General features: G+C 38.3%; 61 protein-coding genes and 5 pseudogenes (2 of these 66 cut by a window edge). 11 read left to right on the top strand and 55 right to left on the bottom strand.

The features are described 5' to 3' along the window. Window positions 1-444 carry the 3' portion of a MetQ/NlpA family ABC transporter substrate-binding protein gene (locus P4361_RS06190; protein WP_062239571.1) on the top strand. 390 nt of this gene lie to the left of the window's left edge, so 444 of the gene's 834 nt are visible here — the last part of the coding sequence; its start codon lies off the left edge, out of view; its stop codon occupies window positions 442-444. Window positions 445-778: 334 nt separating this feature from the next. On the opposite strand, the gene P4361_RS06185 is transcribed toward P4361_RS06190, so the two are convergent. From P4361_RS06185 to P4361_RS06175, 3 genes are read right to left on the bottom strand one after another with little or no spacing between them, the layout of a single operon-like run. After that, window positions 779-1213 (bottom strand): NUDIX hydrolase, encoded by a 435-nt coding sequence (locus P4361_RS06185; RefSeq protein WP_053355082.1) that lies wholly within the window; start codon window positions 1211-1213, stop codon window positions 779-781. Next, window positions 1210-1602: a hypothetical protein gene (locus P4361_RS06180; RefSeq protein ID WP_328088643.1), complete on the bottom strand. Its 393-nt coding sequence runs from the start codon at window positions 1600-1602 to the stop codon at window positions 1210-1212. Before P4361_RS06180 ends, P4361_RS06185 begins: the two co-directional genes overlap by 4 nt. Then, window positions 1599-1781, bottom strand: coding sequence for a hypothetical protein (locus tag P4361_RS06175; RefSeq protein WP_328088642.1), 183 nt, complete (start codon window positions 1779-1781; stop codon window positions 1599-1601). Before P4361_RS06175 ends, P4361_RS06180 begins: the two co-directional genes overlap by 4 nt. A gap of 132 nt (window positions 1782-1913) precedes the next feature. Between P4361_RS06175 and P4361_RS06170 the strand changes: the two genes are divergently transcribed. Next, the gene (locus P4361_RS06170; RefSeq protein ID WP_328088641.1) at window positions 1914-2219 is read left to right on the top strand and encodes a hypothetical protein; all 306 of its coding nucleotides are present in this window, start codon (window positions 1914-1916) and stop codon (window positions 2217-2219) included. Between the two features lie 28 nt (window positions 2220-2247). On the opposite strand, the gene P4361_RS06165 is transcribed toward P4361_RS06170, so the two are convergent. After that, window positions 2248-2643 (bottom strand): VOC family protein, encoded by a 396-nt coding sequence (locus P4361_RS06165; protein WP_328088640.1) that lies wholly within the window; start codon window positions 2641-2643, stop codon window positions 2248-2250. Further along, window positions 2640-2957: a hypothetical protein gene (locus tag P4361_RS06160; RefSeq protein WP_328088639.1), complete on the bottom strand. Its 318-nt coding sequence runs from the start codon at window positions 2955-2957 to the stop codon at window positions 2640-2642. The genes P4361_RS06165 and P4361_RS06160 overlap by 4 nt, the downstream gene beginning before the upstream one ends. 236 nt (window positions 2958-3193) lie before the next feature. Here P4361_RS06160 and P4361_RS06155 point away from each other — a divergent pair, with 236 nt between their 5' ends. Further along, window positions 3194-4345 (top strand): cation:proton antiporter, encoded by a 1152-nt coding sequence (locus P4361_RS06155; protein WP_328088638.1) that lies wholly within the window; start codon window positions 3194-3196, stop codon window positions 4343-4345. A 34-nt stretch (window positions 4346-4379) separates the two neighbouring features. Here P4361_RS06155 and P4361_RS06150 read toward each other — a convergent pair. The 4 genes and pseudogenes from P4361_RS06150 to P4361_RS06135 form a co-directional block, all read right to left on the bottom strand. Further along, a pseudogene (locus P4361_RS06150) lies at window positions 4380-5067 on the bottom strand (YjjG family noncanonical pyrimidine nucleotidase). Further along, the gene (locus P4361_RS06145) at window positions 5064-5531 is read right to left on the bottom strand and encodes a DMT family transporter (protein WP_248252065.1); all 468 of its coding nucleotides are present in this window, start codon (window positions 5529-5531) and stop codon (window positions 5064-5066) included. Before P4361_RS06145 ends, P4361_RS06150 begins: the two are co-directional and overlap by 4 nt. Window positions 5532-5545: 14 nt before the next feature. After that, window positions 5546-6244, bottom strand: a complete 699-nt coding sequence (locus tag P4361_RS06140) for a Crp/Fnr family transcriptional regulator (protein WP_328088637.1) — start codon at window positions 6242-6244, stop codon at window positions 5546-5548. A 24-nt stretch (window positions 6245-6268) separates the two neighbouring features. After that, a complete protein-coding gene (locus tag P4361_RS06135; protein ID WP_328088636.1) occupies window positions 6269-6694 on the bottom strand; it encodes a DMT family transporter in 426 nt (141 codons plus the stop codon). A 247-nt stretch (window positions 6695-6941) separates the two neighbouring features. Between P4361_RS06135 and P4361_RS06130 the strand changes: the two genes are divergently transcribed. Together P4361_RS06130 and P4361_RS06125 are read left to right on the top strand one after the other, a co-directional pair. Then, window positions 6942-7436, top strand: coding sequence for a PCYCGC motif-containing (lipo)protein (locus P4361_RS06130; protein ID WP_328088635.1), 495 nt, complete (start codon window positions 6942-6944; stop codon window positions 7434-7436). A gap of 62 nt (window positions 7437-7498) precedes the next feature. Then, window positions 7499-8122, top strand: coding sequence for a class I SAM-dependent methyltransferase (locus tag P4361_RS06125; RefSeq protein WP_328088634.1), 624 nt, complete (start codon window positions 7499-7501; stop codon window positions 8120-8122). Between the two features lie 41 nt (window positions 8123-8163). Here P4361_RS06125 and P4361_RS06120 read toward each other — a convergent pair whose 3' ends face one another. The 9 genes and pseudogenes from P4361_RS06120 to P4361_RS06080 all read right to left on the bottom strand — a co-directional run bounded on the left by P4361_RS06120 (window position 8164) and on the right by P4361_RS06080 (window position 15666). After that, window positions 8164-10632, bottom strand: coding sequence for a heavy metal translocating P-type ATPase (locus tag P4361_RS06120; protein ID WP_328088633.1), 2469 nt, complete (start codon window positions 10630-10632; stop codon window positions 8164-8166). Window positions 10633-10643: 11 nt separating this feature from the next. Further along, complete coding sequence (locus P4361_RS06115; protein ID WP_248252061.1) at window positions 10644-10964, bottom strand: ArsR/SmtB family transcription factor; 321 nt, start codon at window positions 10962-10964, stop codon at window positions 10644-10646. A 202-nt stretch (window positions 10965-11166) separates the two neighbouring features. Next, window positions 11167-11649: a DinB family protein gene (locus P4361_RS06110; RefSeq protein WP_256225300.1), complete on the bottom strand. Its 483-nt coding sequence runs from the start codon at window positions 11647-11649 to the stop codon at window positions 11167-11169. Further along, entirely contained in the window at window positions 11646-12194 is a 549-nt protein-coding gene (locus tag P4361_RS06105; protein WP_328088632.1) for a GNAT family N-acetyltransferase, read from the bottom strand. The genes P4361_RS06110 and P4361_RS06105 overlap by 4 nt, the downstream gene beginning before the upstream one ends. 16 nt (window positions 12195-12210) lie before the next feature. Further along, window positions 12211-12843 carry an FMN-binding negative transcriptional regulator gene (locus tag P4361_RS06100; protein ID WP_328088631.1) on the bottom strand — a complete coding sequence of 211 codons (633 nt, stop codon included), beginning with the start codon at window positions 12841-12843 and terminating at the stop codon, window positions 12211-12213. Between the two features lie 24 nt (window positions 12844-12867). Next, window positions 12868-13224: a VOC family protein gene (locus P4361_RS06095; protein ID WP_328088630.1), complete on the bottom strand. Its 357-nt coding sequence runs from the start codon at window positions 13222-13224 to the stop codon at window positions 12868-12870. A 12-nt stretch (window positions 13225-13236) separates the two neighbouring features. Further along, window positions 13237-13431 (bottom strand): annotated as a pseudogene (locus P4361_RS06090) (GyrI-like domain-containing protein); the annotation flags it as partial. A gap of 147 nt (window positions 13432-13578) precedes the next feature. Further along, entirely contained in the window at window positions 13579-14136 is a 558-nt protein-coding gene (locus tag P4361_RS06085; protein WP_328088629.1) for a peptidoglycan-binding protein, read from the bottom strand. 294 nt (window positions 14137-14430) lie between these two features. Beyond that, the gene (locus tag P4361_RS06080; RefSeq protein ID WP_425590232.1) at window positions 14431-15666 is read right to left on the bottom strand and encodes an alkaline phosphatase; all 1236 of its coding nucleotides are present in this window, start codon (window positions 15664-15666) and stop codon (window positions 14431-14433) included. Window positions 15667-15901: 235 nt separating this feature from the next. On the opposite strand from P4361_RS06080, the pseudogene chrA reads away from it, so the two are divergent. After that, a pseudogene (gene chrA / locus P4361_RS06075) lies at window positions 15902-16516 on the top strand (chromate efflux transporter); the annotation flags it as partial. Here the strand turns inward: chrA and P4361_RS06070 are convergent. From P4361_RS06070 to P4361_RS06025, 10 genes are all read right to left on the bottom strand, one after another. Further along, entirely contained in the window at window positions 16496-16981 is a 486-nt protein-coding gene (locus P4361_RS06070) for a GNAT family N-acetyltransferase (protein ID WP_328088627.1), read from the bottom strand. The pseudogene chrA and the gene P4361_RS06070 overlap by 21 nt on opposite strands. Further along, on the bottom strand, window positions 16981-17190 hold the full coding sequence (locus P4361_RS06065) for a DNA-binding protein (protein ID WP_053355108.1): 210 nt from the start codon (window positions 17188-17190) through the stop codon (window positions 16981-16983). The genes P4361_RS06070 and P4361_RS06065 overlap by 1 nt, the downstream gene beginning before the upstream one ends. Then, window positions 17171-17785, bottom strand: a complete 615-nt coding sequence (locus P4361_RS06060; RefSeq protein WP_328088626.1) for a dienelactone hydrolase family protein — start codon at window positions 17783-17785, stop codon at window positions 17171-17173. The genes P4361_RS06065 and P4361_RS06060 overlap by 20 nt, the downstream gene beginning before the upstream one ends. 67 nt (window positions 17786-17852) lie before the next feature. Beyond that, window positions 17853-18002, bottom strand: coding sequence for a hypothetical protein (locus P4361_RS06055; RefSeq protein WP_328088625.1), 150 nt, complete (start codon window positions 18000-18002; stop codon window positions 17853-17855). Window positions 18003-18102: 100 nt separating this feature from the next. Then, window positions 18103-18294 carry a hypothetical protein gene (locus P4361_RS06050; protein WP_062239497.1) on the bottom strand — a complete coding sequence of 64 codons (192 nt, stop codon included), beginning with the start codon at window positions 18292-18294 and terminating at the stop codon, window positions 18103-18105. Then, window positions 18291-19037, bottom strand: a complete 747-nt coding sequence (locus P4361_RS06045) for a type II toxin-antitoxin system SpoIISA family toxin (RefSeq protein WP_053355111.1) — start codon at window positions 19035-19037, stop codon at window positions 18291-18293. Before P4361_RS06045 ends, P4361_RS06050 begins: the two co-directional genes overlap by 4 nt. Window positions 19038-19246: 209 nt before the next feature. Then, the gene (locus P4361_RS06040) at window positions 19247-19588 is read right to left on the bottom strand and encodes a DUF4440 domain-containing protein (RefSeq protein WP_328088624.1); all 342 of its coding nucleotides are present in this window, start codon (window positions 19586-19588) and stop codon (window positions 19247-19249) included. Between the two features lie 65 nt (window positions 19589-19653). Next, window positions 19654-20214: a hypothetical protein gene (locus tag P4361_RS06035; RefSeq protein WP_328088623.1), complete on the bottom strand. Its 561-nt coding sequence runs from the start codon at window positions 20212-20214 to the stop codon at window positions 19654-19656. Between the two features lie 22 nt (window positions 20215-20236). Further along, window positions 20237-21241 carry a hypothetical protein gene (locus P4361_RS06030; RefSeq protein WP_328088622.1) on the bottom strand — a complete coding sequence of 335 codons (1005 nt, stop codon included), beginning with the start codon at window positions 21239-21241 and terminating at the stop codon, window positions 20237-20239. A 197-nt stretch (window positions 21242-21438) separates the two neighbouring features. Beyond that, window positions 21439-22188 (bottom strand): alpha/beta hydrolase, encoded by a 750-nt coding sequence (locus tag P4361_RS06025; protein ID WP_328088621.1) that lies wholly within the window; start codon window positions 22186-22188, stop codon window positions 21439-21441. A 190-nt stretch (window positions 22189-22378) separates the two neighbouring features. Between P4361_RS06025 and P4361_RS06020 the strand changes: the two genes are divergently transcribed. Next, window positions 22379-23581, top strand: a complete 1203-nt coding sequence (locus P4361_RS06020; RefSeq protein ID WP_328088620.1) for a PLP-dependent aminotransferase family protein — start codon at window positions 22379-22381, stop codon at window positions 23579-23581. A gap of 41 nt (window positions 23582-23622) precedes the next feature. Here P4361_RS06020 and P4361_RS06015 read toward each other — a convergent pair whose 3' ends face one another. The 12 genes from P4361_RS06015 to P4361_RS05960 form a co-directional block, all read right to left on the bottom strand. After that, on the bottom strand, window positions 23623-24312 hold the full coding sequence (locus tag P4361_RS06015) for an N-acetylmuramoyl-L-alanine amidase (RefSeq protein ID WP_328088619.1): 690 nt from the start codon (window positions 24310-24312) through the stop codon (window positions 23623-23625). 168 nt (window positions 24313-24480) lie between these two features. After that, window positions 24481-25209: an amino acid ABC transporter ATP-binding protein gene (locus P4361_RS06010; protein ID WP_328088618.1), complete on the bottom strand. Its 729-nt coding sequence runs from the start codon at window positions 25207-25209 to the stop codon at window positions 24481-24483. Further along, window positions 25206-25850: an amino acid ABC transporter permease gene (locus P4361_RS06005; RefSeq protein WP_053355119.1), complete on the bottom strand. Its 645-nt coding sequence runs from the start codon at window positions 25848-25850 to the stop codon at window positions 25206-25208. The genes P4361_RS06010 and P4361_RS06005 overlap by 4 nt, the downstream gene beginning before the upstream one ends. A 60-nt stretch (window positions 25851-25910) precedes the next feature. Further along, entirely contained in the window at window positions 25911-26669 is a 759-nt protein-coding gene (locus tag P4361_RS06000) for a transporter substrate-binding domain-containing protein (RefSeq protein WP_053355120.1), read from the bottom strand. Window positions 26670-26822: 153 nt separating this feature from the next. After that, entirely contained in the window at window positions 26823-27374 is a 552-nt protein-coding gene (locus P4361_RS05995; RefSeq protein ID WP_328088617.1) for an ATP-binding protein, read from the bottom strand. Next, window positions 27349-27810 (bottom strand): VOC family protein, encoded by a 462-nt coding sequence (locus tag P4361_RS05990; RefSeq protein WP_328088616.1) that lies wholly within the window; start codon window positions 27808-27810, stop codon window positions 27349-27351. Before P4361_RS05990 ends, P4361_RS05995 begins: the two co-directional genes overlap by 26 nt. Window positions 27811-27908: 98 nt before the next feature. Continuing rightward, window positions 27909-28355, bottom strand: a complete 447-nt coding sequence (locus P4361_RS05985; protein ID WP_256225278.1) for a DUF5085 family protein — start codon at window positions 28353-28355, stop codon at window positions 27909-27911. Beyond that, the gene (locus P4361_RS05980; protein ID WP_256225277.1) at window positions 28352-28813 is read right to left on the bottom strand and encodes a DUF5085 family protein; all 462 of its coding nucleotides are present in this window, start codon (window positions 28811-28813) and stop codon (window positions 28352-28354) included. The genes P4361_RS05985 and P4361_RS05980 overlap by 4 nt, the downstream gene beginning before the upstream one ends. A 43-nt stretch (window positions 28814-28856) precedes the next feature. Beyond that, window positions 28857-29636, bottom strand: coding sequence for a hypothetical protein (locus P4361_RS05975; protein WP_256225276.1), 780 nt, complete (start codon window positions 29634-29636; stop codon window positions 28857-28859). A gap of 33 nt (window positions 29637-29669) precedes the next feature. Further along, a complete protein-coding gene (locus P4361_RS05970) occupies window positions 29670-30812 on the bottom strand; it encodes a WXG100 family type VII secretion target (protein ID WP_328088615.1) in 1143 nt (380 codons plus the stop codon). Between the two features lie 276 nt (window positions 30813-31088). Beyond that, window positions 31089-31577, bottom strand: a complete 489-nt coding sequence (locus P4361_RS05965; protein WP_328088614.1) for a hypothetical protein — start codon at window positions 31575-31577, stop codon at window positions 31089-31091. Between the two features lie 157 nt (window positions 31578-31734). Further along, window positions 31735-32184: a serine hydrolase domain-containing protein gene (locus P4361_RS05960; protein WP_328088613.1), complete on the bottom strand. Its 450-nt coding sequence runs from the start codon at window positions 32182-32184 to the stop codon at window positions 31735-31737. A gap of 209 nt (window positions 32185-32393) precedes the next feature. Between P4361_RS05960 and P4361_RS05955 the strand changes: the two genes are divergently transcribed. Beyond that, window positions 32394-32798 (top strand): hypothetical protein, encoded by a 405-nt coding sequence (locus P4361_RS05955; RefSeq protein WP_328088612.1) that lies wholly within the window; start codon window positions 32394-32396, stop codon window positions 32796-32798. A 45-nt stretch (window positions 32799-32843) separates the two neighbouring features. Here the strand turns inward: P4361_RS05955 and P4361_RS05950 are convergent, their stop codons facing one another. After that, on the bottom strand, window positions 32844-33347 hold the full coding sequence (locus P4361_RS05950; RefSeq protein ID WP_328088611.1) for a GNAT family N-acetyltransferase: 504 nt from the start codon (window positions 33345-33347) through the stop codon (window positions 32844-32846). A 195-nt stretch (window positions 33348-33542) separates the two neighbouring features. Continuing rightward, on the bottom strand, window positions 33543-33950 hold the full coding sequence (locus tag P4361_RS05945; RefSeq protein WP_328088610.1) for an NUDIX hydrolase: 408 nt from the start codon (window positions 33948-33950) through the stop codon (window positions 33543-33545). Window positions 33951-34533: 583 nt separating this feature from the next. Here P4361_RS05945 and P4361_RS05935 point away from each other — a divergent pair. Next, window positions 34534-34644, top strand: a pseudogene (locus tag P4361_RS05935) (phosphorothioated DNA-binding restriction endonuclease); the annotation flags it as partial. A gap of 10 nt (window positions 34645-34654) precedes the next feature. Here P4361_RS05935 and P4361_RS05930 read toward each other — a convergent pair. Further along, window positions 34655-35181: pseudogene (locus P4361_RS05930) on the bottom strand (DinB family protein). Between the two features lie 193 nt (window positions 35182-35374). Between P4361_RS05930 and P4361_RS05925 the strand changes: the two are divergent. Continuing rightward, a complete protein-coding gene (locus P4361_RS05925; protein WP_265408077.1) occupies window positions 35375-35692 on the top strand; it encodes a hypothetical protein in 318 nt (105 codons plus the stop codon). Between the two features lie 118 nt (window positions 35693-35810). On the opposite strand, the gene P4361_RS05920 is transcribed toward P4361_RS05925, so the two are convergent. The 5 genes from P4361_RS05920 to ric form a co-directional block, all read right to left on the bottom strand. Further along, window positions 35811-38564 carry a DEAD/DEAH box helicase gene (locus P4361_RS05920; RefSeq protein ID WP_328088608.1) on the bottom strand — a complete coding sequence of 918 codons (2754 nt, stop codon included), beginning with the start codon at window positions 38562-38564 and terminating at the stop codon, window positions 35811-35813. An 8-nt stretch (window positions 38565-38572) separates the two neighbouring features. Further along, window positions 38573-39799, bottom strand: a complete 1227-nt coding sequence (locus P4361_RS05915; protein WP_328088607.1) for a hypothetical protein — start codon at window positions 39797-39799, stop codon at window positions 38573-38575. Then, complete coding sequence (locus tag P4361_RS05910) at window positions 39796-40542, bottom strand: OmpA family protein (RefSeq protein ID WP_328088606.1); 747 nt, start codon at window positions 40540-40542, stop codon at window positions 39796-39798. The genes P4361_RS05915 and P4361_RS05910 overlap by 4 nt, the downstream gene beginning before the upstream one ends. Window positions 40543-40556: 14 nt before the next feature. Further along, on the bottom strand, window positions 40557-42407 hold the full coding sequence (locus tag P4361_RS05905) for a hypothetical protein (RefSeq protein WP_328088605.1): 1851 nt from the start codon (window positions 42405-42407) through the stop codon (window positions 40557-40559). A 699-nt stretch (window positions 42408-43106) separates the two neighbouring features. Then, a complete protein-coding gene (ric, locus tag P4361_RS05900; RefSeq protein ID WP_328088604.1) occupies window positions 43107-43826 on the bottom strand; it encodes an iron-sulfur cluster repair di-iron protein in 720 nt (239 codons plus the stop codon). A gap of 206 nt (window positions 43827-44032) precedes the next feature. Between ric and P4361_RS05895 the strand changes: the two genes are divergently transcribed. Then, window positions 44033-44758, top strand: coding sequence for a Crp/Fnr family transcriptional regulator (locus tag P4361_RS05895; protein ID WP_328088603.1), 726 nt, complete (start codon window positions 44033-44035; stop codon window positions 44756-44758). 85 nt (window positions 44759-44843) lie between these two features. Here P4361_RS05895 and P4361_RS05890 read toward each other — a convergent pair whose 3' ends face one another. From P4361_RS05890 to P4361_RS05860, 7 genes are all read right to left on the bottom strand, one after another. Next, window positions 44844-45032, bottom strand: coding sequence for a hypothetical protein (locus P4361_RS05890; protein ID WP_328088602.1), 189 nt, complete (start codon window positions 45030-45032; stop codon window positions 44844-44846). Continuing rightward, window positions 45022-45312: a hypothetical protein gene (locus P4361_RS05885; RefSeq protein ID WP_328088601.1), complete on the bottom strand. Its 291-nt coding sequence runs from the start codon at window positions 45310-45312 to the stop codon at window positions 45022-45024. Before P4361_RS05885 ends, P4361_RS05890 begins: the two co-directional genes overlap by 11 nt. 9 nt (window positions 45313-45321) lie before the next feature. Beyond that, the gene (locus P4361_RS05880; RefSeq protein WP_328088600.1) at window positions 45322-46125 is read right to left on the bottom strand and encodes a hypothetical protein; all 804 of its coding nucleotides are present in this window, start codon (window positions 46123-46125) and stop codon (window positions 45322-45324) included. 15 nt (window positions 46126-46140) lie between these two features. Then, on the bottom strand, window positions 46141-49557 hold the full coding sequence (locus tag P4361_RS05875; protein WP_328088599.1) for a hypothetical protein: 3417 nt from the start codon (window positions 49555-49557) through the stop codon (window positions 46141-46143). After that, the gene (locus P4361_RS05870) at window positions 49554-50432 is read right to left on the bottom strand and encodes a DUF4007 family protein (protein WP_328088598.1); all 879 of its coding nucleotides are present in this window, start codon (window positions 50430-50432) and stop codon (window positions 49554-49556) included. The genes P4361_RS05875 and P4361_RS05870 overlap by 4 nt, the downstream gene beginning before the upstream one ends. A 95-nt stretch (window positions 50433-50527) precedes the next feature. Next, entirely contained in the window at window positions 50528-55594 is a 5067-nt protein-coding gene (locus P4361_RS05865) for an FtsK/SpoIIIE domain-containing protein (protein ID WP_328088597.1), read from the bottom strand. Beyond that, window positions 55591-56734, bottom strand: partial view of a hypothetical protein gene (locus P4361_RS05860; protein ID WP_328088596.1) — the 3' portion only. Its footprint extends 404 nt past the window's final position; 1144 of the gene's 1548 nt are visible here — the last part of the coding sequence; its start codon lies off the right edge, out of view; it ends in the stop codon at window positions 55591-55593. Before P4361_RS05860 ends, P4361_RS05865 begins: the two co-directional genes overlap by 4 nt.

Below are 56734 nucleotides of genomic sequence, written 5' to 3'. Positions count from 1 at the left end.
TTGCCGGACGGTGCAAAAGTAATTCTGAGCAATTCAGTAGCTGAGCATGGCCGAATCCTTTCTATCTTTGAAAAAGCAGGATTGATCAAGCTTAAATCAGGCGTCGGGTACAAAGCACAGCTGAAGGACATTGTTGAAAATCCAAAGAAACTTAAATTTAAGGCTGACATCGAGCCAGCTCTTCTTACAAAGGCCTATCAGTACAATGAAGGAGATGCTATCGTCATCAACACGAACTATGCCATCGATGCAGGACTTAATCCAAAGAAAGATTCCATCGCACTAGAAGGGCCTGATTCTCCATTTGCCAACATCATCACTGTCCGCCAAGGAGATAAAGACAAGAAAGCCATTAAAACCCTGGTTGAAGTGCTTCATTCTAAAAAGATCCAAACGTTTATTGAAAAAGAATACAAAGGCGCCGTCCTTCCTGTTTCAAAATAAGTTGAAATAAGAGCCTGGAGAATTTTCTCCTGGCTCTTTTTTGGTATGGGGCATGTGGCGGGATGGTGTGTTTGGCATGTAACATGCTTGATCTGGCACGTAAAGCGAAAAAAGCAGACTGTAAACTCTGAAAAACGGCACGTAAACTCAGCAAAGTGGACAGTAAACCATACAAACCCGCATGTAAACTTAAAAATCAGTATTCAAACACGTTACCTGCACATTAAAAACACAGCATGCTCCTCAAAAAAAATTAAGCTTCCCCTCATCTTCGAGAAAGCTTCTTTTTCATCAAATAATTGTCCTTATTTTCTTGGATACTGCACTTCTTTTTTTAGCTTCTGACGGTTCCTCGCTGACTATAGGAGATGGAATGATTGGATTTGATCCTTTCTTTTACACCATCCGGAAGATATAGATATGGCTCTGCTTCCATATAATCCATCCATGCAACTTCCTCGATTTCATCAGGACAAAGGGTCCCAATCTTTCCACCGGTTATTTTACCGAGGAACGTAAAGAAAATCACATGATGCCTACTTTCTTCAAAAAAGGCCTCTGATATTCCAAATACGTTCTCTACTTCTACCTCCAGACCCGTCTCTTCTCTCACTTCACGGACAGCACCCTGTTCAAGGGTTTCCCCTTCCTCTACTGCTCCTCCGGGAAGCGTATAATAGGAACCTTTTTCCCCTCTGTTCTTCACCATTAAGATGTTATCCGCTCGTTCGTCCCACAATAAAACATAAACGACATCTACACGTTTCATTTGCTCATCTCCTCTAACTGCTTTGATAGCTTCTCATTACTTATGTAGGCCAACTGTTCAACCTCGTTGAGTATCCTTGCCCTTCCTTTTTCACTCAAAGTCCATTTTTCAGGGACAATTTCTCGATTATCTTGCAGAGGCAAAACATCTAATACTTTATCATCACTTGCGTACAAAGAAGATAGAAGGTAAAAACGGCGACAGAAGAAAGACTTTCCGGCCAACAGAACGTTTCGATAAGGAGTAGAATTTAAGAATTCAAAAGCAGAGTGAATGACACTCTCTACGCTTTTGGCTTCATTCCGGTTTGGTATGGCCATCAGTCGATCCTCACTAATTCCCGCTTTTGATAAAAGAGGAGCATAGTAATTATATTCATTTTGTTTCAAGAACGAGTTATAAACCCCAGGATCAGCTCTGTTCCTTTTTCTTCATAAAATGAGAGCAGCTGTTCATTTAATTCCGGAAAATGTCCGGGATGATATAAAATGACATCGGGCTGGTCGAATAAGTGAAGCTGCTTCATGAAAACAAGATCTTCCATACAGCGTAGTGCTGCGTTGTTCATCGTAAATTCCCCTTCATTTTGAATGTTTTCTTTATCCTTTCTTTAAGAGATGCAAAAACCCCTCTTTTCTAAAAGGCATAACCCCGAAATAATGTTATAATATGGAAAAATAAAGGTGGAGGGATTAAGTGAATGCTTTTGAAATCTCTCGGTGTAGCTGCAATCGGTGTACTCATTTTATTTGTGGGATGGATGATTAAATGTTCAGGTACCGCTTCATTCGTTGCTGGTTACCGGCAGACTTTTTTTCCTCGTAATGAAAAGAAATTGGCTAGTCGAATCGGTATCATTATAATGGTTTTCGGATGTATCACGATTCTCTTTCCCATTGTTCACCTATTCATAGACGGATTGAGAGGATCTTTTTATGCATTACTCGCCGGATGCCACTTGCTCGCTGTTTTCATTGTGATCGCCATCGACCAAGTAAAAAATTAAAAGAACTTCCAACACGGGAAGTTCTTTCTTACATGCCATTATGCTGCAGAAGATCAAATCGGTTGCCATATAGATCTTCAAAAACGACTTCAATTCCCCAAGGAACTTCCTTCGGTTCGCCTAGAAAGCTCACCCCTTTTTTCTTCATTTCTTCATAATCACGTAAACAATCCTCCGTTTGAATGACTAAGAAGACATGATTGGAGGCCTGGCTGCCGATTCTTTCAGCTTTATCCGGCGTATCACCCTTCACAAAAACGATGGCGGTCTCTGATTCCTTTGAGGGAGCTACTGTAACCCATCTGTGTCCATTGCCAAATGCTACATTAGTTAATAGTTCAAATCCCAGCTGATTCGTATAAAAAGCAACCGCCTCATCAAAATCTTTAACAAGGATGGTGATATGTCCAATTTTTTTCTTCATTGTTCACACCTCAGATTCATTTTCTCTATTTTAGTTTTATAAGTTTTATCATGCGTTATCGTATAATCGATTTTGTTAGGATTGCTTGCAGTTGTTTTACTCCTAGCAATTGCACATACCTTGTACTCAGTTATTTTATTAGGGATTTTAACCTTAGGAAGCGCATTATATGCTTTCCGAAACCAGAAAAAAGCCTGGCATGTTCCTTCCCCGCTTTGTATTTCCTTCATTCCTAGAGCCTGAATAACTTTATCATTCCCTGCAAAGGTGTTTTTCACGGTAAAAGGCTTCGTATTCTCTGATGATTGATTCATCTCCGACCCGCTGATCGTTAAGAGGTTCCTTGTCCGATCACAAATCCGTTGTCCCTCTAGTATGACGGAACAAACTGGAAATTGCATTAAAACACTTAAATTTTTTCCGCAAATATGGTATAATGAATTTAGAAAATAATCGTACGACTTGGAGGAGCCTGTCACCAAGGGATATTTATGCCCTTGGTAACAGGCTTTTTTTTTGTTTTCAATTAAAAAGAAAGGTGGTTGTTCACATGTTAATACTGCAAATCGCCATTATTTTAATTGCTTCCAAAATAGCGGGAAGCCTGAGTGTAAGATTAGGACAGCCTTCAGTTCTTGGAAAACTTATCATTGGGATTGTTCTTGGACCATCGGTATTGGGATTGGTGAACGAGACAGAGACGTTAAGTGAATTTAGCCAAATCGGTGTGATCTTCTTAATGTTTATTGCTGGGTTGGAAACGGATCTGAATGAGTTTAAAAGGGCAGGTAAAGCATCCACATTAGTAGGCTTTGGTGGTATCATTGTTCCCCTTGTTTTAGGATATTTAGCAGGAATGGCATTACACCTATCCGTATTGGAAGCTGTATTTTTAGGGCTTGTGCTTTCTGCAACAAGCGTAAGTATTTCTGTTCAGGCACTCAAGGAGATGAACCAATTAAAAACACCTGAAGGAACAACAATCTTGGGTGCAGCTGTGATTGATGATGTAGTCGTTATCATCGCTTTGGCATTCTTAATGAGTTTTTCTGGAGGAGATGTCAATTTAACAACGGTTATTCTTAAGAAACTTTTATTCTTCGCAGGAGCTATTCTTGTAGGATGGAAGGTCGTCCCTTACTTTTTAAACAAGTTTTCTTTATTAAAAGTCACAGAAACGGTGATTTCATCCGCGCTGATTATTTGTTTCGTTTTTGCCTATTTCGCAGAATATACAGGAGTTGCGGCGATCATTGGTGCGTACATCGCCGGAGTAGCGGTTAGCGTGACCAACTTCAAACAAGAGGTTTTTGAAAAAGTTGAAACGATCGGATATTCTATCTTTGTTCCTATTTTCTTTACCTCTATTGGGATTACAGCAGAGTTTTCAGGAATTAAGGAAAATATAGGTCTTATCGCAGCCCTTAGTTTAATCGCGGTCCTAACCAAATTAATCGGAGCTTCAATAGGAGCAAAAGCAGCTGGATTCAGCTGGAACAGTTCAATCGGAATTGGTTCCGCCATGGTCTCTCGTGGTGAAGTAGCGTTAATCATTTCCGCTATTGGTCTAGAATCAAAGCTATTGAACCAAGACATGTTTGCTGTCATTGTTGTCGTAGTTCTTGTGACTACTATTGTTACACCACCTATGATGAAAATCTTTTTCAAATCAAAAATTCAAAAGGGCGTCAATACTGTATAACAAGAAAAAGTGGACTGCAGCGCAGTCCACTTTTTTATTGCCCCAATATCTGATACAGCTCATCAAGCTTCTGTATTTCATAGGTCGGAACCATATCCGTATGGTTGGTTTTCTTTTTGGGATTAAACCAGCAAGTATCGAGCCCGGCCAGCTGTCCGCCTTTCATGTCCGCATTTAAGGAATCTCCGATGATCAATCCTTGTTCTAGAGAAAAATCGGGGATTCGTGCAAAAACATAATCAAAGTACTCTTTCATTGGCTTTTGAAACCCCGTGTCCTCGGAAACAAAAATCCCTTTGAACAGTGGATGCAGCCCCGAACTTCTCAACCGTTTGTCTTGTGTTTTGGAAACACCGTTTGTCACAATATATAGATCAAAACGATCTTGCAGAACTGTGATCAATTCCAATGCTCCTTCGATCAGCTGGTTCCCTTCACTTAAAAATCCACGATAGATTTCTTCAAGCAAAAGCCCATCCGCCTCATGGCCGTACTCTTTTAATAAAAGAGAAAAGCGAGTGTTAAGGACCTCGTCCCGTTCGATTTCCCCTTCTTCAAATGCTTGCCAAAGCCCCTGGTTTATTGTCTTATAAAGGCTTTCCAGTTCTGAGGTAAACGTAATCTGCTGCTCTTCACACAACATGCGAAGGGCTGTGCTCTCTGCCGCACCGAAGTCCAACAGCGTATCATCAACATAATAACAGTGTTTTGTAAGTTTTCATGAGGCTTTCTGCGATTGCTGAGTCTCTTGCTCACCGCTGAATTTAAAAACGATGATGCCTCCGATGATGATCAGCACTCCAATCAGCTCTTTAAAGGTAAAAGGCACCGGTTTCAAGCCTAAGGCGCCCACCGAGTCCAAAAACAGGGCAAATCCAAGCTGTGATGCCAGGACAATGGAGATAGCAATCGTTGGCCGGAGCCGTTTGACCCCTTGCACCACACAGGTCACCACTCCTACTCCAATCACACCGCTGAACCAATACCACGTTTGCATATGGTGCAGATGGAATAATTGTTTCCCTTCAAAGATTAAACCAAGCGTCAGTGATGCAATGAATCCCAGACCCAAAACCAGGACATTCGTTGCCCAGGATCCCGCATGTTCATTGACCTTACTATTGAAAATGTTTTGCAGGCCGACGAGCGCTCCTGCAATCAGCGCAAAAATGATCCCTAAAAGCATAACTCTTCTACTCCTTATTCATAGATATTGTCATTGGCCAATGCCCGCAAGCCTTCCCGATCTTTTACAAGAATTCCTCCGCTGTTCCTTTCAACCAATCCTTCTGCACAAAATTGCTGGATGACCCGGTTCAGATGCCTGTAGCTCGTTCCGATTAAATTCGCAGCATCTTTCAAGCTTCGGGTACTGTGCTGCCCCGTTAATAAGGAATCCGATTCATCAAACGAGACCGACAAGAGATAACTTGCCAGACGAACTTCCACCGGATAGAGCAGATTAAAGCGTAAAGAATTGGATTTCACATAGAATTTTTCCGTAATGATTTTCAATAAAAAATTCAGGAACGCTGAATCATCACAAGCGTATTTTTTCAGCCAGCGATGATGAATACCGATCATCGTGACAGGAGATACAGCCTCCACTGTGTTCACCGTATCTGTACCCCGTACATATTCAATGTCCCCGATCACTTCAAGCGGTGTTTTAAACGAAAGAATGAGTGTTTTGCCTTCTGGTGAGGTGGTGTACACTTTTACCTTCCCCTTCACCAGTACATAAAGATACTGTGCGGGTTCTCCCTGTGAACAGATGAGCTCACCCGGCTTGAAATGATATAACTTCAAATACGGCATCAATTGCGAATGAAATATAGATTCTATATGATGATCACTTAAATATAATTCAAGCAGCTTTCGATCATTGATTTCTTTCATAGCGAAACCTCCATCAGGCGATTATCACATGCTTAAAATCAGCACACCTGTAATCATCATACCAATTCCGATGAACTGCGGCATCCTCATTCTCTGTTTCGCCGTTCCAAACCAGCCGTAGCTGTCTGTTAAAAAAGCAACGCTTAACTGAGCGATCAAGAGAGCAGAGATGGTCAGGGTCACACCTACCTTATGGATGGCTGTCACATTACTGAAGATCACGACAGCAGCAAACGTTCCCCCAAACAAATACAGCGGTTTCACAAGTTTGAATTTTTGCCAAGTCCCATCTCTGAAGAAAATCATGAGGATCATCGCTAAAATAAATCCTGTCATCTGGGTAACCGTGGCCGCTTGCCATGTGCCAATATCCTGGCCGATCCGGGAATTGGCCACACCTTGAAGGGAAATGAAGATACCTCCGAACAACGCAAAAAGTATTCCTTTCATCGAATCTCTCCCCTGTTTAATTTACATTTTTCATTATCAGGGAAAGCCACGCATGAGGGAAAGGACATATGTCCTCACTTTATAAAAAAATGAAGGCAGCTTTTCTTGTTGAGATAAATAGAATGCACCATAATTTCACAGGATGGAGTTGTTTTCATTTATGTATTTATTGTGAACAGCTATGTGCAGCCGCCTTTTTTCATTTAAAATGACAGAGTAATCTAATCTATTATAGAGGGGAATTGTAATGAAAATTAAATCACTTGCCGTCCTACTCTCCTTATCTTTTCTAATCGCCTGTTCCAATAAAGAACCTCAAAAAAGTGAAGAAAATCATCAAGAGCATGAACAATCTCAATCTCATGAAACCTCCGATATTAGAGAGGAAACAGGAAAAGTTGAATCTTTGCCTTCTTTTTTGATGAAACAGCCAAAAGAGATACAGGTAATTTATCAGGCTGTTGCTAAACATAAAGAGCTCCTGGAGAAGATTCCTTGTTACTGCGGCTGTGGAGGAGAAGCAAACCATAAAAATAATTACGATTGCTTCGTCCATGAAAATAAAAAGAACGGTGCAATAGTTTGGGATGATCACGGAACAAAATGTGGGGTATGTCTGGAAATCGCTGCACAATCAGTAATGGATTACAGCAAAGGAAAATCAGTAAAGGAAATTAGAGAGAACATCGATAAAACATATGAGAAGGGTTATGCAAAACCAACACCTACACCTACCCTATAATTAACGCAACTAATTTGGTGCTATGAACTTGGGGATGTTGAGGGGAAAGAGAGTTATAAAAGATGAACAATGGCTGGAACCGTAAAATCTACAAAGTATGGTCACCTTTTTATGACCTATTCTTCAACCAGGGGATGTTTTTAAGAGCACGGCAAGAAGTATTCAATGACGCACAGTTTCAAAAGGACGATAAGATCTTATTTGCAGGTGTAGGTACAGGGGCCGACTTAAAGTTTCTTCATTCCTTTTCGGTTGATGTAACAGCCATTGATTACTCAGCCGCTATGCTTAACAAGGCGAAAGAAAACTACGCAAACGAAGAGATTACATACCATCAAATGGATGCTCAAAATCTTGAATTTGAAGAGCAAAGCTTTGATTGCGTGGTAGCCAGTCTAATCTTAAGTGTAGTTCCTGATCCTAACCTGACGATAATGGAGATGGTAAGAGTTCTTAAACCCAAAGGGCAACTTATCATTTTTGATAAATTTTTGCTTAAAAACAAGAAACTATCCTTTGGAAAAAAAGCCATGAAACCCTTTATTGCTCTTCTTGGAACCGATATTAGCGTTTCCTTTGAAACTTTATTTAAAACTATTTCCAATGATTGTGTGATTAAAAAAGACAAAGAGGTTATGATGAATGGCATGTACCGCCATATTGTCATTCAAAAGAAAAACCATTGAGAATCGTCTCAATGGTTTTAATTATGTCATCTTGATATATTTCATTCTTTATCCTTTAATAGCCTTAAAGCATTTAAAATAACGATTAATGCTGCCCCTGTATCACTTAATACCGCCATCCAGAGCGTAAGCCAGCCAGGGAATATCAATCCTAATGCAATAGCCTTTATGATGATGGAAAACCAAATGTTTTGCTTGATGATGGATAACGCATTTTTACTCAATTTCATGGTATGAGGCAGCTTATCAAGATTATCAGCCATTAAAACAATGTCCGCGGTCTCCATGGCAGTATCCGTTCCCGCTCCACCCATCGCAATTCCTAGATCAGCGGCGGCCAGTGCAGGGGCATCATTAACTCCATCACCGACCATGGCTACCTTGTAACCTTCGCTTTGCAGCTTCTTGATTGCGGTTACTTTATCTTCTGGCAATAATTCAGCAAAGTAACGACTCACATTTGCTTCAGAGGCAATCATTTTAGCGGTACCTTCGTTATCCCCCGTTAACATGACGGTCTCGCGTATTCCTCTTTCTTTTAATGCTTTTAACGAAGAGATGGTAGATTCTCGGATGGTATCCGACACGGCAATCAAACCAATGATCTTTTGTTCCGTACCAATGATCACAATCGTTTTCCCTTGGTTCTGCATCTCCAGTACATTTTGGTTAAGCTGATCAAGTGAGACCGTCATTTCTTTAAATAGAGTTAGGTTTCCTGCGTAATAATTCACTCCATCAATCGCGGCTTGGACGCCTTTCCCAACAATGCTTTTATATAACTCTCCTTCTTTAGAAGAAATTCCTTGGGACTTCGCGTAATCCACAATGGCTTTAGCGATTGGATGAGTGGAATAATTCTCTAATGTGAAGGCGATGGATAACAGTTCTTCTTCTGTACCTTCCAGCACTTCAACTTTTGATACTTTTGGTTTGCCCTCAGTTAAGGTTCCTGTTTTATCAAATGCGATTGCTGTGATGGCACCCGCTTTTTCTAAGAAGGTCCCACCTTTGATTAAGATCCCATTCTTTGCAGCATTCCCGATTGCTGACACAATGGCCACTGGAGTAGAGATCACCAGTGCACATGGACAAGCAATCACCAATAATTCAAGCCCTTTATAAAACCAATCACCCCACGTTCCTAATGTTAATAATGGCGGAAGGACCATGATAAGTAATGCCAATCCAAATACAACCGGCGTATAGATGGCTGCGAATCTATCAATAAAGGCTTCAGTGGGTGCTTTTTGCTCCTGAGCTTCTTCCACCAAGTGAATGATTTTGGAAATAGTCGTATCTTCGACTAGCTTTGTTACCTTGATCTCAAGCATTCCGTGTTCATTAATGGTTCCTGCATAAACGTTGTCACCTGATTGCTTATCAACAGGGATGGATTCACCTGTAATCGGTGCTTGATTAACACTGGATTCCCCTTTAAATACCTCTCCATCCAAAGGAATCTTGTCACCTGGTTTAACAATAATGACATCACCAATCGAGATATCCTCTACGGGCTTTTTAACAACATCTAAGCCGACTTGAACCCAGGCCTCTGGAGGAGCTAGATCCATAAGATTGCGAATCGAATTTCTTGTTTGTTCAATGGACTTATTCTGCAATACGTTCCCCAATGCGAATAACCAAACCACAGTGGCACCTTCCAGCCACTCACCAATAAAAGCTGCTCCAATTGCTGCCGCTGACATTAATACATTCATGTCTAAAGAACGGCTTCTTAACGAATAGTAAGCACTTTTCACAGGTTTATATCCACTCAGAATCATGGCAACAGCATAGAGGATCGAGGACATCAATGTGGATACACCTGTAAAGGAACCAGCAAAACCAAGTGCAATCAACAGGCCTGAACCAATGAGCAAACCATTTTCATTCTTCTTTTGGACAGGCTGACTTGCTGTACGGCTATTATCTAACGTAGCTTTAAACCCAATCTTAGAAACTTCTGAAACGATTTCTTCTGGACTATTTGTATGTTCAATTTTCATTTTCCCCGTCGAAAAATTAACATTTACGCTTTGAACAGAAGAGTGCAGGTTTAAATGATTTTCGATACTTTTAGCACAACTACCGCAATCCATTCCTTCTACCGTGTAGATCTTAAGTTTTCTTTTCTCATTAATCGGCTCCACAGTATAGCCGAGCTTCTTAATTTGGCCCTCGATGGGATCAAAGGCTGAGAGATTGTGTGCAACGACTTGCATTTTCGCAGTACTGTAATTAACATGGACTTCTTTTATATCCGTTAGTGTGCGAATCCCTTTTTCAATGGTTTTTGCACAAGCAGGACAATCCATTCCCTGGACTCTAAACTCCATTTTTTCACCATCAAGGGAAGGTACAATACTCGTTTCTTTTATTTGTGGCTCGGAAGAACAACAGCTGGTTGTTTTCTCCTTGGCTATTGCTTCTGTGGCTTCCCCACCTGAACAGCAGCTATCCTTTTTCGTTTGTGGCTTTTTATCAGAGCCGGAGCATTGGTTTGACATAAGAATCACTCCTAATCTATATGACTGTCACAACAAGCGACATCATTTTGAACGTCGGCAAGAACAACGTTAAACATGTTAAGCAGTTCACGGACCTGCTGATTTCGGATACGATAATAACAATATCTTCCTTCCTGTCTTCCTACAATAATGCCACAACCTTTAAGACAGGCGAGATGTTGTGATATGTTGGATTGATTTCCGTTGATCGCTTCTACGATTTGAGATACAGTTTTTTCTTCATCCATTAACGCCTCTAATATTTGAATGCGTGTTTTATCAGCAAAACCACGCAGAAATTTTACCTTTGTATCAATTTCGATCAATTGCATACCAATAGCCCCCATTCATACATTAGAGTAAACTAATATATATTAATATGATATTAGCAATAACTAATATATGTGTCAAAAATCTTTTAAAGCGGCTCGTAATCATACTTTGGAAAGGTAAATGTACTTATGAAAGAGTCAACATAAAAAAGAGCTGTCCTGAAAGTCGAAANNCTTCTTGGACAGCCCCTTTCATGTTTACCTATTGAATTGTTATGTTCAGTCCCCGATCAATCAGGTTAGCAGTTACTGGTTTCGTTCCGATCTCCCTCGCCCAAACCGACAATTGTCCGATGTGATGGATTTCGTGGGCGATCACATGGCGCATGATTTCTCCATGGGTGAATGTCACTTTCCTTCCATCAGGTCGGGTATCATGCAAAATTCGTTCTTCCATACTGTTGTTCCAGGCAAGAACAAAATTTTCCACTTCAGGCTTAAACTCGGCGTCCAGTTTTCTGACTTTTTCAAGGGATTGATATCCATCAAAAGTCTCCTGAAAATCAGGTTTTTCCTGTAATCCACGAATCCAGCTCCACTCGACATCGATGATATGAAAGAGCGTATGTAAGATGCCCCCCACACCGCCTGTACGAACTTTTAGTAGTTCAGCTTCAGGAACACCCTCACACCATTTGTACCAATCCTCCCTGACTTGCCAGTTGTAACGAAACAGCGTCTTCATGATACTTCCTCCTTATCCGGCCGGAACTCAATGAGCCAGCAATCCCTGTACTTTCCTTCATGCCACTCATGTTCAGCCAGTACTTTTACTTTTTTAAATCCGCATTTCTCATAGCACCGAATGGCCCGTTTATTCCAGGTTTGCGGATCCATAATAATGACCTGAGCCTGCTTATCGTTTACTAGGTACTCCAGCATCCCTGCCACCAAGTCTGTCCCAATCCCTCTATCACGATAACGAGCTTCCCCGAGGAACTGATCCATCCCATATACCGTTTCATCACGGTATCCGTATGCATGTTTTGCTTCAACATCCAGTTTATAAAATTGAATGTATCCAATGTCTATTCCATCGTACTCAACAATACAGCCAACCGTCTCGTCTTCTTTTTTAAAAAACTTCTGTATCACTTTATAGATATCGTGAGGGCGGTCCCTGCCTTCATAAAATTCCAGGACAGATGGATCTGAAAGCCACTTAGCCAATACGAACCGATCTTCATACGCGAGCTGCCGTACGCTTAGCTTTCCATTTTGAAAGAACACAGAGCTTCCCCGCCTTTTATTCTTGCCGATTTGTTGAAGCTTGTTTGAGATTTTCTTTCATCAGCTCAGCAATCCGTCTCTCGTTTTCACCAGGCTGCTTACTCAGTTTCTCCATCACCATTTGCTGCCGTTTTAATGGATGGTTTTGACTCAATTTTGCTTTTCCCTCCATACTCGTAACGGCAAGCTTAAATCCGACAATCCCTTTCTGCATCCCTGATATGTAATGTGGGTCCAAATCGTTAACATCATAAGAACTCTCAGGGTTCTCATATTGCTTCACCATGCTAAAGAGGGTTTCAGCCATCTCTTGCTCATCCTGTATAACCTGGATTTCCCCATACACATGGACGGTTACATAATTCCAGGTCGGCACCGCTTCCCGGGTCTCATACCAGGAAGGAGAAACATAACAATGAGGTCCTTGAAAGATAACAAGGACCTTCTGCTGTTCAATATCTTTCCACTGATGATTCGGCCGGGCAAAATGGCCATAAAGCATACGTTTCTCACGGTCTAGCACCAAGGGAAGATGTGTGGCAAAAGGAACACCTTCATGCCGAGAAATGACCGTGGCAAAACTATACTGTTCGATAACATCAAACATCATTTCTTCATCGTTTATTTCAAAGAGCTTGGGAATATACAAGCTACCACTCCTTTTCTGCTGCAGCTACTGAGAGCACGTCACCTCAAACATAATGTCGTTCAGCGCATGAAAATAAAACGTATACCCACCACGGATCACTCTCGGATGATTGCCAACAGAAACCTTTGCAGCTTTTAGCTGTTCATACATTTCATCCACTTTTTCGCTCGTTTCTACATAAAAGCCAATGTGAAAACCATTCGGATACTTTGGAGGCTCTTCTCCCATACTGCTCAATACCAGCAGAAATCCCTCACCATCATCCATAACCGTACTCACATCGCTCTTTTGCACTTTTGTTTGAAATCCTAAGAAGTGTTCAAAAAAATGCTGTGCTTCTGCTAAATCATTCACACATAGATTCAAATGGTTAAGCTTCATGCTCCACCTTCCTCACCCGCATTTTTTGATGGGAACAAACAAATCGACCTTGCATCTCCCTTCCGGATCCTCTGCAGGATTATTCAGGTTAAACTCTAAATTATGACATGAAAAATCCGGTTCATACTCACTGGCAGGCAGCCACTCCGCAAACATAAACTGATAGGCCTCATTCAGTTTATCCGGTGTGTCATAAAAGGAGTACATCATTCATTCTCCTTAAAGGGTATTCATATCCTGGTTTATTTCTTCGCCAGAACATCCGCAATCCCTTCCTCCCTACATTGAGGCTATGATTTTCCCACCAAAAAAAGACATCAGGATACGTTCTCCTGATGCCCCTTTTTTTATCTTCTACTCCTCGTAATTAAACAACACTTCCCATGATTCCCGGCCAACGATACCGTCGACTGCAAGGTGATGTTTTTGTTGAAATTCCTTAACTTTCGCTTCTGTTTTCGATCCAAAGATGCCATCAATTTTAATAGAACCGCCCGCATCGTTTAAACGTGCCTGAATCCACGTCACATCCATTCCTCGGTCACCTTTCTTAATGGCGTGCCCCGGATAGGGGACTGGCGTGTGATAGAGAGCATTCCATGTGGAAGAACCCACTATCCCATCTGTCTTAAGATAGCGATAGTATTGAAACTGCTTCACTTTCTGAAGCGTCACCTTTCCAAAGATTCCATCAACCGTAATCGGGATTCTATTTTTGATTAGTTGTGTTTGTACTTTCCTGACATCAGAACCACGATCCCCGTATTTAATGACGTGGCCGGGATAAGGATCAGCCACATTCGCATTTTCTGATTTTACACCGGACGATGCGCTCGCTGCAGTTGGAAGTAAAGCTTGCAGTGCAAGAAATCCTGCTGCCGAGAAACAGATCAACGATTTTTTCATGCTCATACACTTTAGCCTCCTTACAAAAATTCAAAAAAAAATACAACAATACCACTTTATACCCGATTTCTTGTCCCTTGCAAGCCCTTTAAAAAAATTGTACATAAAGACCTAGAAACAAAAAAACACCAGAGAATCCCGATTTACGCCTCCTTCTGGTGTTTTCCTATCGGGCGTCTGGCCTTCTTTAAATTTGATCGATTTTCTTTCAAGGGGCCATCAAACTGTCCCTATTCGGCAAAACATGACAAATAAAAAACGCTCAGAAGAAATCACTGAGCGTTTCGGATGTTGCTACTATTATTTTTTAAGGCCCATTGCATCTCTCATCGCCTTAAAGATATTCGTGTTCTCATACGTTCCTTCCAGTTTCTCTGCTCCAGGTCCTTGTGCTGTTAATGGAACAGATTGACCGCCATGTTCATTAGTCGTCCAGTCAAGGGCAAACTTTTCTTTAGAGTGAGCAGGTGTATATGGCCCGTCCTCTTTCGAAACATCGTCACCGCTCTCGTCTTTAGGGTTTACTTCTTCGATGGAAAGCCCGCCACATTCATGGTCAGCTGCTACAAGAACAAGAGTGTCAGGATGTTTTTTCGCATAGTCCTTCGCAACTTGTACAGATTTGTCCAGCTGTTTGCCGGCTTTCATCATGAGTTTACCATTGTTTTCGTGAGACATTTCATCGGTTCCTTCCTCTTCAACCATGAGGAAAAATCCTTTTTTATTTTGAGACAACGTATCAATTGCTTTTTGAGTCATGTCAAGCAATGGTACGACCGGATCATAAAGGTCGCCTTCACCTTCAGGATTTTGTTCGAACATTTCTTCGTTCGCGAAAAGGCCAAGCAATTTGCCGTTGTTTGCTTTTTGAAGCTCATCTTTATTGGTTACATAGTTATACCCAAGCTTTTGAGCTTTTTTCACCAGGTTCCCTTGAGTGCCTTGGCTTGCTTCTTCTTTATCTTTTGCTGGGTGATCCTGATATTTTCCTTCTTCGCCTTTAGGGTACCAATAGTCTTCACCGCCGCCGAGCAGAACGTCGACTTTACTGTTTTCAAGGTACTGTTTCGCGATATCGCTTTGCTTTTTACGATCGGCCACATGTGCACCCAACGAAGCAGGTGTGGCGTCCGTAATCTGGCTTGTTGTGACAAGGCCTGTTGACTTCCCAGCCTCACCGGCCATTTCCAGCACAGACTTTACTGGTTTCTTATTTTCATCTACTCCAATTGCTCCATTATATGTTTTAACTCCTGTCGCCATAGCCGTTCCTGCTGCAGCAGAGTCGGTTACGACCGAAGTAGAATGTGTGTGAACATTTCCTGTATACGGCATTTTATTCATAGCAAGCTCGCCGTTAAGGCCTTGAGCAGCTAAACGAATCGCTTCCCTGTGAGAAGCTCCCATACCGTCTCCAACAAACATAATGACATTTTTTGCTTTTTTAGGAGATGCACTTTTCTCTTCTTTCGCATCCGCAATTTGATTTACCCCAAATGATGTGATGAGTGCTAATGAAAGTGTTGCAGCTGCTATTGTTTTCTTTTTCAATACTTCCACTCCCCTTTTCTCTGTTGTACCTTCATTGTAGTAAATGAGTATGAAGGAACGATAAATCTCTTGTAACGAGATGATGAAGTTATATTACGCAATTGTAAAGCCATCCTGTTTTACTACACTTTTATTTATAATAAGATCACTCGATAGATAAAATAAAAGCAGGTGTTTTATGTATAGGAAAAATCAAATAACTTCCTTACTTGAGTGAATTTTTCCTATTTCACGGAAGTTTGGTGCCAGTTGCTTAGTTCTATTTTTTGGATTACTTATTCTGCTTCCTGTCCTAAGAAATGCCCTTTCAAATCAGTGGATCGCCCTGTTTGACAGCTTTTACAGATCAGGCTCGCTCGTTTTTGGAGGTGGCCATGTCGTTCTGCCATTGTTGGAAAAGGAGTTCGTTCCTGCCGGATGGATCAGCAAAGGAACCTTTCTGGCTGGATACGGCGCTGCTCAGGCAGTTCCTGGGCCTCTGTTTACCTTTGCGTCCTACCTTGGTGCTGTAATTAAGGGTGGGACAGGAGGACTGCTTGCAGCCTTCGCGATCTTCCTGCCCGCTTTCCTGCTCGTTTTTGGCTCGCTTCCTTTTTGGAATGCATTGCGTCGCAACCCCAAAGTAAAAGGAGCTCTCATGGGTGTGAACGCTGCAGTGGTGGGTATATTGATCTCAGCTTTTTATCAGCCAATTTGGACGAGCTCCATCCTGGCCCCCGTCGACTTCGCTTTTGCCGCATTGCTTTTCAGTTTGCTTATGTATTGGAAGCTGCCGCCATGGTCGGTTGTGGCCATTGGGGTGGCGGGAGGAACATTACTTTCTTACGTGTCCTGAGAATTTAAAAATACTGATGAAATAATCCTCCTCCGGGAAATCGCCGACATATTCTAAACCCTGAACACCGTAGAAGCCTTTCAGCTTTTCATTTCCTGCCCAGCAGTCCAAATACAGCGTTTTGTTTTGTTTCTGTGTTAAAGAGCAAGCAAAACGGATGATTTGGGAGCCTATGTTTCTACCTTGGTACTCGGGCAGGATAGCGATTTTTGAGATGTAAAGGCTCTGCGGTTCGATGGGTAGATCACTAAGTTTGCTTACTGAATAGATGTAGAAAGCTCCGATGATCTGAGCATCCAGCCTTACAACATAACCCTCATCCCGCTCCACTGCCTGTTTAACACCAAAAGGATCCCATGAATACGGCCACTGGTTGATTCCTTTCTTCAGCAAGTCGAGGGTAACGGCATTTAGGACCTTGACCATGGACGGAATATCTTTAAGTGTTGCTAGTTGTATCTCCATTATTTTTTAGCAAAAGAGAGTCCTTTTTCCTCAAGCGCCGTACGAAGCTGTTCCATTGCCTTCGGACCCATCCCATGGAGTTTTGATACTTCAGCTTCACTAAGATTGACAAGCTGCTCAAGTCTGGTAAATCCTGCACCGGCCAGAGCGCGCTGTGCCGGTTTTGCTAATTTGGGCGGAAAATCACTTTCAAGATTTTGTGCCAACATACTCGCTCCTTTCTAAAAAATTCTTCAGATGATGAAAGGCTTGGTTTGCTGATTCTTCGTTATAATTTGGCGTGTGAGGATCGCTAAATCCGTGCTTTCCGGCAAATTTATAAACTTCAACATCCTTTTTCTGAAGCACCGTGATCAGCTCGTCCACAGCAAAGGATTTCTCCTCTTCCGGAAAAAACAGCAGGACAGGGCACTGAGGGGAGACCTCTGTATAGTTTCGAATGCGCGAACCGTAGTACCCAATAATACCGTCCACTCCTGCTTCCTTACTGCATAGCCAGGCAACAGTAGCCCCCACACTAAATCCTGTGATAAAGATTTTTTTATAGTTCGGTTTATTTTCCTTTACTAATTTTTTTACCTCTCGGGAGGCTTTTTCAAATCCTACTTTCTTCATGAAATGCTCATAAGCAAGACTTTCCTCATAATAATCAAAAGGCGTTTCCCGTCCCAATACATTCGGGCAAATGACATCAAATCCCTGCTGAGATAAGAACTTACAAACCTTCTTCATGTGCTGATTCAATCCATAAATTTCGTGAACGACAATGATAAGGGTATCCGAATAAAGATGTACTTTGAACATTTAAGACCTCCCGGAAACAATTGTCCATAAAAATAGAAAGGGTTCTGCTCCCTCTCCATTTAATGTATTATTTGCCGGCAAAGAACGTCCAGCGTTTTTTCTTCAAACTGTTTAATAAAGTCAGGATATAATGATTTTCTTCCTTCAGCGCTTTTTCAAAATGGGACAAGGTCGGCTTCGGGCCTTGGATCCGGGAGACAAACCGCTTACTTTTCACAAACTTCCCTCCAGCTTCACGGAAATGTTTGCTTTAGTATATGCAGCAAGGTGTCAATCATACAAAAAAAGGCAGCGGAATAATCCACTGCCTTTAAGTCTTATTTTCGTTTGAATGTTCCCCGTCTGTTTCCTTTTTGAATGATCCGCTCATTCTCTTCCATGACCTGCATGGTGTGATGGCTGATGCCGACTTTTGGAAACTGAATTCTCGGCTTGAACGTGATTCCTTTTCGTTCACTGTTCTTCATGGATACCGGCTGGCTCCCCATAAGATCGAGTCCACTCGTCATGCATCATCACTCCTTTCTAAAGCTTGTACAAGGATATCGTAAGTGGCCAATAAGATTCCGATCAAAGAACCATCGACATCACTTACTTTTGCAGAGGATGAAATCTTGATTACATAAATTTCATCTTCAATATTAAAAGGATAAAACGCAAAGTTGTCTTCCTGGTTATAGTAAGCTTCAGCTCTTGATAGCGTAGATTGAATAAGGCTTGCATTCGTATACGCAGCCAGTGCTTCGTTCTTCTCTTGCGGTGTATCGAAAGGCAGGATCGTAAAGCTATGGCCTTCCTTCTCTACATAAGCCTGAAGAACGAGCTTCAGTCCATATAGATAGTTTTCCTTACTTCCATAATACGCCGTGATCCCTTCTGTTTTCAAGATATATAGTGCATTATTTACTTTCGCCCGCAGATCATCCAAAAGCATCTGATTGTTCTCTACAGATCGTGTGATTCTTGCTAGTTCATTATTCCCGATTTTTTTCAAGTACAAACTCAGGAAGATAAAGGCATCAATGAGGATAAACACCACGAGAACGACCAGATAGTTGGTCCAATTTGCAAAGATGCTGTGCGGCTTTCCTGTCCAATAGATCAAGGCACCGAATATGTAAATGACGTACCACAATTTGCGGATCGCATCCAATTTCTTTTCAGCTTTATCTTCATCTCTCCAATAAAAAATAAGATAAGCTCCAATTCCGATAAAAATCAGCCAGACGACTACCCGAAAAAACCAGATCAAAGTTTCTTCCCCTCCAATCCCGTGCTGTCTACCATTGAATTCCCTTCTCAGAGTAAGGATTCCTGCCTGGGCAGATGGAATTGAGCGTAAAGGGAGATTAATTGTGCTCAACTTTCGATAATTGAGCCTAACTCTAATTAATTGAGCGAAACTCCAGATATTTGATCCTTACTGAAAAATCAGACAACTCCACACGTCAGAAACTATCCCTACTTCAACGTTCCCTGGTGGAAAAACATCTGCCAAACCCCGTTGTTTTCTCTCCATAAGGAACTTCTCAGGCTTTTTAGGTTATTGGTTTCATCATTCAATTCGTAGATCGCCTGAACCACTTTATCCGAAAGCAACTGAATTTCAAAGTGAGATACCGTCATAACCGGCACGCCCAAGCCATCAAAACAGTCTTGCTTGTTGATCCTTCGTCCTGAGCTCGTGAACTCCAGAAAATCATCTGCCAGCAGAACATCCAGTTCTTTTTTGGATTGGCGCACTTCAGATTGCAGTAATCTGGTTTCCAGGTTATAAATATGTTCTTTTAATGCAATATTCATTCTTTCCCCTCCTAAAAACTTAAGAAAAAGAGCTCCAGATTGTCATCCAGAGCCCAAATATGATTCTAGTTTATATCTTTAAATGTTCCAGTGGGGATGTTAAATGACCATTTTTTTCCGTCTTTTGCTTGCAACGTTAAGGTAAACCCTTTTGCAGCAATTATTTTAACAGCACCATGTTTGCTTGGGGTCTTGTATTCTTTTTCCCCCATATACTTGCGTTTGACTCCTTCCGACCTCACAAAGACATAGCCTTGCGCGGTATCATTGATCAATGCTCCGGCTTCGACGGTTACATTCTTGCCGCTCATCTCACCGTTTTTGATCGGGCTGACCCAGCCATTTGTGAATTTAGCTTTTTGGTCGTTTACCGGGTCTTCCACATGCGTCAAAATTTGAGCCGTCACCGCGCGGTCATGCTGAACAACAAGCGGACCGTCCACTCCATCTTTCTTGGAGATGTTATCATTTCTCGCTTTAAGTTTGTTCTGTGCTTTTCGCTCCATAATCTCTCTTTTTTCTTTTGGAAGATTATCATAAGTGCCAGAAGCAGATACATGGTAATAAGTAACTCCTGCTCCAAACAATACAGCCATTGTTATAAGTGAAATTGCTATTTTTTTCATGTCTTTCACCCCTCAAATGGAATTAATGCCAACGGATATCCGTTGAGAGCATTGGATAATTTGTAGCAGCTTTGGTTTTTGAATCACTGTATAGTTCGTTGTACAGCTGGGTCCAGCCCTGGCTTGGCGTGTTATCGAGCTCCGTATGGCATCCTGTATTCGTACAAGCAGCATATTGGGTTAAAGAAGCGCTGAATTGCATCGGTTTAGCAGCAGTGACGGATGAGTACTTCGCAATATTTTGCCACTGTTCGGCCATATCGCCGCTGTTATCATAAATTTCCGGAAGCGGCCATGCAGGCGATGCTCCCCAGGAAATATATTGAATATCTTTATAGGTCCAGCCGTTATTACACGAATAATTGATGGTGCCCGAGTTAAGGTTGGTGTGGTAGCATCCGTCCGCAGAACCATAATTATAGAGCGAATAGCTGTTAACAGAATCATAGCCTTTCACCCACTCTGTGGTAGTCGATACAGGATCATATCCCGGTTCCATATCGTTACCGCCATCTACTTCAACCTGATCAGAATAAGAATTTGTGTTATTATGACTGTTAATATCATCTATCATATTAGCAAAGTTCTGGCCGCCTTCATACGTAACGGTATAGGAGTTATTCGTTCCGACTATGATATGAACCGTGGATAGTGAATCACTTGCTGTGCCTTTCCAATATCCCCGGGAGTAAGCTTCGACCGCTGCCCCAACTTGAGTCAGCGTGGCATCCGGCATCCCGAAAAGAGACAAACTCGTTGGCGAAGACTGTCCACCGAAATCAAGAATAACCATACTGTTCTGAATTCCCGCTTTCTTGTAATCTGCTAGGCCTTTTTGGTATCCCATATCATATAATATCACTGTATCAACAGTGTCCATGTAATAGCTTTGTGCGGATGTCGGCGGTGTGGCAGCACTTACATTTTTAACCGGAAGCATATATCCAAAACCAAACATCACAACCATTGCTAATGAAACGAATACTCTACCAATGTACTTACCAAGTAACCCCACTTGCTTGTTCATCTCTTACCCCTCTTTTTTTTGACTTTTAGTTGCAAAAAAAACAATACCCTAAACTTCCCCCCTCGATTCATAGAAATATTGAACATAAAAGGGATTCGTTCGAATTATTGTTTTTATTTACTATTTTCTGATAATTTTCTACAAATATTTAAAAATATTTACAAAAAAGGAAGTAGACAAATTCTTGTCATTTTCCCTCAAATTCTTCCCCAATCCAGCTCTTTTAAAAATTGATAAATGTCTTCGTGCAGCTTTTCTTTCTCAGGTCCCCTCGTCACAAGGTGTGGAGAGTTTTCATACCAGATCAGCGACTTTTGGTCAGATGAAATCCGCTCATAAAGAAGGTCCGCACTTTCCAGATTGACGGGATGATCCTTACCCGATTGTACAACGAGAGCAGGACACGTAATCTCCTGGATGTGGTCCCCGACTTCTTCAATCACTGCCTGTACGGATTCAACCATCTGTATTGATTGTCCTCTCAGGCTCGTCCACTCTTCCTCAATCTGTTCTGCAGAAATTCCCAAGATCTTTTTATATCTTTGAGTAAAAAGACTGACGTGCCGGCCCAAGTCTTCTGCGCTTTTCGGCTTAACTGGCGCACACATGGAGACGAGCCCTTTTACCGGAAAAGTGTATGCCGTTTTCAAGGCAAACACGCCACCAAGAGAGAGGCCGACAACGGCAATCTCATCATGACCCTGTTGCTTTAATAAACAGTATCCTTCTTCAACGTTTTTCCACCACTGTTTCGCCCGTGTGGTGACAAGCATTTCAGGCGTATCTCCATGCCCTTCATACAATGGGCCATGGCACGTATAGCCTTTCTCGTTTAAAAATCGGCCGAGCTCCCGAACATCAACCGTGTTTCCTGTAAAACCGTGCAGAAGCAGGACGGCCCGCTTGCCGCCTTCAAAGGTAAAAGTCTTTGCTGAAACTAATTTCATGACAGTATCCTCCGATTTCTCTATCCTGTTTTTACTCTATCACATTAAAATCGGTAGAATAAAAAAGATCGCTTAATCAGTAATTATTTGAAAATTCACACATAATTTTGAATTAATTCGAGAAAGGTCATTGACATTCAATTCAGAAAGAGTAAAATGTTCTTTAAAACTTTAAACAGAGGTGTCCGTGTTGAAGTACTCATTTGCCAATCGCATTTATTCATTACAATCATCTGCCGTGAGAGATATTTTAAAAGTCGTGAACCAGGAAGGCGTCATTTCTTTTGCCGGAGGCCTGCCAGATGATCAGCTTTTTCCTTTGGAAGGAATTGAAGAAGCATTTGCTAAAGTGTTTGCATCCGGAAAGCATGCTCTCCAATACATGGAGACAGAAGGATATTTGCCGCTTCGTGAAGTCATCCTTGAACGGATGTCACGCAAAGGCATTACAAACTACACTACAAAAGATGTGATGCTGACAACCGGGTCCCAGCAGGTCATCGACTTGTTTTCCCGTGTCATGCTGAACCCTGGAGACGTCATCCTGACCGAAGACCCTACGTATCTCGCAGCGTTACAGGTATTTAAATCCTATGAAGCACGTGTGATTGGTGTCGCATCTGATGAAGATGGAATGATTCCTGAGGACTTGGCGCACAAAATCAAAGAATACAAGCCGAAATGCATCTATGTCGTTCCTACCTTCTCCAATCCTGCCGGAAAGGTATGGTCACTTGAGCGCAGGAAACAACTGCTTCAAGCAGCCCATAAGCATAACATTGTGGTCCTTGAAGACGATCCGTACGGTGATCTTCAGTTCAACCGCGAGGAAACCTACACTCCGCTTGCAGCACTGGACGATGGAACCTGTGTCCTGTACACGAGCACCTTTTCAAAAACAGCAGTACCGGCACTTCGTACAGGCTGGGTCGCCGGGCCATTTCAAATTGTCCGCATGATGTCACAGGCAAAACAGGCAAATGATCTTCATTCCAACTCCCTGTCACAGCAGGCCCTCTATCATTTCTGTACAGGATTTGATATGGATGGCCATATCAACCGCCTGATCGCCGAATATGAGACACGGATGAACGTCATGTACCGCTGTTTGGAAGAAGCCAACCTTCCAGGATTGAAATTTACGAAACCAAAGGGCGGCATGTTCTTCTGGGTTGAGCTCGACGAACATGTAAATACGACGCTTCTTCTGCCGGAAGCAGTCTCCCGAGGTGTTGCGTATGTACCTGGCGAACCGTTCTTCGCCACCTTGCCAAAAGCGAATACATTGCGACTAAACTTTAGCCATCCGACGATTGAACAGATCGAGAGCGGAATCTCAGTAATGACTGGCCTGTTTAAAGAATCGCTGGAGAAGGATGTTGTTTATTCATAAGATGAAAAGGAACCCGGTGTCTATACCAGGTTCCTTTTGTGTTATTTCACCCGCAGGCTTTGTCCTACATAGATCGTGTAGTCACTGTCCAGGTTGTTCCATTGCTTGATTTTGGTTACTGAGGTGCTATAGGTCTTGCTCAAGGAATAAACAGTATCCCCTTTGATGACGGTATGATATACCGCTGTTGGCTTTTTGGTAAGTCTGAAGCTTTTCACGATCCCATTCACATGAGCACGTGCAATGCTGCTAATAAAAGAACTGGATTTTAATTTTGTGGCATCTGCTGGCGTATCGATAAAGCCATTTTCTGTCAGCACCGCCGGCATGTTCGATTCCCGGAGCACATGAAAATCTGCCGTTTTCTTACCGCGGTCCCTGAAATCTACTAAGTCGATGACGGCATCGTGAATGTTAGTGCGGTAAGTTGTGGTTGGTGCACTTGTGCCGGGATAAATATAACTTTCAAAGCCTGTCCCGCCGTCTGCATTGATATGAATGGCTAGAAAAAAATCGGCAGCCCAGTTGTTGGCTGCATCGGTTCTTTCATCTAACGAGACGAATTCATCACTCGTTCGGCTCATCTTCACTTCCACATTATTATATTCAACCAACAGAATATTTTTGATCCGTGTAGCAATCTGCAGGGTGAGATTCTTCTCCTGAAGGCCATTGCCGATGGCTCCTGTATCACTGCCACCATGCCCAGGGTCAATAAAGATTTTAACCATCTACTAAACACTCCCTTTTGTTAAAAACTTGAGAAAGAACAATCTCTTTCTCTCTATTATTCTATGTAAAAAATCTAGCAATGGTTTGGACAGGCCTACCCCTCTTAATTATATAAAAAAAGACCATCCCAAGAGTCTGACTTGGGGTGGTCTTCTGATTGCTTATCGTTATAATACTTTGCTTAAAAAGGATTTGGTTCTGTCGTGCTGAGGGTTTCCAAATAATTCACTTGGAACATTCTCTTCAACAATATAGCCGCCATCCATAAATAACACCCGGTCACCCACCTCGCGGGCAAAGCCCATTTCGTGTGTCACGACGACCATGGTCATCCCTTCTTGAGCTAATTGTTTCATAACTTCTAATACTTCTCCTACCATTTCTGGATCAAGAGCTGACGTTGGCTCATCAAACAGCATGATTTTCGGGTTCATGGCAAGCGCCCTCGCAATGGCCACACGCTTTTTCTGGCCTCCTGATAATTGGCCTGGATAGCTGTTTGCTTTTTCTTTCAATCCAACCTTAGCCAATAGCTCCAGGCCCTTCTCTGTTGAAACAGCCTTAGAAACGGAACGCACTTTAATAGGTGCAAGTGTTACATTTTCCAGGACCGTCATGTGCGGGAAAAGATTAAAGCTTTGAAACACCATTCCGATGTCTTGTCTGACTTTATTAATATCAATTTTTGAATCCGTAATATCTTGGCCTCTGATGATTACTTGTCCGTCTGTAATGTCCTCCAATTTATTAAGGCAGCGCAGAAACGTACTTTTCCCTGACCCTGAAGGACCAATCACACATACCACTTCTTTTTCTTGAATTTCTGCATTGATATTTTTTAAAACCTCTAACGTTCCAAATGACTTCTTTAAATTGCTCACTTGAATGATACTCATCTTAATTCAAATCTCCTCTCGAGGAAGTTTGCCAGCAGGGAAAGAAGATAGATTAATATAAAGTAAATGATTCCGACAACAAACCAAATCTTAAAAGCCTCAAAGGTGGCTGAGGTGGCAACCTCACCTTGCTGCGTCAGATCCGCAATTCCAATAATCGATAATAGAGAGGTATCCTTTAAGCTTATGATGGCTTGGTTTGTAAACGTCGGCAGCATTCTTCTGACCGCCTGAGGCAATACGATAAACCGCATATTCTGTAACCCTGTTAACCCCAGAGATCGCGCAGCTTCGGTTTGTCCTTTATCGATGGATTGAATACCGGCCCGGATAATTTCAGCAAAGTACGCGCCGGCATTAAGACCGACAGTCACAATTCCAGCGGTTGTTTTGTCCATGGAAATCCATTCTAAAGAGTTAAGCCCAAAATAGATAAAGAACAATTGCACCAGAATGGGAGTACCACGGATGGCATCAATGTAAATTTTAGCAATCAAATTCAATGCTTTTAGCGGCGAAAGACGAAGCAGCGCCATGACTAACCCAATGATTAATCCTAAAATGAGTGCTGCGATAAAAATATAGACGGTAACTTGAAGCCCTTCTATCAAATAGGGCATCGCTTTTGTAATTGCATCCATAACAAACTCTCCTTTCAAAAATACGGCGCGCTGTGAGCGCGTCGTATTTTAACTAACCTATTATTCTTTTAAGTATTTTTTGACGATCTCGTCGTATTTCCCGCTTTTCTTTAAATCCGCAAGGCCTTTGTTGATTTTCTTCAATACATCCTCATTCTCGCCTTTTAATACGGCAATACCATAGTTGTCACCATTGAGGCGGTCTCCTACAATCTTAAGACCAAGATCCTTCTGTGCAATCGCGTAGGCAACGACAGGATAATCTTCAATCAATACGTCGGCATTGCCATTGGAAACTTCCTGGAACATAGAAGGGCTATCATTGAATTGAACCACTTTCGCATTTTTCTTTTTAGCCAATTCTTCAGCAAACTGGGCACCGGTTGTCCCTTTTTTAACCGCAATCGTTTTTCCTTTCACATCATCTTGGGATGTGATGTTATTGTTGTTCTTGGCCACGACCAGAGTAAGTCCTGCCTTGAAGTATGGATCAGAGAAATCTACTACTTTCTTTCTTTCGTCCGTAATACTCATGCCCGCAATGGCAATGTCAAGCTCATCCGCTTGCAGGGCAGGAATGATCCCTTTGAAATTCATCGGCTCCAGTTTGATTTTAAAGCCTTCTTTCTTAGCAATCTCTGTGATCAAATCAATATCGATCCCTTTTTGTTTTCCGTTTTCTTCATACTCAAACGGAGGGTAGGTTGTATCAACCCCGACTTTATACACTTTGTTTTTGGCGTCTTCTTTGTCTCCGCCACATGCAGCCAATAACAATGATAGAATCATTACCAGACCGAAGATACTTAGTTTTTTCATGATAATCCTCCCTTTTATGTAAATTAAATCTCGACTTTTAGAATACCATAAATATTGTGAAAAGATTTATAATTATTTCTTATTCCAGAAGCAACCCGCTTGCTCGGCAAAAGTCAAATCCGTTTCTTCAAGCCTCGTTATGTAAGGTAACAATTAATTCCCCTGCTTTCCCATGGTTTCAATAACGATTTCTCCTTCACCATACGGTTCTTCAAAACCATTCAGATAAGAAGTTAATATTTCTTCTGTAATAGGAAAAGCAGCATTGGCATCAAAACGCTGGCTTCTTATATTCAAGCGCCTGCGTAATTCATCAGGAGAAACTTTCAAATAAATGACTTTCCACACCCCTCCTGCATCTTCAATAAGCTGCTTGTATCGTTCTCTTCTCGAACGCTGCCAAAAGCTAAAATCAACAACTACTTGCTTTTTCTCTTGAATCAATACCACCATATATTTTCGAAGCTTCATATCCGCTTGTTCCTTATATTTCTCGTAGACTTCAGCAGGAAAATCAATTCCATATCGGCCATGGGTGGTCCAAATCTCTTCATCAATGGAAAGACGGACAAAGCCCTCTCTCTCCAACTCTTGAGCAAATGTGGTCTTGCCAGAACCAGCTACCCCACACATCATGACCACTAATGGAGCAGCATCCTTCCCTTTTTGAGTTATAAGATCATTCAGTACCGTGTCCCTTAACATGGTAGACCTCCTTTCTAATGACAATCTCCCACTCCGGATTCCAGACGACTTCCCACAAATGGCCATCAGGGTCTTGGAAATGCCCGGAATATCCGCCCCAGAACGCGTCATGTGCCGGGTCGGTGATCACAGCACCTGCTCTTTTTGCCTCTTTCATCACTTGGTCCACTTCTGCCTTGCTTCCAACATTGTGTTCAAGCGTAAACTCAGCAGGGTTTGGTGTGCCTTGTGCCACCTTAGCCTCATGGGCAAGATCTTTACGATTCCATATGGCGAGCTTTACCCCTGATTCCAAGTCAAAGAAAGCCACCGCACCATGCTCAAACTCTGTTCCGATAATTCCTTCTGTCTGAAATCCCAACCCGTCCCGATAGAATTTTACCGACCGTTCCAAATCATTGACACCTAACGTAATAACCGTAATTCGTGGTTTCATCTAAAAAACCTCCTTTAGGTTAGAGTACATAAAAAACCCTGATATCTCTTGGTGGGAAAAATCAGGGTGAATTTATACTTCAATAAGAATTTTTTTATTTATTCCTCACTAAACACCGAAATCTTTACGTCCACATACTGAATGGATTCATCACCGCCAAAGATATGATAGATAGGTGATGCTAAGTTCAAATTGTTATCTACCATATATTGAAACAACTCAGCATAGACAAATTCCGTTAAGGTTTCGTAATTCCCTGTAAAACGCTTCATAAGCATTTCATCCACATAATAATAGCTTCTAAACCTGAGAGACTTAGAGGAGGGGATTTTATCTTCCTGAACGGGCATGAATAATTCAATATACATGTTTTCATCTTTCGGTATGTTTTTTAATGCATAAAACAGGGGACCTTTAATGGTTAAATTGACTTCTGCAATCTCTGATAATAGATCCTCGATCACTCTCTCCATCTCACTGTAATGGAAGTAATATTCCTTTGAGACCACATTGGAGTATGCGATGCTTTGATCTTCACCTATCATAGGGCGGGCTCACCTACTTCAACAATAGGAGCGTAAACATCCAACCACGTTTCTCCAAATACATCCAAACAAACATGATAAAAGCTTGGATCGAGTGTAATATGATTCTTTTCCGCAGTCTCTTGAATCAATTGATACACTTCTTCTATGCTGCCGTCTTCATCTGTAAAACGAACGCATAGAGCTTCCTCAATGACTAAGGCGTCAATATATTCATAAGCAGAACCTTTTTCTAGTTCTACTCGGTCATTCACAGGTACACAGTATGTAAACTCCCCGGAAGCAGGATCATTCTCTAAGGGCTGGAATTTGAAAAGCACCGGACCTACCGGATAGATTCCATTGTTTACGACCTGGCTCCTTAAAGCGATAGCCGGCAACAGCCACTCCTCTTTTTCCACCACTTGAGTAATACTGATTAAGTTTAATAGCGATAAAGATTTATATTGAACTTTCAATAAGACCACTCCTCTCCTGCTTTCACTAGCTCAGTTTCTTCTTTTATTTTGCTTTACGACTTTGTTTTTTTATCATCGCTTTATTCTCACGCTGATATTCTTGCCAAGTTATGTTGAAAGAAGGGAATTTACGTTTGCAGTAGGCTAACAAATGAAATTCTGCTGTACCTACAGCAACACCATAAAGTATGACTGATAGAACAAAGTAAAAGATCATATCCCCCAATGAAGTTTCACCAAAGTTATGTACATAAATTAATATCAATAAAACGAAGGTATAAACTAAGGCTGCAATAACCGTATAAATAAAAGTTTTATTGAAAAATCCAGTAGAGTTTTCTCCCTCATTAAAAGCTCCATTTTCAGCTTGTTTAAAAGTATTTAGCGTGCATAAGAAGTGAGTAATTATACCGCCCGCTATCAATAATCCTACATATATTAGCGTAAGAGTATCATTTGGAAAGTTAAAAACCCCCCGAATGACTACAGTAACAAATCCAATAGTTGCGAGTTGAAAAGAATAAAACAAGGTCACTTTTGAAAGCGACTTTTGAAACTTAATAAACCTCTTTGGTTTTGAATAGAAGAATAATAAGACGATCTGCAAGCTGTAAAACAAAAGCTCAACAATAACTACTATCTTTTCAAAAGCAGTTGGAAAAGCAGCCCAGCCAAATCTAACTAACCCAAGAATAATAAAAAACATAACCATGGAACTCCAAATGATCGTTCCATACATAAATGAAACATTATTAACAGGATTAAGCCGATTTTTGGATGTAACTTTAAATTCAGATAAGTCTTCTTCTTTAATGTTCCACATATATTTCTCCACCTTAATAATTAACGAGTAATTCTACCAGAAAACAGAAGCAATCTTATGTGTTACTCCCTTTATCGCTTTTTTCGTGCCGCTAACAATGCTCTCTCCTCCAAGGAAGTCCGATTTATAATTCATTGCAAACGAGGCAGCGATACCCACACCAGCCCCAACCACCGTTCCGACAGGTGGTACAATTAACGAGCCTACAGCCGCTCCGGCACCGGCTGAAGCAGCAATTGAACCAATATCTACTGCTGAATCTGTAACGATATCAGCCGCATCCATACCTTGCCAGCCGTCTTTTTGTGATTCTATGACATTACCGGCAACGGATAATGCAGATCCTACCACAGCTAATCCTTTTACTGCTTTTCCAACTTTTCCAACCTCTTTAAAGGTTGATTTCCATTTCGCTGGATTGAGATTTTTCAAACTGTCGGCATACGATGATTTAAAGCCTTTCAATGCTTGTTTCCCGAAAGCTTTAGTAAATCCAATTTTTCCAAGATCTTTTTTAAACTCTTGATGTGCTACAAAATCCGGTAATTTATAGATCGTTGCCTTTGCTTTTTTAATTTGTGATTTAGTCGTTTTTAAATCATCAAACTTAAAACCATTCCGAATATATTTCATGAAAGCATCATCGTCTTTATTTAGCTTTAGCATCTTGGCTATTGTTACTAAATCTTTATTATTTCGTGCGGATAAGGTATACGCTCCTCTTCCCTTTCGGCCGGCTGGGTCAAAAAGAGTTTTGAAATCATATTTCCACTTAAGATACTGGCTAATCGTTAATGCAGTAGAAACCCTTCCATATTTAATACTTTTACTTACATTAGAAACCCCTTGCCTTACTGTCGCAAATAAAGTACCGCTTAAAAAACTAGTAAAGCCGTCGGCACTAAACAACTGCTGATCCGCCTCGCGAAATTTAGTTTCCGTTTTCTTTACGACATCTTGGGCACTATGTAAAAGTGTACCATAATGCTCCATCTGTTGAATGAGGCTGTTATAAAGCGGACTGATGGCTGAAAGATTTATCCCTTGGCCATTACTTTGCATGGAATAATAATTTAATTGTAAGTTCGCTTTGATTTCTTTGCTCTGTGCTGCCAATTTGCCCACATCGGAAGCGAGAGCCTTAAGTTCATCCGGTTTCACATTTACACGACTCATTACTTTCTTCTCCTGCCTTTCTTCTCTCTTTTTATTGTAAAAAAGAAATAGGGCTGTATGTATTGGACTATATTACTAAAAACTCCCACTTTCTAATTCCCCTTCCTTCTAACTCCAAAACCCAAATAATACCATTCTACTAAAGATTATTAAGGCTAAAGAAAAACTCTAGATTAAAGAGCAGTGCCGTCCCAAGGAACAGCACTGCTCTTTTGTTTAGGCTCTTTTCGGAATGGTTGCCAAGGATTCTACCTTCTCTTTTTTATTGCGTTCTCGCTATCGAATGGGCTCCATGAAGTAATAGATCTGACGCTTTTTATCAATGGCAGGCGCAACTCGATTTCCATTGACCGTATCAATCCCATGAAGGTTTGATTTTGCTCTTCCTAGATAAACCGTATACTTGTGTTTGGACAGGGAATCTACCTTGAAATGAACAGAGGGTGAGGAATTATTTTTCTGGTTCTTTATTTGGATCTCAGGAGAAGACCGATACCAAGTATATTTTCCATTCTTTTTACCAATGTTGACGACACCTATAGCATCTCCCTCGCTAACCTTCTTCTCGTAGAAGATAAAAACATCTCCCGCTATTTCGGTTCTTCCCATTATATCTTCTTCCGTAATTCCTTCTTCTTTCGCTCCTTTATGGATTGCACCATAGGAAGTATCATACCAAGTTAGATTCTCTTTCCCGGTCGCAAATAAAGAACACCCCGTCAGGAGTAGTATTCCTAAAATAATACAAAACTTTTTTGCTTTCATTCCATCTTCTCCCGTTCTTTTACCATAGAAACAAATTCGGACCAGACCATAGAGTCCACCCGAAAACCAGTAGTCAAAGTTATCCCTCTCTTAATCAATGAATTCACTTTTTTGTACACTTAAAAAAAAGCATCAATCTATACGAAAACAGCCTTTGTTACTTCATTTTTTCATTTTGAAACAACGGTAAAAAGTCTTTCGGACCACGAACGTGATACATCGGCTTGTTGATCCATAGTTCCTCGTAATCTTCCATAACTTCTTCATCAAAGTAGTCAGGAATACCTGAAGTATGAGTCAGCAATTGATGGATGGTGATTTCCTGAGAAAAGTGAGGGAAAGACTGGTTTAAACAATCTCCCAATAAAGAATGATAGGACAGTCGCCCCTCTTCAGCCAGCTGACAAATCGCAATAGCCGTAAACAGCTTACTGCCCGACGCAATTCCAAACTTTGTATCACTTACATTGTTCATCATCTCCGAACGGTTCGCCAGTCCAAAACTACAATCTGCCAGGATTTGGTCCCCCTGCTTTACGAATACCGAGCCTGAAAAATGAATTTCAGCGGCCAACGATTGTATGTATTCAATAATCTGCTTGTTCATAACTCTTCCTCCACCATCTATTCGTTATTCAAAACTTTGACATTCTTTTACCAAATCCTCTTTTTGATCACTAAGTTGCTTTTCTTATTTCTTCCTCTTTTATACAATGAACGTATCCAAACTATCTCGTCCAATAAAACACCACAAAAAGCGGAACCAATAATCATCGTAACCTCATACCCCTATGTTTCAATAGGAGGAGGTGAAAAGTGATGAAAAAATCAGGCTTCATTCTGGTGTTTTTTGTACTTTCCATGCTTATTCCGACAACCGCGCATGCAGGCTGGGATTACCAGGGCAGTGATGTCTTTACGAAGCAAAGCAAGAATTTCAAGTCCGGCGGAGGAAGCTTTAAATTCTGTTTGAGCAAAAACAGTAAAGAAGGAAACTACCGGCTGATGGAGGAAGATCCTCTTAATCCGGATGACTGGGTCTCTTATGAAGAAAAAGACCCGACTGGCTATGAGCCTAGCTTCCCTAATATCGGATTTGATAGCAAAGGCTGTGTCGTGTACCACAATATTAGTAAATATGTAGACGGAACGGATGGACAAGCGGAGTTGTATATCAAGAAATGGACTGGAGGGAATTCAAAGGTCTATGCTTATGATTAATAGAACAACAAAAAGAGCATCGTTGATTATGCTCTTTTATACAGTCTATTCAAGATTAAGACGCCAGTTGTTGCACTGCATCATGCTGCCTGGAGGGTATTCAAACTGACACTCATTGAGAAAGGTAAAACCGAGCTTGCGGCAGATGGCATTGGAAGCCCCATTGCCGATCGAAGGAAAGGCGTGAAGGAACTTGTGCTTTTTCTCAGCTTTCGCTTGTATAATCGCCGCTGCAACCGCTTTGCTCGCTATCCCCTTCCCCTGATGAGACAGTACTACACTCCAGCCGATTTCATAGACGGTTTCATCCTCCCAGACACTTTCCCAATAACCGACCGAGCCAGCTGCTTCACCATTATCCAGGATGACCGTGTACATACAGCCCCTGTCACCTAGATCGAGATAACGTTTATGGCGGCCAAGGATCAACTCCTCACTTTCCGGTCCGCCAAGATGCTTCGTCATCTCTGGCGTATTCAACTTATACAGCAAGTTGAGGTCTCCATCTGCCCATGGCCGGATTTGAAGTGAAGTTGTTTGTTCTGCCATCTTGCACCTCCAATATTATGGGTGTTTATTCTCCTTAGTATCTTTGCTATCGTAATCAGAGTTACCAGTATAGTTGTGTTTTTTCCTTCAACCCTATCAAAAAAGTAACTGCTCCCCATTATGGCACCAGTAAACACCAAAGCGTCTAGAATGACTTTTACTATGTTAGCCCCATGCTTTCTCCTTCTTTTCATTCTAAAATGCAATATAAAACGGATGCTCGTCCTCGGTTAAACAAAGCTCGAACCGTTGCCTGAAGTTCTTCCATGTGACCATTTCCAGCGCTTCTTCAATCGGAAAGAAACCAACCTCTAACGCCTCGTCCGTTGTGGTCAGTTGTCCTCCCACCCGCTTTCCCAGGAACAGAGTATTGCAGATACCTCCGTTCACATTTTGAAAGATGCCGCAGAACTTTGTAATCTGAATATCCAGGCCGCATTCTTCCTTGGTTTCCCGGATCGCGGCGTCCGTCAAGGATTCTCCTTCTTCCACCTGTCCGCCGGGCATCTCCCATCCGCGTCTCGGACCTTTTATTAAGAGAAGTTCATTTTTTTCATTCAATACAATGGCAGCTGCTGAAACAATGTGCTTAGGTGGTTCCATCTCTCTTCTCCGTTCATTAAGATCTTTGTTTAGAATTTTGTGACTGGAGGTACCAGTTGACCATCACATTCAATGCACTTAATGAAAGAGCAAGCGGAATAGCCCTCTCCTTAAGTTGGAGGGCTTCATCCTCACTACATTCAATATAGCCTTACCGATGAAATAAAGACCTGCAAGAAGGATTAAAATGACATAGCCAACAATAAAGGCAAACGAAAGATCGGTATCCACATCCTTTTTAATGATCACAAATGTACCAAAATGTATCCTATTTCTTCATGCTTATCCTTTTCCTATTATGAATTCTCATTGCTTATAAACTCTTCCATAAGTATGCTCATTAGGAATAACTTCCCGATCTAAACACCACTGATACCGGTCTTCCGCATCATCCAGTGTCAATTCTTTTAATCTAACTTTAGGCAATGTATCGTTTATGTTGGTCCCATTTTCATTCTCTCTATCTCCATTTTACAATTAAAGGGAAAAAGATGTATACATAAAAAACGGTGGGAAATTGCTTATTACAGAGCACATTTAGGATATGGTAACATTCAATTATAACGATTAAGGGGGATAAAACATGAACGCTCAAGAACTCAAAGAAAAAATTCATAATTTAACCATATGGAAAAATGGAGACCAACGAGCCCCCCATATACCTCTTTTAATGCTTTATGCCATCTCGCAAATACACGATTTGATTAAACTGGACTCTTAAACCCGTTTCTGTTCACATATAAGTATAATCCGTAATCCTGCATGACAGACGGATGCCCCTCCTGCCGCAGCATGGCAGCTACATTCCCGCGGTGATAGTTGCCGTGAGTGGAGATATGGAAAATCGTTTCGGTGGGCGTGGTGTCGAGCAGACCAGCATATGGGTTATCAACTGTGAAGACTTTTTCCATGTCGTTTTGCTGGATAAAGGCTTTGTATTTCTCGCTAAGCTCGTTGTACATCGTTTCCATTTCCTCCAGTGTACAGGCCTCTGCCTGCACTCTCACCTGGTCATTAGCACCCCATACTTCCTTCATATCTCTGCCTTTCATCATCTCCAGCCAAAGAGAATCCGTGAGATAAATATGGACCATTACCATTTGAAGAGATGGAAAAATGCTTGGCTTCATTTCTTTTTTGTTAAATCCTCTGGAAGTTCTTTTAGCCGTTCAAAGATCTTTGCGTTTGCCCAGGCATGATAGTCATACATTTCCTTTGCTTGGTTTTTCATAACGAAGGCCTCCCATTGCATAAAAGATTCCTAACCCAGTATGTATTCTACGGAAACCCCTCTTTCCCTTTTCTAAGGAAAAAAATGGTCATCTCCTCGATTCACCCCCACAAACCCCATGTCTCATTATAAATATGTTATAGAGTACATAAAAAGAAATGCTGAAAAAGGAAGGCACGAAGGAGGCATTACAATGGAGCCCTATGTGAAAGATGCTCTGCTTGAATGGAAAGAAGAGATGGAGACTCAGAAAAGAGAGATTGATGAAGAGTACGAGAAAGTAAAGACAGAACTTCAGCTCTATTCCTATAAATACGGAATCACCAAACAAGTCCTGCAATCCACCATCAACGAAGAAATGATCCGAAACATCAAATCCACCTACCAGGAACCATTCGAAGAAAAATACAACGAGCTTAAGCTGCAATTAAAGAAGCTTGAGGAAAAGCGGAATGTATTCTTGATGTTTGTGGAGAAAATTGAGGGTGCGGGAGTTAAAGAACAGAATTGAAGGAAAAATACCATACCAATAATAGTACGTAAAAAATCTAATAGAGAGCAAACTGATTAATTGGTTGCTCTCTATATTTAAAGTATGCTGTTTTCTCTCTATTCACAAAATGTGACTTTTAATTAACAAATAAATTAAATACCTCTTCTTCGATGTTCATCTTTTTACTAGCAGTAATTACATTAGAGGCTAATTCTTGTTTATCACTAAGAATTTTGTGAACTATTTCTTCAACTGTACCTCTTGCAAGGGCTCCCTGCGGATCAGTGACAATTGGATAGTAAACATAAACCGGCTTTTCTTGTCCAATACGGTATGCTCTATCAGTAGCCTGATTTTCTACAGCTGGGTTCCACCAACGAGTATAGTGAATAACATGGTTGGCTGACGTAATTGTTAAACCAGTTCCCGCAGCTTTAGGCGATAAAATTAATACATCAAACCCTTCCTTCGTATTAAAAATATCTACTGTTTCCTGCCTTCTATCTGTCATACCATTAATAATATTGGGATTAATATTAAAACGTTCACGAATTTTCTTTCGTAAAATATTTTGCATGTTAATGTATTCTGTGAAAATTAACACCTTTTCATTTTTCTTGCTAATAATTTCTATTATGTTTAAAGTTTCGTGTAATTTTGGAACCTGCTCAACAGGCAAATCTAAATATTCTTTGTTAATTAGACCAGGGTGCGAAGATAATGCCTTTAATTTTTGTATAGCTTCAAGGCCATCCATCATTTTATTTTGGACAAGCGCTATTACTTCTCCGTAAAGCTTTTGCTGCACTTGGCCAAAACCCACTTCTTTTGTAAAAGATTGTTTAGGCGGCAGCTGGCCATTAAGTTCTTCTGATTTTGTTCTTCGCTTATATACTTTGGCGATTCGGGAAATAAGTTTCTCTTCTATTTCTGAGTCTGCATCCTTGTCAATCTTATTAATAAATTCACTCTTAAATTGATTTAAGCTCCCAAGAATTCCAGGCTGAACAAAATCCATGATGGACCATAAGTCACTTAAGCTGTTTTCAACTGGAGTACCTGTTAATGCCAGCCGAAACCTAGATTTCATTGCTTTAGTTACCCTTGATGCAGAAGTAGATGGATTTTTAATTGCCTGAGCTTCATCACATATTATTGCTTTCCAATCAATCTGTCCAAGAATCAACTGGTCCTTTACCAGTGTTTGATAGGTGGTTAAGGTAACCCCATGTCTTTGAATCATTTCTGGGTTTTTATTTCTTTGCGATCCCTGATGCACATATACAGAACTAAGAAGAATTGGTGCGAATTTCTTCATCTCTTTTTGCCAGTTATCTATTAAAGTTTTTGGAGCCACTATTAATGTAGGAGATAATTGCCCAGTTTCGTAAAGATAAATGAGAAAAGAAAGTACCTGAATCGTTTTTCCAAGACCCATATCATCTGCAAGCAATCCCCCAAGCCTGCGGAAATGCAAAAGCTTCATCCATATAAAACCATCTGTTTGGAAAGGCTTAAGCTCTGCCGTAAATAAATCAGACGTATTAGAATTTGCAACGCCTAAATCATCTATCATTTTTTGAACCTCAAGCAGAGGCTGGTTAAACTCTAATTGATTTATATTGTCGTATATTTCAAGTATATACGGTAACTTGCTAACATCAATCGGATTGTTTATTCCCACTTCGTTTTTTAACTGGTGTGTAGCACTTAAAAATTGTTCTGCTTCATCTGGAATCTTTAACCAGTTTCCATTCCAAGGAATAAATTCGTCCCCATTTACTTTAGCATAATTTACAAGATCTTCAATCTCGGTGCCCGCAAAGCTATGCTGGCTTTCACCAGTTTCATCTATTGCTGAAAAGCCAACTTCTAAATCAAACCATCCTCTTTCCTTTTCCGTAGCATGAACAAATGGCTGTGCACGATAAACCTGGATTCCAAGCGATCTTACTCTTTCACTAAAATTAGATAAATTAAGGTTTTCAAATTCCGGAAGAAATAATTCTGGATTTTCTACAAATCTTGGAATTTGACTGCCTTTAATGGGAGGTATCTGCTTAATCACGTTCATTTCATTTTGAATACCTGGATTAACAAAGAATTTTTTTCCTTTTTTATCTGAATAATAGGTTGCTGAGTTAGCGCTCATTTCATTCAGTACAGAAGTGTCATCTTCAGAATCAGACAATTTATAGTCAGGAATTAAAACGATCTCTTCCATGTCCTTTTGAACATCAATCTCATATTCATCAATAAACAAGAAATCCTGCTTTTCCAAATAATTATTTAGGGATATATCTCTCTTTTTGGTCTCTTTTCTAACTTTTGCTACAAAGGAGAATAAAGCCTCCCTATCTTTAGGATCTGGAGTTTGTTTTAATAATTCCTCAAATTCATATTGATCATGATCCATCAATAATATTGTGCCGTCAACAAGGGTTATCCAGGGACCTATATTTCCAGCTGTATTTTGGATGTTTTTCCAATCCTTATGGTCCTTCTCTAAAACATACTTAAAATTGGAAGATCCAATTGCTCCACTATTTGATAACCTTAATTCAAAACTGGTTTCTTCTGGAATCCCTAACGAATTTTTAATTTCACTCGGTAATTCCTTGAATCTGAAATATGGAAGTGTAAAACATTCACTGTGTTCTTCCAGGAATTCTTCATACCATAACGCCTCTAATACTTCCAGAAGTTCAATGTTATTTTGCTGTTTAATTTCAAGTATGGATAATTGAAGTGGAAATGACAGAGGCAGTTCTTTAGTATCTTCTTTATACAAAAGAAACTTTAAACCTTCACTCGTTCTGCTTTTTTCTATTTTTATTTGCGGAACATGTTCCTTTTTATTCTTTTTTAATAACTGAAATATTCCACCCATGTCATCCCTCACCCATTGAATTCAATCAATAAATCTCTCATTTTTACATCAAATCGGTATGGCCAGCTTCCCCGGTGTTCCATTTTCACAATGAATAATTCATATCCACTAAACACAGAATCAGTTTCTTTCAACATCGATTCACGTGCACTTTTTCCTCTGTTTTTAAAGCGGTAGTCGTTAATCCGAGGATAGATTACCTCTTCAAAACCTTCTTTATGATAAAAATAAGCAGCACCCATTTCTCCAAATTCAACTACCACAAAATTTTTAAAATAAATAAAAGCCGCAAACGGATTTTTTAATGGCATAACAGACTCCATGTAGTCAATATACCGTTTCCAGTAATCAAATCTCTTACTGTTGGTATCAGAGTCAAAGAATTTCTTTAACTTATTAAACATTAACCAACGATTAATCTGTTCTAAAGCTTGATTGGTTAAGAAGGTCCAATCATCTATTCTGTCAGTGGGATTGTGCAGCCTTTGTATTGCTTGATTTAAAAGTTCATAGTGAAAACTTTTGTGATCTCTTGATTCGATATAAATCTTGATCAACGATTTATATTCGTTCATAGGAAACTTATCAAGAATTTTAGCAACACACGATATTCCGTCCCTCTTTAAAATAGAATCATTATGCAAACTCGAAGATAACATTTCAAAAACCAATTTATCTTCCAATACAGAACCCTCTTTAACTTTCCAGTGCGAAAGAATCTGTGATGTTTTATATGTAGCATGAATCAAGAAATTGGTTAACTCCTTAATAATATTGCGATTCCCCTCCGCGGACCTTTCTAGCGGCCTTAGAAACTTTTCGTCGATGTGAAGGAAGAACCCTCTTTCACGATTAATGGATTTCTTCACCAAGTCTTGCAAATAGGCATCTTTAATATCTTGCTGAAATAGATGCCATGCTGTTCTTCCTACTAGACTTGTATATTTAGAACTTAATATTTCATTGATCCTTCTTCTCGTTTCATTGCTTTCTTCATGAAACGGATATTCGTAGATCAAAAGTAAAACATCCATCCGTGATAACGAAGCAATAAGATCAGGAAAACTCCTATTACTAACCGTCCTGATTTTTTCTAAAAGTTTCGGAAGGTTTATCTTACTCCTTTTCCTCATTACGTTTTTTTCGGTATCGCTGAATTCCGTCTGCACTAAAACCCTTTGTTCCACTAACTTTTTTGGCGTGAAAGAGAATACAAAGAATCGAAGACTATTCATTTCTTCATCATTCCCTCAATTTTTTTTAACACTTCATCATCTTTTAGCCTAAAGGTGAATTCTACCCTTCTGGACTTTTCCGCATCAATCTTCCGCTTATAATATATAGGCACACTATACGAACGACCATTAGCAGTGATAATAGAAGACAGTTCTTCTTTATTCTTGAATTTAGGAAAGGACGGGGAATAGATTTCCTTTACCACTGATAAAGCACGTCCTTGAGATAAGTTCAGGTTAAATAAGTATCCCCCTTTCCTATCCGTATGACCTTCAACTATAATCTGAGACACTTCCCCTTTAAACTGATCAGAAAGTAAAATCCCAATATATTGAGGGATGAACTCTTCAAGATACTTCTTTCCGCTCGGCGTAATATGGGTGCTGTTGGAAGAGAAGAACACTCCGCCGGAAAAGCGGATTGCTCCTGTTTGCGGATCAACTTGAAGATTTAGGTTCGAATCTTTGAAAGCTTTCATTAAAGCGGCAATAATTTCTGATTTAACCCCTACAACATCTTTAATCATTTTACGTTGTTTTTCAATTTGTTCTTGCTTATCTTTGATTTCCGCTTTAGATTTTTCATACGAGTTATGCATATTATAAATAGCTATCATTAGTACGAGTGCAAATATAATAACAAGTCCAGACATTAAATCTGTATATGAAACCCAGACGCTTTCTTTTTCGCCTTCATCACTGCTGTCCGTGTAGCGATTGGCATTTCTAATCCCTCTTGCCATACTCATTCATCACCTTATATTGTTTTAGCCATTGACCTTGCGTGCTTATTTAGCTCTACCACGGATGTTTTTAATGTATCCAGTGAATCTGGTAAATCCACCACACCCTCTTGAATAGCGGATACAGCCTTAGATAAATAACTAACTGATTTTGATAACTCCTCATCAAATTGTTCAAATGTATGTTCAAGGCCTCTATGCATATCATCCGTAAATTGATTCATTGAAACTCCAAGCTGTTTATTAACAGCAGTAAATACATTAGAAGTTGTTTCCCAGACTTGCCTTAAGTGTTCAATTCTTTTATCCATCTCTGATAATTGGCCAATAAGATTTTGGTTGATAGTATTCAAGGCATTTCCTACATTTGCTCTTTCCGCTATGACTGATTCAAAAACTAAATTAAGTTCATTTTGAATATTAGCTTGGACTCCAGATACTTCATTAATTTTCTGGATAAGTACTGTGGTTTCTTTATTCGTTTCTGTTGACAATTCTGCTTGAGCAGCCAATGTTTGGGATAACATTTTTTGTGATTGAGAGAGTGATTTGAATTGTTCCAAATTGGAATTCAATTCGTCGTTTAATTTCAGTTGCTGTCCAGTTTGATATGTTAAAGAACCAACGCTTTCTTGTAATTGGTTGATATGTTGATCAAAAAATTCATGGAACGTCTTCCTTTCATTGGTCATCTTATCCAACAGTTCAGAAATATCGATTTGAAGCTTGCCGTTTTTATCAGTTGTTTCATTCAATTGAGTAATCATATTTTCCATAACAGTATGATGATCGGTTATCTTTTCTGTATAACTGTTAATTTGCCCGGTCAAGCCTGTTGTTTTTTCTACCATTAAAGATTGTTCTTTAGCAGAGTCCTGCATGGATTGAACAAGACTGCTCATCTCAGTGTGGACTTTCTGCTGCCATTCAATTGTTGTCTGTAATGCTGCACCGAGATCTTTCATATGATCACCAGTAATTTCACTCAGAGACGATACAAATTGATCCACCATCGAATTGATGCCTTCTAATTGATTTTGTTGTGAATTATCTACCATATTTTTAACAAGAGATTGCGTCTCCTCCAAATGGGGAGTCAAACTTTGATTTATGGCATCCGATAAACCAGAGACCATCGTTGGAATGATTTGTTCAGTCATATATATTTGGAAATCTTCCATTTGTTTTTCTTGATTGATTAACATCTGGGAAAGGACGGTGCTTTGTTCCTGAGTAGGAAAAGTGATATCTAGATCCTGCCGAAGATCATGGAAAGTAGATGTCAGTGTTGAATAAAAAGCAAATTTATCTGAAAATTGCCAAATTACAGATAATAAAATCCCTGCAATAGAAGATATAAATTTAACCCTCATCCCTGCTAGCAGCGTACCAATACCTGATTGAATTGCCTCACTGTCTCCCGATGGATCTAGACCTGATACACCAATTGCTATTCCCATAAAAGTACCGATAATTCCCAGCGAAAGTAAGACTCCAGGAATGGTATCTACCAACTTTCTTTTTCCAAACGTTTGCATAAGACGCTCTTCCAGGAAGAAATCGTATACGTCAGGAGTAAAGGGCATACCTTCTTTATTAAACTGCTTATTTTTATTGTAAAAATCATTCCATGAAGGCTGCACAAATTCTTTCATGAATCTTGTGCTTGAATTGTTATTTATCCAGTCATGAAATTCCATAATTCTTTCTGATGTCTTTAATTTTCCATCTCTTAGCTCAGATAATTTTTCACTAATAGTCACAAATTCTTTTTTTGTTTTACTGTAAGGAAGTAGTAATTTCCAAAAGGCAAAACCAAATAATAATATCAAGATAACAATGTATATCGCATAAATGGTGGTCATACGGTCCTCCGAAAATATGAATTCTTTTATAACATTATCCAATCGAACACATTCTTTTAAACAACTTGCACGTTAAAATCTATTGGGCCTCCTCTTTCTGTACATATGAATACATTCATTTATCTCTGACTTATTATGCAGGATTTTCAACCCATAAAAAAAGCTTATATAAGTCAGAAATGGTAATTACTCCTTATAAATATAACAAACCTTTAAGAAAAATTAACTACAATTTTTCTACATTGGTATATTTTTCTTTTGAGCTTTCATCAAAAATGTATAATGGGTTTATTTACCTCATCCGTAGTTTTGAAGTTAGAAGAAAAACGAACCACATTTACGGTGTTTTTTTTTAAAAAAATTGAAGCAAGTTTAGAACAGACTAAATTCAAATCAACAAAAAAAGTCATGGCATTCATGTCCATGACTCTGCTATAGTAGTAATTTTAATTTTCTCTTTTCTTTCAAAATGTTCTTGAAGTCTATACTTACCTTATTGCCATGTGGATTCATTAAATGATTATTAGGCAAATGGTTGACCCTGTTAAGATCTACCAAATATTGGCATGGTGACTATAGGCTTTCTTCCCTTAAAACATCAACTTTCCGTGCAGCCGAGATACTCCTGTTTGCCTTTCCACACTCCTGATGTGAATATTATCTCTAACACAACTTATAATAGTTAATCAGAATTGACCACTATCGCATCTTCTCCATCTCCTTCATCAAACGGGGAAACAGAATATTGTTTTCAAGATGTAAGTGCTGGAAAAGATCAGTTTCCAGCTCGTCCAATTTAACGAAAGTTAATCTGTAAGTGTCGCATGCATCTTCGGGTATGTGGAAATCATCTGTGATGTCTCTCAAGTCTTTTAAAATCTGACTAATATGCTTATGCTCACGTTCAAGGTCTTCTATAAATTCAGTGATATCAATTAAGGTATTGACTGTTGGGCTCTTTTCGTAAGAGATGATTTTAGGAAATATAAGTTCTTCTTCCATAATGATATGCTGTTCGAGTTCAATCTTCAGTATGGAAAACAGATAGTGTGCATTAGACAGTTCAGTGTGAGTCTTTCCATGTTTATTAAAGATGTTGGTAATGGTCTTTTGCAGGTTAGGCAATATCATATACAAATAGGAATGGTGGGCGTCAATTATATACTGAATAAGGTCCTTATATTTTTGCCCTTCCCATTTTGTCATTCGGCGCTGTTCGTCATAGTTTTTTTCGTACAATGTGTTCAGCTCGTAAAGAATTTGAGTTGGATTTAAGTTGCGTTCTTGCAGGATCTCCCCGATTGGCCTGCTGCCGCTGCAACAATAATCAATCTTATACTGCTTGAATAGCGTTCCTGCCCGTGGACATTTCATTATTATTTCCCGCGTTTTCACCGTAGGATCAAACACAATTTCCATGAAGACTCCTCCTTCTGACTGTTTCCTTACCTCTACTGTATATCTTCACAGCGTTTTTTACCGTGACACTCATCACACAAATTGATTTAAGAAAAATAGGGGGATTCCCCTTTAATAATAGGGAGGTTCCCTGATATTGAACTTCATATCTTTTTCTTATACTAAAGAAGTGAAGGTTTAGTGATGGATTGATGGAGGTTTTAAAAATGAAAACACGTGATATTCCAAGTGATTATAGTGCGGTTCAAAATACAGAGATTTTCTCCGAGCAGACTCTTCGCTTGCTCGATGGAATAATGCTGGAGTGCAAAATAAAAAAAGGAACATTGCTCTTCATGGATAATGAGGCTGCAGGGAAGCTTTATTTTGTTAGGGAAGGATTCATCAAGGGAACAAAAATGACCGAGGATGGCAAGGAGCTTGTCCTTTCCATGTTTCAAAACGGTGACTTGATCGGTGAGCTCAATGCACTTGGAGACGAGAAGCATAACTACAGTGCAGTTGCTTCCACCGATAGTGTGGTTGGTGTCATTCAACAGGCTGACCTTGAGGAAATGATGAGAAATCATGGAGAGGTTGCCATTGAGTTTGTCCGTTGGACTGGACTCATGCATCAGATCACCCGCTCCAAACTTCGGGACTTAATGTTATACGGAAAAAATGGAGCTTTATGCTCCACTCTCATCCGTCTTTCTAACTCCTATGGAAAGGTGGGCAAAGACGGAATTGTCCTCTCTCTCCAGCTTACCAATGCTGAACTGGCTGAACTGATAGGAACATCTCGTGAAACGGTCAATCGGATGCTTGGTGTTCTGAAGAAAGATAATGTCATTAATCATGATGAGAACGGCAATCTTGTTATTACTGATCTGGAATATTTGAAGAATGAGTGCAACTGCGAGGAATGTCCGTTGCAGGTGTGTAGGATTTAACGAATTAGATCTTAGATTTAATTTAAAACAATAAAAAAAAAGCTTAAGGTTACATCTTAATTTAACCTCAAGCTTTTTATTTACTTTATTTTCCTGGATCAAACACTTCTTCCTTACTAAAAAGATCACTCATAAGCCGATCATATAATTTGGTGTTCTTTGGAATAGTATATAATTCTTTATTTCCATCTAATTTAAGTCTTAAAGAACCTGTATTCGTATCTAACCAAAATCTATAAGACCCTTCTTGATATAAATGCTTGCTATTTTCCATGGTTTACCTTACTAAAAAGTATTGATGGATAAGTTTTTCTTAATCCCCAAATACCTTTCCCTTTCCCATCCACAGAGTAAAATATATCCATTACACCAGAATAAATGTCACATTCACTTGAATACTTATAAATATTTTTTCTAACTACTGATTTCCAGTCTACATAATTTTTTAATGGTAATTTTTCTCTTTTCTCAATTAATGAGTAAATTTCGTTTAGAGTAGCACTTTCTCCTAAATTCTTTAACACTTCTATTATCTCTTCAACCCAAATATTCATAATAACACCTTAGGAGAATGAGCAAACACAAGGTACTGTATCATCAATTTGTTTTAAAAATGTATGGACACCTTCTTCTTCCATTCTTAAGCGATATTCCTTTAAAGTATATGGCTTACTGTCTTTTTTTAATATTGATACTTCTTTATCGAAGTGTCGTCTGAAGTTTTCTTCCATTTCTTCTTGTTTAGCATACTGATCAGGCCATACATGAAAAAGCTGCGCGTAATGTTGAAAACCGCCTCTTACACATCTTCCAGCACAATTGGCATGTGAGAATCCTAAATCGTACATTCTAGGGAGTTTTATTCCCCAATCTTCTTCGATGATTCTTTTAGCATTCATATCCTCTTTAAAGGTTTCAATCATAGGAAATCGAGTTTCGACTGGTTCAATGGGAAAATGTTCATAAAAAGAACGAAGGTTATCCGCACGATGAGTTTCATGAGGCCCAATTCCGAAATATAAGATTGGTTCTAGTCCTTGTTCATTTCTTAATTCATCTTCAATAAAAATCATGGTTTGTTTTACTTTTAGCTCCTCTGAGCATTTTGCAAGTCTCGAATTCCCCAAGAAACGAACATCATAAAAAACTTCCTCAGGCGTTCGACCATCTATTCTTTCTGTTATGTCTATACCAATATAATCGGCAACTTCATACATAAAACGATAATTGTCTTCATCTTCCCATAATGTATTTGTAAAAAATAAAATACAGTTTTCTTTTCCGTGAGCTTGTACCATTTGATAGGCTACGTAAGCACTGGAAGCTCCTCCACTAAACATTGCAACATGGACAGGTTTTCTGTTCATTTCACTGTCCCCTCTCTATTTAATAAATTCATTAATTAATTTAAAAACAATAATTTCAATTTCTTCTTTTGAAACTGTCCTACCGGCATTTTTAATCATTCGATTAACGTTTTGATATATTAATTGAGATTTGTTGGATAAATTAACATCTTGTATTACTTTTACTTGTTCCCCTACTTTAATTTCAATTTTGCTATTATCAGGTTTGTCATCAATATTGTTATACCAGAACTTAATTTGTGAAATAAACATTTCAAATGTTGTATCCGACCACTCAGTTCTGTCAACACCAACAACTTCTCGGGCTAGATTATCTATCCATTCATTTTCATTTGAATTAAGTATAGTATTAACTAAAACGTTGTTTTTCTTCAAATTTTCAGTTTGGTGTTCACACCAAGTATAAAGCTCTGAAAAATTGCTGCTTTTTGTTATGGATAGTATGCTTTTCACCATGAACTGTTTTTGATACGAATCAAACTCGTCTAATTCTGTTTTTATTTCTTGAAGATTAACATCCTTTGTAATAAATAAATCGTTCAATAAGTCTAAGGAGTTTTGTGGGTCTATCTCTAATTGCCTGATAATTCTTTTAAACTCAACAGCCATAGAACTCATCTTCTCAGAAATTTGTGTTACCCTCGGCAAAGACCTTAGCCAGGTTAAAAGTACATTCTTTAAAAATTGAGGGTGGTATTTTGGTACATGCTTATCCTCATTCAAAAAGAGCAAATTTATTTTATCAAATAAAAGTTTATACTCTTCTTTCACCTCAAAATATCTATAATCAAACTCATGTTCCTCTTCAAGCATACTATAAAGATATTCACCATTTAATTCTGAAAGGTACATTCCATTTCGGTAAAACAAAATATTATCCCAATGCTCTTTTAATAAAGCAACAAAAAGAACAGGTATTAATGGCTTTCTTATCCCAAATGGCTCTTCACTAAAGATCCTAATTAATTCATGTAAAACTCCTTGGTTTTCGCTTGTTAATTTATGGATTAATCCACTTCTTAATCTAACAATATTTTCATTGGATATTTCTGATAGTTTATTAATATCTATTCCATTATTCTTTAAAAGAGTTGCATAAATCAAGTAATCTGGCCCATTACCTTCAACATTGAATTCCTCACCAATATTATGATTAATTATGTGATTAACTAACTTGATAGCAGCTTTCTTTTGAACTGTAGTTATGTTCCTGCGATTAAATGCATCATTCCTTACTTCTGGAGTATAAGGGAATATTCTTTCCATCATGTCAGATAATAGATTCTCTAATAATATTTTATTTCTTATTTCTATAGTTTTATTATTAACGATCCAAGTAATATCACCATTGAAGGAGGAATAATTCAATAAAAAGTCTTTAACCTCATATTCAATGTCTTCCATTGCTAATAAAAGCTCTTTCTTTAAAAATGGATCTTCTTGAAGGAATAATTTATCTTCCATTAATTTGGTAACAATAGAATGTTTACGCAAAGACTTTTCAAGATGTTTATAAGGAAATGATGGAGTAGCAAAGAAGGCGTTCTTATCTGGCCAAGACAATAGTATCTCTTTTACTTCTTCTTTGTTGGCATTTCCGTCTAGGAGAACATTTATTATTACCGCATCAGCATGGCTTGAGTTTCTAATTTTTTCAGTATCAACTTGTCCAGCTAATAAATCAGAAGCCCATATCGGTAGAACTGAACCAAAACGAGTCATGCTCTTTTGATAATTATATTCATTCGCAAGATAATATTTTGGAGTAGTAAAATTATTTATTAGAGAGAGTTGTTCTTTTTTGGATAAATATAATTCTTTATCTTTTTCTTCAATAACTTCTTCTAAATTTATGGAACTGCCATTGAATAATTCCCAATATCCATGAATTCTATTAAATCTGATTGCTTTAAGGTCACTAAGCTCATTTAATTGAAAATTTAACAGCAAATTATAATCCAATGCAAAAGAGATAAACTCATCTGTTAGTTTGAATTTTCCTTGGAGACCGCTAATATTCCATAGTGCAATAAATTTCAGCAGCTGTATCTCTAAACTTTCTTCTGAAAAGGGAAGTTTTTGTATTAGTTTTCTATATACCTTTAATTCCTCAGGAATTGTTTCCTTTGTAACAGAATTAAAAAAATAATCAAAGAGTTTATATGGTAAATATACCCCTTTCTCATTTTTTAGATGATCTAACAACCCTCCAACTTCATTGCTCTCCAAGAAAGTAAATAATGTCCTCTCATTTTGTGCAAATATATTTGAAAGAGCCGGGAGCATAAAAGTGGTAACAGGATGTAAAGGATAGCAGCCTTTTAAAACAATGTTTTCTATTTCAACATCATTTAACTCCGGAAATAATGGGAACATTTTTAGAGCTGGAAGTAAATGATCTGAATAATCTTTTTCATATCTTACTCGGTAGCTATTGCGCATATTTGAAATCACTTCATGGCTTAACCGCAAAAATGTTGCAGGATCACTATTTATGTTGTAACTCATGAACCTTTTTTCAATACGAGCAAATTCATCGTTTAAATCACTATTATATTTAAATGAATAATTCCCTAAATTTTTATGAGTAATTAGCAGCATATGCAAATCGTTGGTCCCATTGCACAACTCAGCTAAATCCTGAATATCTTGCATAGCTTCGTGAATCTGATTTTGATTCAAGTTTTGTATAAATCTCCCAAATTCATCGTAAATAAAAAATATACCTAAATTCTTTTTCCTTAATTGACTTATTACAAATTGAATTTGACTAATAAAATCTTGCTCGATATCAATATTGAAGTTAGAGCCAGATGTTAGTTGAGGATATATAGAAATAAACCAATTAATATGGTTTTTTTTATATTGGTGTACTCCTTGAATAAAATGATCCATGCTAACAAATTTTTTTGTTACTTCTTTCATAAAAAGTTGATAAGTTCTAGGAAAGTCATTTTTCCAAGTATTGATGCTCTGAACAATACTTTGAATAACACCTGGCAAGGCAATATTTAAATTACTTTCATTTATTTCCCGTAATAAAGCTTTTATTATTGCTTTTCTAAAACTACCCTCATAACCATTTAATAGTACGGGAATATATGTAGTTTTAATATTAGATACATCTTGCAATTGTTTGTATATTTCATCATTTACTGAAGAATACTTTTTTAGCAGCAGTTTGAAAGTCTTTTTTTCAATTCTTTTAGATAGTAACGAACTTAGTACCATCGCTAAAAAAGACTTACCTGTTCCGTATGCACCAGTAATAATATGGGATTTAATATTTTCTGAATTTAGAAAACTATTAAGAACACCTAAGAAAGCCTCGGCATGGGATGGTGTTGGCAAATAACTCTTTAACAAAACATGGTTATTTTTATCTAACTTTATATTTACACTCGGTTTGAAAATCTGTTCTTCTGTTATCATATAAATGCCTCAATCTTTCTTTGAAACTGTTCATCTAAAAAGGTTAAAGGATTTACTTGTGGGACTTGAACTGTATCAAGTTGATTTGTTCTAACAAATTTAATTCCATATTGCTTATCATAGGACAATTGCTCTAATGCTCCTACAATTTGAATACGGCTTAAATTAAAAATTTTACCCCATAAACCTTTTTCCTGATATATTTGGTCCACTGTAAGTGAAAAATCTTCACGTTCTATACAATAATCCAATAGAGTATACATTAGGGCTAATAAACCAATTTCTTCATAAGATGGTGTTGATTTTAAAATTGTATTTTTGTTTTCTTTTATAAGATGAATTTTACTTAAAGGACTTTGAATAACTTCTTCTGGATCATCTGAATTTAAACCGGCTGTATATAGTTTAATTAAACAATCTATATCTTTCTTTAAAGAGTTTAGAGAGATCTCTTTAGTTTCGTTTTGTTCTACCCATTCAATAAATTGCCCCAATAAGTCCTCTTTTGAAATTATATTTTGATCTAATTCATTAAAATACCAATAAAAAACTGTACTTGGTTCCTTTTGCTTTGAAAGAAAATAATGTAGAAGAGAAGCACTTTCATTAAGTTGAATTGACTTATCATATTTATTTAATATCTTTCCAAAAGCCGTAACAAAATGAAACTTCTGCCGCTCTTTGGTAAAGTCTTCACCGATTACATTGGTCGCTAATGACCAATACCTCAAAGACTGCACCATATTTTTTCCCAGTCCAATTTTTTCAAAGGCAAATTTGTCATAAAAAAATCTTTCATCATTATCTATTTCTTTAATTGCTTTTGGTAACCATCTATCTCGCAAATAAAAACTCTGATGTTGTCCATAACCCATAAAACTCATTCCTTTATTACTGGTTAATCAGTTCCAGTATTAATTAGTGAAGAAAAGAAGGCATCTAGATTATATCTAGATGCTTTCTCCTTCATTTACTTTTCAAAAAAGCGAATTAAAGCAGCTTTTACCTTAGGAGTAAGAAAAGGACTTTTCCCCCGTTCAACCTTTCCAAATGATACTTTTGCTAAAAAGTCACCTTTTCCAGCTAGTCTTTCAGCACCGTCAGAATCAAGTATAACTTGCGAGGCATTTGCATCTGCAGCTCTTAAGGCTAATCTAGCACCTAAATTATTCCTAATATTTGTGTTAATAATATCCGCCTTAGGATTTTGAGTACAAATAATTAAATGAATGCCTGCAGCCCTTGCTTTTTGACCCAGTCTTAGAATTGCATTTTCTACTGTTTTTGCTATCTCTTTTTCTTGGCTCATAAAGTCAGCAAATTCATCAAAAACTACTACTAACCGTGGAAGAGTTGTTTCCGTAATTTCATAGTATTCTTCTAGGTTTGTAGCTCCCACTTTAGCAAACTTGCTATATCTGTCTTCCATTGCATTAATTAATCTCTCTAGAATTGTCACTGCTTCGTTGATCTCAGTGATTACACTTTCGGTATGTTGCTTATTTTCATAAATTGCAAACTCAACCTTTTTGGGATCAATAAATATAAATTTCACATTATCAGGTTTATAAAGACACATAATTCCGAGAATCACCGAATTTAAAGTAACACTTTTCCCACTCCCTGTTGTCCCTCCAGTAAGTAAATGAGGCGTAGTGGAATCTGATAAGTCAATGTATATCACATTATTAAGTGGATCCAGTCCTAGTGGAGCTATCAGATTTGTTACTTTAATTTCATCTTGAATTTGCTTTCTAGTTAATGCCATAAAGTCTTCAAAATAAATCGTTTCTGGATCTTCTCTTACGATATCAATATTAATACCCTGACTATTAATAAAAATATGAGGTTCATTATTTAATCCAAGCCACAATTGTATATCATTTCCTCTAGAAGTAATTTTTCTAGCAGAAATATCGCTTGGAATCCCAATTACAAGTCGAATTACACTTGAACCAACAATGATATTATTTACCTTTATTGAAATTCCATTCTTATTAAAATTGCGAATCAGAAGATTTTGATATTGTTTTTTTAATTCACTATGGTCATTTTCTATATTCTCTTTTGCGATATTCAAATTACTTAGTGCAATTACCTCTGGATACTGTCCATCAGGATCTGGAAAAGGGTCTGGATTCAGGTCTGAAATTGGATCTACAATTGGTTTTGGCTCTGGCTTTGGATCAATATTAAAGCCATTATTCCCTGGATCTCCACCCTCATTTTCATCAATCGGATCCGTTGTAACTTGGTCTTCTATTCCGGTCGTTGAATCAAAACCTGGCAGGATTATTTCATTATTTTTTAGTTGTTCTTCAAGAGTAATATTTTCATCTAATTCTTCATATAAAGGTAAATTCTCTTCAAATGCACCAAGCTCTTTTAAAATGTAATAGCGGTTAAAGATATTCGTCGTATGGTCTTCATCTGTTTCTATGAAAACACCGTCTTCTATCTTTTCGTAATGGTACTCCGAGAGATTGGATGTATAACAATATAGATCCACACTCGATTTAAAATTAACATTAATATCTTTTGGCTTTTGATACTGGAGCATTGTTAAAACATCTGCTTCTTCAGTGGTATAAGAGTCTTTTTCGATGAAATAATGCAAAAGTTCGTCTTTCCAATACGCAGAGTCAGTATTATCTTTTGGAAAATCAAATATATTTTCGTAGAGGCTTCTTCCTGCCTGTATTTGTTTTAGACTGTCTGCTTTCTCCCGGTCAAATATTCGATGATTAATGAATTTAAGTTCTTTTAATTCAAATGTTATATCAATAGAGCCGCTACTGTTTTTGTTGATTTGGGTTAAAACCAAATCAGGACGTCTTTTATTACTAGCAAACCAAGGTAATTCATCGCAAATAGACCAAATAGCTAATCCTTCTTTATCTTTGTTGTAGCTATTTATAGAAAGGTAAGTTGCCATCATTTCATGAGCATACTTTCCTGGCCCTATAACTTTTAGCACTAATGCCCCTGAAATGTCTTTTACTAAGTCCACAGCTTTTTTAACATTGTCATTATTTATTTGCTCGTTTTTCAGTATTTCTTTTAATTTCCTTGTTAATCTATCGTAATAAGCATAGTCCTTCACTTGGGAACTTACTTTCCTTAAATATTGAGAAGATGACAGAATTAATTTATAGTTTTTATTTGCGCCTGCCTTTGATTTGTATTGAATAATTTGTGCTTTGGAAGATGCCTTTTTCAACAATGACTTGTCCAAAAACCGATCCATTATCATGATCCAGTTAAAATTATCATGCATAAATTCTATTAGTGTATTATCAGAAAAATTATTAAGCGCAATTTTATTCTTCAATACATATACTTCATCTTTTTCAGGCATCGAGCTGCTTTGAATAATATATTGCAGTTGATAAAAATTTTGCAGAGTTTGAGGTAAATGTTCGCTTACATAAGGAATACGTTTAATAGCCTCTTTATTTAAAAGTGGTTCTTTATATGGCTTTATGAACCAGTCGCTGTCTAAATCGGAATTAATCTTCTCAAAGTCATATTTAATTTGATTACTATGTCCAAAATAATCAGTCAAGACGACTAAGTCCGCATCTATCATGTGGTGTTTTACATGATTTGATATATCTGATATTTTATCACCAGAAATTATTTTTAGTTCAACAAGTGGAAACTTCCCGTTATTTATCGGTTTTGTAAATTCTTCTCTTTGAGAAATCCATTTATTCAATTTTTGATGCAAAATAGCTGCTTGCGTACTATGCACAGCTATTTTCAATTTAGAGATTCCTTTTAAGCCTTTATATAACACTTCAATAGATTTACTAATTACTTCGGAGCTTTGGCAATATAAAAACAATATATCTAGACCATCTTTTGCATAAGGATACACCTCAAGATAGTTCTTAGTTACTTTTAATAATTCCTCCGAGAACTCCTTGGCTAAATGATCTTGGTTTTTAATTGGGGCTGTATTTAGAGTAAAGAATCCCTCACCCATTTTTTCACTTACCTCAATTAAGAAAGCTTCATCTCCATCACTAGTAAAATACCTAGGAGCTAAATACATGGTTTGCTCTGAAACATATTCAAGATATTCATTTAATTTCTCTATCTCTAAATTGCTATTTGCTGCTTTAGTAATCCAATTCTGGATTTGATCATTCATTTTTCCAAATCGATGCAAGTAACTTAATAAGCGAATCGGGTTAATAAGAGTTATGATTCTTTCTTGAGCATAACCTGCTTCATCAATTTTAGAATTAATCGTATCAATGGCTCCCATAATATTGAGAGATTTATATATTTCTTTTGATACATTAACAGACTGATAAATTTGACTTGAAAAGTCCTCCACACGCTTTTCGAGTTCTTTTATTTGAACCGAAAGGATGCCGTTTCTACTTACATCTTTTAATAAGTTTAGGTAATAATCATTAAATTCCTTTAGATCCACTAATGACTTTTTCATTTCTTCATTGTTTGCCGCTACATATAAATCTACATTTTGTTCTAAAAAATTCATAGAATCTAAAATGGCTACTTCATTTTCCAAGTGGTTTTTTATATAAGGAACTTTTCCTTCTTCTACAAGTTGAATAAGCTGATATAAATTATTTTCTTGTAAATTAAGCAACTTGAACTTATTTTGATTTAATTGTTCTCCATTATGAAGAATACTTAATTCAAAAGTAGTTTCAGTTTCTTTAGAAGCTTCATCACACTCGTCGGGAAGTGAAGTTTTCAAAAATGTAAAGTTTGGTAATACAGAATTAATCCCTAAAAGGTATAATTCAATTAACCTTTTTGTTCTACTATTCATTTTTTTGCCAATGAATTTTAATTCAAAAGATACATCAGTAGAATTTATATCATCTGTACTACCATCAATTAAATTAAAAGATTCATATAATAATGCTTTTGATAAATCGTCATATTCCGCGGGGTGTCTTAGTTTATCAATTACTCGGTTTATACTTTTTATTAAACCTGGAGCTTTATCCAGAACACCAGAAAACTCATCAACAAATTCTTGTATTAATTCGGGATCATCTTTATTTTCTAATGCTTCTATTCCGTCTTCATAAGTCTTTTTTTCTTCTTCGGTAAGTTCTTCTAACTCAAAAACTTCTTTAACTTTAGTAACTAACGTTTTTTGTTTTTCCTTATATTTAAAAACATAATCAATGAGTTCATAATCATATTCAAATAAATTTTTGTTTTTATGATTCAAGAAATTTATAGCATCTTCTTGAAATTGAGTTTTATTTATGTTTTCCAAATAATCCGTTTGCGAATCTTCAGCCTCAATAAAACTATATACCTTATCAGCTAGTTTTTCTGTATCTAATGTTGATGTTGATGTTTGTAAGTTTGCTAAAAAAAAGTTATCCTTAATTCTTGAAAAACTCGACTTAGAAATTATTAATTTTGAATCTTTAAACAAATTTAATTCAGGAAGACTATTTTGAATCCTTTGAATGATCGATGGGAATTTATTATCGTCAACAATATTTACTAAAAAATTTGCTAAATCAAGCAGCTGAGGTTCATTAACTCTTTTATACATTTTAATAAAAGTATCAATATCCTCTATTTCTTCTGCAACCAATTGATAATTTTCTGCTAGCATAGAATATAAAGTATCAAGTCCACTATCTGATATTAAATAATTTTCATCAATTGAATATAAATTTTCTAAACTTTGTGCTTCTGGCGTCAACTCGTTAATAATAAGTATTAGCGCTTCACCAAATCGAGTATTGTTCCTTAGCCAAGTGCTGGTTTCATGTTCTCTATAACCGAATTCAACATAGCCTTCGATAGGAGTAATCGTGCGGATAGTCGGGCTATAAGACTCTTCTAATTGTGAAGTTGACCGCTTCAGTTCCCCTAAAATAGCTTTTACTTGTGATTCTGTAAAACCAGAAATCTTAATGAAAATTTTATCAGTGTTAATTTTTTTTTGTTCTCTAAAATGAGCACGAAAAATTCTTTTTATCCATTTTGCAATTAATTCATCAGTAGATAATAATTGGTTTGTTATCATGTAAGCACCTCATTTTCAATGCTTTCAAAAGGGTTGTGAATCATAGCTGTTGCATCAGAAAATTCAATTAATAAACCATTTTGTCTTAATTTTTCTCTTAACGAGTTTTCGTTTTTCTGAAAGTAACTTATATTAAGTCTTGAATTTTCATAAATACCACTAGCTTTAGCTTGTTTTTCTCCAATTACAAAACCGTATTTTTCATATAACATATCTAAAAATCCACTATACTCAAGTTCCTGCTTAGGAGAAATGTTGCTAAATACTACTGTTTTCAAAAAATCGTCTGACATATAATAACGGTATTTGGAACCAGCACGGTATCCTCCAATACCACCATCGCGAACTATTCCCCTAACAATACTTAATTGATGCTTTTTTAATTGATCCCCTACAACCTCTTTTACAACTGAAAACAATTTTGTAGAGATATCATTTTCATCCTTACAATTTTCTAATGTTTTTATTACTCGGTTTTTCCTAGCTTTTTGTAAGGAAGAAAGACCAAAAACTTTTAAAAATTCATCCGTATTCTCTTTCCAATATGAAAGACTTCCCTCTGTGTTATTTAGGTTCTTATTGAAAAGAGAAGAAAATTCATTTTCGAATTTTTCTTTTACATTTGATTCATTTCTAATAAAACTTTCAGATGATAATTGTTGGATTTGCTTTAATTGACCATCCATACAATCAATAAAGAATATCGATTTCCCAGTTTGTTCTACCTGTTCCTGCATATATCGTAGTAATTGAAAGCAAACTAAACTTGTAAGCAACTTAAACATCTCGTATATATCAATGTTCAAGTTCAATAAATTATTTAGCTCTTCTGCGAACTTTGGAAATAAAGGATGATCCTTAACGGGCAACTGCGGATACTCTCTTGTTTCATGGTATTTAAGTGGTGCAGGTTCAGATTCGGAATTTTCCGGATCAAGTGCATCAGTAAATTTTTTAGTAATACTTTCAATCGATTTATTTTTCCGTAGAAGGTATTTAATCTTTGATTCTAGACTTTCTTTTAATTCATTATTTCCCTGTGTTCCATATGAAAGCATTAGGAAATATAACTCCCCGCCTCTGGCAAAGAAATTCCTCTCAAAACTGATTGATCCTTTGTTTTTACGGAGTTCAAAAAAT

Origin of the sequence: Fictibacillus sp. B-59209, assembly GCF_036216745.1 — a bacterium.
GTDB lineage: Bacteria > Bacillota > Bacilli > Bacillales > Fictibacillaceae > Fictibacillus_C > Fictibacillus_C marinisediminis.
This window is presented reverse-complemented; position numbering and strand designations above follow the sequence as displayed.

What these genes read in the sequence shown, in the direction of transcription:
- P4361_RS06185 (WP_053355082.1), bottom strand. Translation starts at nt 1,213, where the DNA reads ATGAAACGTGTAGATGTCGTTTATGTTTTATTGTGGGACGAACGAGCG.
- P4361_RS06175 (WP_328088642.1), bottom strand. Translation starts at nt 1,781, where the DNA reads ATGAACAACGCAGCACTACGCTGTATGGAAGATCTTGTTTTCATGAAG.
- P4361_RS06170 (WP_328088641.1), top strand. Translation starts at nt 1,914, where the DNA reads ATGCTTTTGAAATCTCTCGGTGTAGCTGCAATCGGTGTACTCATTTTA.
- P4361_RS06165 (WP_328088640.1), bottom strand. Translation starts at nt 2,643, where the DNA reads ATGAAGAAAAAAATTGGACATATCACCATCCTTGTTAAAGATTTTGAT.
- P4361_RS06160 (WP_328088639.1), bottom strand. Translation starts at nt 2,957, where the DNA reads ATGAATCAATCATCAGAGAATACGAAGCCTTTTACCGTGAAAAACACC.
- P4361_RS06155 (WP_328088638.1), top strand. Translation starts at nt 3,194, where the DNA reads ATGTTAATACTGCAAATCGCCATTATTTTAATTGCTTCCAAAATAGCG.
- P4361_RS06145 (WP_248252065.1), bottom strand. Translation starts at nt 5,531, where the DNA reads ATGCTTTTAGGGATCATTTTTGCGCTGATTGCAGGAGCGCTCGTCGGC.
- P4361_RS06140 (WP_328088637.1), bottom strand. Translation starts at nt 6,244, where the DNA reads ATGAAAGAAATCAATGATCGAAAGCTGCTTGAATTATATTTAAGTGAT.
- P4361_RS06135 (WP_328088636.1), bottom strand. Translation starts at nt 6,694, where the DNA reads ATGAAAGGAATACTTTTTGCGTTGTTCGGAGGTATCTTCATTTCCCTT.
- P4361_RS06130 (WP_328088635.1), top strand. Translation starts at nt 6,942, where the DNA reads ATGAAAATTAAATCACTTGCCGTCCTACTCTCCTTATCTTTTCTAATC.
- P4361_RS06125 (WP_328088634.1), top strand. Translation starts at nt 7,499, where the DNA reads ATGAACAATGGCTGGAACCGTAAAATCTACAAAGTATGGTCACCTTTT.
- P4361_RS06120 (WP_328088633.1), bottom strand. Translation starts at nt 10,632, where the DNA reads ATGTCAAACCAATGCTCCGGCTCTGATAAAAAGCCACAAACGAAAAAG.
- P4361_RS06115 (WP_248252061.1), bottom strand. Translation starts at nt 10,964, where the DNA reads ATGCAATTGATCGAAATTGATACAAAGGTAAAATTTCTGCGTGGTTTT.
- P4361_RS06110 (WP_256225300.1), bottom strand. Translation starts at nt 11,649, where the DNA reads ATGAAGACGCTGTTTCGTTACAACTGGCAAGTCAGGGAGGATTGGTAC.
- P4361_RS06095 (WP_328088630.1), bottom strand. Translation starts at nt 13,224, where the DNA reads ATGAAGCTTAACCATTTGAATCTATGTGTGAATGATTTAGCAGAAGCA.
- P4361_RS06085 (WP_328088629.1), bottom strand. Translation starts at nt 14,136, where the DNA reads ATGAGCATGAAAAAATCGTTGATCTGTTTCTCGGCAGCAGGATTTCTT.
- P4361_RS06070 (WP_328088627.1), bottom strand. Translation starts at nt 16,981, where the DNA reads ATGGAGATACAACTAGCAACACTTAAAGATATTCCGTCCATGGTCAAG.
- P4361_RS06065 (WP_053355108.1), bottom strand. Translation starts at nt 17,190, where the DNA reads ATGTTGGCACAAAATCTTGAAAGTGATTTTCCGCCCAAATTAGCAAAA.
- P4361_RS06060 (WP_328088626.1), bottom strand. Translation starts at nt 17,785, where the DNA reads ATGTTCAAAGTACATCTTTATTCGGATACCCTTATCATTGTCGTTCAC.
- P4361_RS06050 (WP_062239497.1), bottom strand. Translation starts at nt 18,294, where the DNA reads ATGACGAGTGGACTCGATCTTATGGGGAGCCAGCCGGTATCCATGAAG.
- P4361_RS06040 (WP_328088624.1), bottom strand. Translation starts at nt 19,588, where the DNA reads ATGAATATTGCATTAAAAGAACATATTTATAACCTGGAAACCAGATTA.
- P4361_RS06035 (WP_328088623.1), bottom strand. Translation starts at nt 20,214, where the DNA reads ATGAAAAAAATAGCAATTTCACTTATAACAATGGCTGTATTGTTTGGA.
- P4361_RS06030 (WP_328088622.1), bottom strand. Translation starts at nt 21,241, where the DNA reads ATGAACAAGCAAGTGGGGTTACTTGGTAAGTACATTGGTAGAGTATTC.
- P4361_RS06025 (WP_328088621.1), bottom strand. Translation starts at nt 22,188, where the DNA reads ATGAAATTAGTTTCAGCAAAGACTTTTACCTTTGAAGGCGGCAAGCGG.
- P4361_RS06015 (WP_328088619.1), bottom strand. Translation starts at nt 24,312, where the DNA reads ATGGTTAAAATCTTTATTGACCCTGGGCATGGTGGCAGTGATACAGGA.
- P4361_RS06010 (WP_328088618.1), bottom strand. Translation starts at nt 25,209, where the DNA reads ATGAGTATCATTCAAGTGAGCAATTTAAAGAAGTCATTTGGAACGTTA.
- P4361_RS06005 (WP_053355119.1), bottom strand. Translation starts at nt 25,850, where the DNA reads ATGGATGCAATTACAAAAGCGATGCCCTATTTGATAGAAGGGCTTCAA.
- P4361_RS06000 (WP_053355120.1), bottom strand. Translation starts at nt 26,669, where the DNA reads ATGAAAAAACTAAGTATCTTCGGTCTGGTAATGATTCTATCATTGTTA.
- P4361_RS05995 (WP_328088617.1), bottom strand. Translation starts at nt 27,374, where the DNA reads ATGTTAAGGGACACGGTACTGAATGATCTTATAACTCAAAAAGGGAAG.
- P4361_RS05990 (WP_328088616.1), bottom strand. Translation starts at nt 27,810, where the DNA reads ATGAAACCACGAATTACGGTTATTACGTTAGGTGTCAATGATTTGGAA.
- P4361_RS05985 (WP_256225278.1), bottom strand. Translation starts at nt 28,355, where the DNA reads ATGATAGGTGAAGATCAAAGCATCGCATACTCCAATGTGGTCTCAAAG.
- P4361_RS05975 (WP_256225276.1), bottom strand. Translation starts at nt 29,636, where the DNA reads ATGTGGAACATTAAAGAAGAAGACTTATCTGAATTTAAAGTTACATCC.
- P4361_RS05970 (WP_328088615.1), bottom strand. Translation starts at nt 30,812, where the DNA reads ATGAGTCGTGTAAATGTGAAACCGGATGAACTTAAGGCTCTCGCTTCC.
- P4361_RS05965 (WP_328088614.1), bottom strand. Translation starts at nt 31,577, where the DNA reads ATGAAAGCAAAAAAGTTTTGTATTATTTTAGGAATACTACTCCTGACG.
- P4361_RS05960 (WP_328088613.1), bottom strand. Translation starts at nt 32,184, where the DNA reads ATGAACAAGCAGATTATTGAATACATACAATCGTTGGCCGCTGAAATT.
- P4361_RS05950 (WP_328088611.1), bottom strand. Translation starts at nt 33,347, where the DNA reads ATGGCAGAACAAACAACTTCACTTCAAATCCGGCCATGGGCAGATGGA.
- P4361_RS05945 (WP_328088610.1), bottom strand. Translation starts at nt 33,950, where the DNA reads ATGGAACCACCTAAGCACATTGTTTCAGCAGCTGCCATTGTATTGAAT.
- P4361_RS05925 (WP_265408077.1), top strand. Translation starts at nt 35,375, where the DNA reads ATGGAGCCCTATGTGAAAGATGCTCTGCTTGAATGGAAAGAAGAGATG.
- P4361_RS05920 (WP_328088608.1), bottom strand. Translation starts at nt 38,564, where the DNA reads ATGGGTGGAATATTTCAGTTATTAAAAAAGAATAAAAAGGAACATGTT.
- P4361_RS05915 (WP_328088607.1), bottom strand. Translation starts at nt 39,799, where the DNA reads ATGAATAGTCTTCGATTCTTTGTATTCTCTTTCACGCCAAAAAAGTTA.
- P4361_RS05910 (WP_328088606.1), bottom strand. Translation starts at nt 40,542, where the DNA reads ATGGCAAGAGGGATTAGAAATGCCAATCGCTACACGGACAGCAGTGAT.
- P4361_RS05905 (WP_328088605.1), bottom strand. Translation starts at nt 42,407, where the DNA reads ATGACCACCATTTATGCGATATACATTGTTATCTTGATATTATTATTT.
- ric (WP_328088604.1), bottom strand. Translation starts at nt 43,826, where the DNA reads ATGGAAATTGTGTTTGATCCTACGGTGAAAACGCGGGAAATAATAATG.
- P4361_RS05895 (WP_328088603.1), top strand. Translation starts at nt 44,033, where the DNA reads ATGAAAACACGTGATATTCCAAGTGATTATAGTGCGGTTCAAAATACA.
- P4361_RS05890 (WP_328088602.1), bottom strand. Translation starts at nt 45,032, where the DNA reads ATGGAAAATAGCAAGCATTTATATCAAGAAGGGTCTTATAGATTTTGG.
- P4361_RS05885 (WP_328088601.1), bottom strand. Translation starts at nt 45,312, where the DNA reads ATGAATATTTGGGTTGAAGAGATAATAGAAGTGTTAAAGAATTTAGGA.
- P4361_RS05880 (WP_328088600.1), bottom strand. Translation starts at nt 46,125, where the DNA reads ATGAACAGAAAACCTGTCCATGTTGCAATGTTTAGTGGAGGAGCTTCC.
- P4361_RS05875 (WP_328088599.1), bottom strand. Translation starts at nt 49,557, where the DNA reads ATGATAACAGAAGAACAGATTTTCAAACCGAGTGTAAATATAAAGTTA.
- P4361_RS05870 (WP_328088598.1), bottom strand. Translation starts at nt 50,432, where the DNA reads ATGGGTTATGGACAACATCAGAGTTTTTATTTGCGAGATAGATGGTTA.
- P4361_RS05865 (WP_328088597.1), bottom strand. Translation starts at nt 55,594, where the DNA reads ATGATAACAAACCAATTATTATCTACTGATGAATTAATTGCAAAATGG.